Origin of the sequence: Paraburkholderia sp. BCC1886 (genome assembly GCF_900996245.1) — a bacterium.
In the GTDB taxonomy this organism is placed as follows: Bacteria; Pseudomonadota; Gammaproteobacteria; order Burkholderiales; family Burkholderiaceae; genus Paraburkholderia.
On the sequence record NZ_CAAJGK010000036.1, the window covers coordinates 1 to 55458 of the forward strand.

Sequence of the window (55458 nt, forward strand, 5' to 3'; positions counted from 1 at the left end):
CGAGTCGGTCCCACCCCTTCCCATCCCGAACAGGACCGTGAAACGACTCCACGCCGATGATAGTGCGGATTCCCGTGTGAAAGTAGGTAATCGTCAGGCTCCCCAGCAGCAACAGAAACCCCACCCGTCAACGGTGGGGTTTCTGCGTTTACGGCTCGAAGAAAAAACCAAACCACATCGATACCGGCGGTGACATGCCGGCATCAATATATCTAGTCGCTGGCAGCGGATAAAGTCGGCACGATATCGCTAATACCGTGCCTCCGATCGACTTCAGTGAGAAGCGCCTCATCGCGGGCAATCATTTCCGGCAGATGCGTACGCAAAAATTCAACCCACGTACGCGTCTTCGCATCGATAAACTTGCGCGACGGATAAAGCGCGTAGACATTTGTCTTCTGCGATGTATAGCCGGGCAATACGCGCACTAACGTGCCATCGCGTAAGCCGGAAATGGCCGCATAAAGCGGCACCATGCCAATTCCCATTCCCTCGCGAATCGCGACGAGTAGCGACTCGGCAATGTTGACCTGCACAGGACCGTTGACCTCCAGCGTGTGGCTTTGATCCGGGCCGTTAAGCACCCATTCGTGCGCCGGAAACGCTGGGGTATGCAAAATCAGGCAATCATGATCGGCGAGGTCCGTTGGTCGTTCAGGCTCACCGTGGACACGGACGTATGAAGGTGATGCGCACAGAATGTTGAACGTAGTGCCGAGCAGTAGCGATACCAACTCGGAATCAGGCAGAGTCGATGCGGTGACGACAGCGACGTCCGCGCTGCCCTCGAACAGGTCTGGCATGCGTTGCGACAACGTCAGTTCGACAGTCACCTCCGGGTACAGCGCACGATATTGCGAGATTGCCGGCAGCACATAGTGCTGACCGATGCTGGCAAAGCTGTGCATTCGCAGAGCACCGTTCGGCCTTTCGTGAGCGCAGCTTGCTTCTTCTTCTGCCGTGTCGACATCGCTCAGTATCTGCTGACATCGTGTCAGATAACGCTCGCCTGCAGTAGTCAGGGCGAGCCGCCGAGTTGAGCGGTTCAACAAGCGCGTGCGCAGATGAGCTTCGAGTTCAGAGACCGCACGCGACATCGCGCCCGTGGTCGAGTTAAGCGATTGCGCGGCGGCGGTAAAAGTCCCTGCTTCGACTACCCGCACGAACACGCGCATGTTTTGTAACGTATCCATCGATCCTTCTATTACACGGCGGGGAGCCGTATTGTCCATCCAACCAATCGCCTGATTGTTGTCGATTCCAGAAAGGACGTTATTTTCGGCGCCCGTTAATGCGCTCGCCACACGCTCATACAATCGGCGACTTCATTGTCCGTATCGTAGCGTACGCCGACGATTCCCAGCGACCCAGTCAGGACGCGTAGCCCCCTCATGAAACGTCTGCATGCGGTAGTGCCGGTGGCGAATCACCTTCTTGCGACGACCGTCATTCTGCAAAGGCTCGCTGCGGCATTGCGCGACTGGCTGTCCAGCGATGGCCTGATCGCTTTGCATCTGCTCAAAACAGCGATGGCCGGTTTGCTGGCGTTGGGATTGGCGATGCTGTTGGACTTAAGCCAGCCGCGTATCGCGATGACCACGGTATTCGTATTGATGCAGCCGTTCAGCGGCATGGTCCTCGCGAAAAGTTTCTATCGGATTCTCGGGACTGCCGTGGGCACTGTCGCAGCGCTGGTGCTTGGCGCAATGTTCGTCCAGCAACCCGAGCTATATATGTTGGGAATAGCCGTCTGGGTAAGCGCCTGCGTTGCGGCAGCGGTCCGGTACCGGCATTTCAGATGGTACGGATTCGTGCTGGCGGGTTACACCGCCGCCCTGATCGGCATTCCCAACGTCGCCGCGCCCCACGAACTGTTTCTCGCGGCACTGACGCGCTCAGCAGAAGTGGCGGTCGGAATCCTGTGCTCGAGTGCGGTGAGTGCGTTGATCGTTCCACAGCGTGCCAGCCTCGCGCTCGAGCGGGCGCTTCACATACGGTACGGAAATTTTACGAGGTTCGCGATCGATGTGCTCGACCGCAGTATCGAAAGCGATCAGTTCGAACGACGTTTTGCCGAACTCGTGGATCAGATCGTCGGATTCGAGGCGACGCGAATTTTTGCGGCGTTCGAGGATCCGGCGATGCGCTCACGCGGCCGTCATCTCACGCATCTGAACTCGGCGTTCATGGATGCCTGCACGCGACTGCATGCGCTACATCAGTTACTCAAGCGTCTACGTGCAAATGGCGAAGGGGCGATGATCGACGCGATCAAGCAGTCCTTGTACGAGCTTTCGTCACAATTGCAGTCGCCGGAACTCGACGACGACCCGTCTCGCGTAGCCGCGCGCCTACGATCTTTTCGAGCGAACCTGCCTGCCCGCGTCCGGGGGACGAGATGCCCACTTGAAGCTGCGTCCGTCGAGTCGCTAGCCGATTTCGATACCGCGGCAGAGTTGCTTTACCGGTTTATCGGCGAGTGGGTTGTTTATTCGAACATCTATGCGTCGTTGGAACACCCTGTGCCGACGATCGGCCCTCCGCTAGCCGAAACTGGCTACGTAAGCCGAACAAACCGGTTGGTCGTCGCCTGCACGTTTCTGCGTTCGGCGCTGATGATGAGCATCGTCGCGTGGTTCTGGCTCGAGACCAATTGGCCGAGCGGCGGCCTTGCAGTGATCGGCGCTGCGCTCGTCTGTGCGCTCACATCCAACGCGCCCAACGCTTCGAGAATGGCAACGCAGATGGCGCTGGGTGCCGTGGCCGCGACGTCGGTAGGCTACCTCTTCACCTGCTACGTGTACCCGAATATCGACGGGTTTCCCTTGCTGTGCGCGACGCTCGCACCCGTGCTCGCGCTCGGTGCGTTCGTTGCAACACGAAAAGGTGCCGCAGGTTACGGGATCGGGTTTTCCGTATTTTTCTGCTTGCTGGCAGGGCCAGACAACGTCGTCGTGTACCAGCCCGATCTGCTGATCAACAACGGGATCGCACTGACCGCGACCATGCTACTGGGTGCGCTCGTCTTTGCGGTCGCATTCCCGTTCGACATGCGCTGGCTCATTGACCGGATCATGATGGATCTGCGAGCGCAAGTCGTGTCGGCATGTAACGATGCGCTTCCGGATCTCAACCATCGCTTTCAGTCGAGTACGCACGATCTGACATCGCAATTGCGCCTTCTGCTGACGCGGCAGTCTCGACGCCGCAAGGAAGCCATGCGCTGGATGCTGGCCACGCTGGAAGTGGGGCATGCGGTGATCGATCTACGGCGGGAAACTGACCTCGCGCATTACGCTCATGCCTATCGCCGGGACTGGCGCGGCAGCCTCGAGCAGACCTACGGTGCAATTGCCGGGCTGTTCCGCGACCCCGATGAGCGCCGCCTCCAGCAAGCGATCGAGTGCTTGCGTAAGACCAGCGCAATCGCCCAGGATCTGCTGGACACTGTGCATGCCGATCGCGAACGGCGTCACGACCTTCAGCGCATTCTGAGTTGCCTTCACTTCATTCGCAGCGCGTTACTCGACAAGGAAGCGCCGTTTCATGCTGCCGGAACGTCGTCGACTCTGCTACTGCCAACAGCCGAAAAGAGTTTGTAATCCGAAGAGGCGTCAGGCGACTGTCGCGCCTGACGCCGTGATACACCGGTAAAACTTCAGACCCCTCGTCGAACCAGCCTGATGAGGAAGAGCAGAATGACCGCGCCGATTACCGCTGTGATGATGGAGCCGATCCAGCCGCCTCCCAGCGAGATATGCAGCACGCCGGCGAGCCAGCCGCCGATGAAGGCGCCGACGATCCCGACGATGATATCGACGATCAGCCCGAAGCCGCCGCCCTTGACGAGCACGCCGGCGAGCCAGCCAGCGATCGCGCCGATGATGAGCCATGCAATGATGCCGTGTTCCATAATCGAGACTCCATGGTTGGGTGTGAACAAAAAATCACGGTGACAGAGCTTAGTCGAAGCTTGAATGGCAGTCCATATTCGGGACGGGGAATTGACATTGTCTGCAGCAATTGCCCGGTAAGTGTAGACGATGCGGATGATCGTGTGGGCCTCTCTGTCCGCAACTCGAAGTTACTCTCGGGAGCAATTGAACGAAGCTATAAATGCGGAAATTTCTTCTCAGTGACCAGAACTATCTGCCGCTAAATACGGACTCCGAATGTTGACGCAATTTATCGCGAAAACGACACTGTCCACACCATTCGGAAAGCGTCATTCATCGGGGGAAGTATGAAATTCAAAGCTGCGGGCGTTATTGCCAGTCTGTTGATTATTGCTGCTCCGCACGTGTCTTTCGCAGCGGCGCTACCCACGCCATTTGAAGCGAGCAGCACGCTGCAGGCCGAGGGCGTCGTGCAATCGCTGGATCAGGTTGCACATACTGTGACGGTGCTCGACGCACACGGTGGTCGCGCCTCGTTCAACATCACCGACCCTCGGGATCTCACGCAAATCGGGCAAGGTGGGAAGGTACATCTACGCATGACACGCAATGCTGTCGTGAGCGTCATGCGAGGTGCCGATGGGCAGGTAGCAACGGCTGAACCCATCCATTCGAACGACGGTCAGAACGTGAACGCGGTCGTTGAAGCGGTCGATCACGCGTCAGGTGTGTTGGCGCTGAAGGGTGCAGACGGCGCGATATTCCATATCCAGAGTCAGGAGCCCGCTAAGGCCGCCAGCATTGCCGTGGGCATGCAGGTGTTGGTCGCCTTCGCCTCCCAGGTCTCAGTGGCTGTGGCGCCGGTATCAGCGCCGGCGTCAACGTCAGCCCCGGTCGTGCATTAGTCCGTCACCTCATCATGCTTTTCCGGGTACCAGGCGTACGCGCGTGATCTCTGACGGCGCTCCCAGACGTTTCGGTGGGCCCCAGTAGCCGGTGCCGCGGCTGGTATATACCCAAAGACCATTCATCCGCGCGAGCCCCGCGGTGAACGGTTGCTGGAATCGCACGAAGAAGTTCCATGGTACGAACTGGCCACCGTGTGTGTGGCCGGACAATTGCAGCGTGAAGCCCGCGTCCGCGGCGGCGTTGGCTGAACGCGGCTGATGAGCAAGCAGCACTTTAACCAGCACGTCGCGAGGTGCACCTGCGAGCGCGGCAACCGGATCGCTGTGATGCAGCGGATCGTGATGGCCTGCGGAATAGTCGGTTACGCCGGCAATCACGGCACGTGCACCGTCATGCTCCACGATCACATGTTCGTTGAGCAGCACTTTGAGTCCGAGTCGGCGGAACTCGTCGATCCAGGCATTGGCTCCTGCGTAGTATTCGTGATTGCCGGTCACGAGGAATGCGCCGTGGCGCGCGCTGAGTCGCGAGAGAGGTTGAGTATGTCGTGTCAGTTGCGGAACGCTGCCATCTACGACGTCGCCGGTCACGGCAATGAGGTCCGGCTTGAGGTGATTGACCGCGTCGACAATCGCCTCCACGTAGCGGTGCTTAATGGTCGGTCCCACATGAATGTCGCTGATCTGCACGATCGTGAAACCGTTCAGCGCGGCCGGCAAGTCGGTTATCGGGATTTCGACCGTTACCACCTTTGCGCGCCGTCGCGCGTTGTAGAGGCCGACCAAGGTGGAGAGTAGCGCGAGCAGTGGCACGGCGGCGGCCGACACTCCGCGCAATTCTGCAATCGCTATTGCGTCGGGCCGGATGGCGTTGACAATAAGTAGCACGGCCAGCAGCAGGTCGCGCACGAAAGTCAGCACCAGTAGCGAGGAGAAGAAGCCCATTGCCAGCAGGCCGACCCAGGCAAGCCGATCCCCGAGCGGCTGGCGCTGGATGCTGCGTGCGAGCATCCCGAGCGGAATCAGAAAGATCGACGCGACCAGCCAGAGTGCGCATAGCAATCGGGTGGTGCTTTCTACCGGCATGTCAGGAATCAGACGAACGCCGACATAGATATGCAGCAGGATGCCAATGAGGATAATACGGACAAGAAACGATGAGCGGCGCATAGAGAACATAGAGGCGGGAAGGGGCCGACGTGACAAAAGCATCGGCGGCGTCGCGTCGGTCATCCGTAACCACAGGGCAGACCGGCCGACCCATTCTACCGGCATGTGCAAGTGCGTGCCCGATACGCCAAATTTGCGGTTTTGGCTCGCAACAAGCCTTCCGTATCCAAGGCCTCGCCGCATAGTGCGATGCAACAAGCAGCTTGATCGAGTAACAGTTGTTTGCCAGCCCCGCAGAACTCAATTAAATGGGCTTTGAGTTGTGTGCACGCGTGCACTATTCTCAATAGGAACCGCGTCCGATTGGGACTATCGGGTTCCTCGGCGGTTCGTCCATCGCGCTAATCAGCGCGGCAGGAGACGCATCATGAAGCTGTCCAGATCGGAACACCCCTTGCGTGCGGTGCACGCTTCGCATCATGTTGGTCACGAGGGCAGTCACGTCATGCTGCCCTTGGTCGTTATATCGGTCATGGCGATTGGTTTGTATTTCAGCGTGCAACAGATGGACTTTTCGGAGTTGGGTAAGACGGCGCTGTTCTATGTCGTCATGGTGTGCGTTGCACTCGGCATCGCGGGGCTGTTCGGCGTGGTCGGAGCATGGGTGCGATCCACGGGCGACGACGCCGACGAAGGCTTCTGTTTCATTGGTGCGTTAATCGGAGCCGTTGTCTTTTACGTTGCACTTTTCAGTTAAACAAATAACCCAACCCGCACCCAACCCCGCACCCAACCCCCACCGTAATTCAATGACCGATCTTTTCGATGACCTGCCGACACTCGACGTCGAATGGCATCCGCACTGGCTCTCGCTGTCGGCTGCGGCCGACGCATTGACCAGGATCATCGGCGAAGTCGCCTGGCGTCAGGACACCATGGGTACGCCGGGCGGACGCGTGCCACTGCCGCGCCTCACCGCCTGGCAAGGCGAGCCCGATGCCGTCTATGTGTATTCGGGAATTCGCAATCTGCCGCAACCGTGGACGCCGACGGTCGCCCAATTGAAAAGCGCCGCCGAAGCGATCTGCGCCACTCGCTTCAACAGCGTATTGATCAACCGCTATCGCAGCGGCACCGACAGCATGGGGTGGCACGCCGACCGCGAACCGGAGTTGGGTTTTCATCCAGTCATCGCGTCGGTCAGCCTCGGGGCTGCGCGCACCTTCGACTTGCGACACAACAAAAGCGGAGTCGTCCAATCGTACTCACTCAAAGGCGGCAGTCTGCTCGTGATGAAAGGCGACACGCAATCCGACTGGCGCCATCGCATTCCGAAAGAACCTCGGGTAATGGGCGAGCGCATCAATCTGACCTTCCGCTGGGTGACTCCTCGCCCAGGCTAATCGAAACCAGCGACCGCCGCCGTCCAACCTCCGACGCCCCGCCCAATACCAAAACTGATATCGACTCCGCAAATCATGTGATTGGACGGGTAACGCCCCACCCACTACGCTACAGCACGATCTCGCACCGTGAGGGCCGTTAGCGCTGGGCGGGTGACGGGGTCGCCAACACAACAACGATCAGGAGACAGACATGGCGAATACACGACGCGCCGCATGTCGTGCGTTGGGCGCACTCGCAATCTGCGCAAGCATCGGTCCGCTGGCACTGGGTACACAAACCGCGTACGCCCAAGACAAACCCATAACTCTCGGATTCGCACAGGTCGGCGCGGAAAGCGCCTGGCGTACGGCGAATACCGAGTCGGTGAAATCGGCCGCTGCCGATGCGAAGATCAAACTCAAATTCTCCGATGCGCAGCAAAAACAGGAAAACCAGATCAAGGCAATCCGTTCGTACATCGCTCAGAAAGTCGATGTCATTGCTTTTTCCCCTGTCGTCGAATCGGGTTGGGAGCCGGTACTACGAGAAGCGAAAGCCGCGAAAATCCCGGTCATTCTCACGGATAGAAACATCGACGTAAAAGACACGTCGCTTTACGTGACGATGATCGGTTCGGATTTCATGGAAGAAGGCCGCCGCGGTGGCCATTGGCTCGAAGATCACTACAAGAGCGCGCCCGGCACCGTGAATATCGCCGAATTGCAGGGCACCGTGGGCTCGGCCCCTGCCAACGACCGCCACTCCGGTCTCGTCGAAGTGATTAAGAGCGATCCCAAGTTCAAGATCATCGCGTCGCAAAGTGGCGACTTCACGCTTGCCGGCGGCAAGCAGGTGATGGAGGCGTTCATCAAAACCTACGGGACCAAGATCAACGTGGTTTATGCGCATAACGACGATATGGCTTTGGGCGCCATTCAGGCGATGGAAGAGGCCGGCATGCATCCGGGCAAAGACATCACTGTCGTCTCCTTCGATGCAACCAAAGGTGGCTTTCAGGCGATGGCCGCAGGCAAGATGAATGTCGACGTGGAATGCAGTCCGCTGCTCGGGCCGCAACTGATGTCAGCCGTTAAAGACGTGGTGGCCGGCAAGCCGTTGCCCAAGCGCATTCTCACGGAAGAAACGGTCTTCCCGATGAGCGTTGCCGCGCAGACACTGCCCACGCGAAAGTACTGATCGGGTAACCAAAGCTTCTGCAAAGGAAGCAAAAAAAACGCGAAACGAAACCGCGAACCCAGCGGGCGCGAAACACAGTCGATCCGCCATCGCCAGCAGATCGACCATTTTCTCCAGCGGTGCCTGACCGCCCAACTGCTTCGGCAGTGGGCGGTCTCTTTTAAGCGAGGTCTATCACGCATCCCGCTTCCGAACCGATGCTGACCACGAGCGGCATCACCAAAATCTTCCCCGGTGTCAAAGCGCTGCAGCATGTGGATTTTCGCCTGTTCCCCGGCGAAATACATACGTTGATGGGCCAGAACGGCGCCGGCAAATCCACCCTGATCAACGTACTCACTGGCGTACTTCAACCGGATACCGGCACGATGCACCTCGGCGGAAAAGTGATCGCGTTCGGCTCACCGCAGGACGCGGAGGCCGCCGGCGTACGCACTCTTTATCAAGAAGTGAACCTCTGCCCCAACTTGTCGGTGGCAGAAAATATCTTCGCCGGAAGGCAGCCGAAACGCTTTGGCGCGATACATTGGTCCGACATCAAGCAGCGGGCGCAGGCGGCGCTGGCGCGCCTCGACGTGTCGCTCGACGTGAGCCGTTCGCTCGACGCCTATCCGATCGCCGTGCAGCAGATGGTCGCCATCGCGAGAGCGCTTTCCGTGGATGCCCGCGTGCTGATCCTCGACGAGCCGACGTCGAGTCTCGACGACGGCGAAGTCGCGCAACTCTTCAAAATACTCCGGCATCTCAAACAGTCGGGCATTGCGATTCTGTTCGTCACGCATTTCATCGAGCAAACGTACGCGATTTCCGATCGCATCACCGTGATGCGTAACGGCGAACGCGAAGGCGAGTATCTCGCCCGCGACCTGCCGCCCGATCAACTGGTCGCGAAGATGGTGGGCCACGAACGCATGAGCGAACGCCTGCGCAAAGCCGACGAGCATCAAGAAGCCCACGAAGCCCAAGAAGCCCAAGAAGCCCACGAAGCCCACGAAGCCCACGAAGCCCAAGAAGCCCGCCCGCCCAGCCCCTCCGCACCGCCGCCCTTCATCGAACTCCGCGGCATCGGCCGGCGCGGCAGCATGCAGCCCATCGACCTCGACCTTCATCCCGGCCGCATTCTGGGTCTGGCCGGACTGCTCGGCTCCGGCCGCACGGAAACCGCGCGGCTGCTGTTCGGTGCGGACCGCGCCGACTCGGGCACGATCCTGATCGAAGGGCGCCCCGTACGCCTGCGCTCGCCGCGCGACGCGGTGGGGCACGGCATCGGCTATTGCGCGGAAGACCGCAAGAAAGAGGGGATCGTCGCCGAACTCTCGATCCGCGAAAACATTTTGCTGGCGCTGCAGGCGCGCCGCGGCTGGTGGCGCAAGATCAGCCGGCCGCGCGCACACGAGCTGGCCGACTTGTGGATCGAACGACTCGGCATCAAGGCCGCCGACGCCGACCAGCCGATCGGACTGCTCTCCGGCGGCAACCAGCAAAAGGCATTGCTGGCCCGCTGGCTCGCCACCGATCCCAAGCTGCTGATTCTCGACGAACCGACCCGCGGCATCGACGTCGCCGCCAAATTCGACATCATGGATCGCCTGCTCGCGCTGTGCGCGAACGGTCTGAGCATCCTGTTCATTTCGTCGGAGATCAGCGAGGTGCTGCGCGTCAGTCATCGCGTCGCGGTATTGCGCGACCGTCGCAAGATCGCCGAAGTCGCGGGCACGGCGTCGAACGAAGACAACATCTATCGACTCATCGCGGGGAGCGGCGAATGAAGCTATCGAACTGGTTCGTGCGCGACGGCGCCGAGCGTCCGCTGATCTGGCCGTGCATCACGCTGTTGTTGCTGTGTGCGCTGAACCTGTGGGTCAATCCGCACTTCCTGTCGCTGCGCGTGCTGGACGGCCACCTGTTCGGCGCGCCGATCGACGTGCTGAATCGCGCCGCGCCGCTCGCGCTCGTCGCCACGGGCATGACGCTGGTGATCGCGACGCGCGGCATCGATATCTCGGTCGGTGCGGTGGTGGCGATCGCAGGCGCCGCGGCTGCCACGATTCTCGCCACGCAAGCGGCGCCGGGCACCGGGCTGATCGCCGAGGCGCTGCTGGCGGCCGTGCTCGTCGGCGTGCTGAGCGGCATGTGGAACGGTCTGCTGGTGTCGTTCGTCGGCATGCAGCCGATCATCGCCACGCTGATCCTGATGGTCGCCGGCCGCGGCGTCGCGCAACTGCTGACCGCCGGGCAGATCATCCCGATCGGCGCGCCCGGCTATCTGTTCGTCGGCGGCGGCTACTGGCTCGGTGTGCCGTGCTCGGTGTGGATCGCCACGGTGGCCGTGCTGGCCACCGCGTTGCTCGTGGAAGGCACGGCGCTCGGGCTGTTCATCCGCGCAATCGGGGTGAATCCGGTGGCGACGCGCCTCGTCGGTTTGCGCGCGCGGGCGCTGGTGTTCGCGGTTTACGGGTTTTCGGGGCTGACGGCCGCAATGGCCGGCATTCTGATCAGCTCCAACGTACGCAGCGCCGACGGCAACAATGCCGGACTGCTGCTCGAACTCGACGCCATTCTGGCGGTGACGCTCGGCGGCACGTCGCTGCTCGGCGGCCGCTTCAGTCTCACCGGCACCGTGCTGGGTGCGCTGATCATCCAGACGCTGACCTACACGACGTATTCGATCGGCGTGCCGCCCGAGGCGACGCTGGTGGTCAAGGCGGCGGTGGTGCTGGCGGTCAGCGTGATCCAGTCGCCGACGGCGCGCTCGCTCGTCCTGTCCAGCTTCGGCTCGCTGGTCAAACAACGCGGAGTCGCACGATGAGACGAATCCTCGATATCTGGGCCCATGTCGTCGATCCGCGCACGCTGCCGATCGCGGTCACGATCCTGTTGTTCGGCGGACTCTTCGCTTTCGGTTCGGTGATGTACACCGGCTTCTTCGCATGGCAAGTGCTGCTCGATCTGCTGATCGACAACGCGTTTCTGCTAATCGTCGCGATCGGCATGACCTTCGTGATCGTGTCCGGCGGCATCGATCTGTCGGTGGGGTCGATCGTCGCGTTGACCACGATCGTCGAAGCCGTGCTGTCGGAGCACCTGCACTGGTCGGTGTGGGCCATCGTGCCGCTCGTGCTGCTGATCGGCACCGTGTTCGGTGCAATACAAGGCGCGCTGATTCACTTTTTCCGCCTGCAGGCGTTCATCGTCACGCTCGCCGGCATGTTCTTCGCGCGCGGTCTCTGCTTTCTGATCACGACGCAATCCATTACGATCAACGACCCGACGTTCCAGAAGATCTCGGCGTTCCGTCTGGACATCGGTATCGGCTCGGTCACGGCTAATGTGCTGATCGCATTCGTCACGCTGGTCGTGGCCATTTTCGTCGCGCACTTCACGCGTTTCGGGCGCAATGTCTACGCGGTCGGCGGCAATGCACGTTCGGCCTTGCTGATGGGTCTGCCGGTCGCGCGCACGCGCATCGGCGTGTATGCGTCGAGCGGATTCTGTTCGGCGCTCGGCGGCGTCGTGTTCACGTTCTATGTGCTGTCGGGCTACGGCTTGCAAGGGCAGGGCATGGAACTCGACGCGATTGCCGCGACGGTGATCGGCGGGACCTTGCTGACGGGCGGCGTCGGGTACGTGATCGGTTCGCTGTTCGGCGTCGGCATTCTCGGCACGATCCAGACGCTGATTACCTTCGACGGCACGCTGAGTTCGTGGTGGACCCGCATCGTGATCGGCGCGTTGCTGTGCGCATTCTGCCTGCTGCAACGTTTGATCGAGCGGCATGCGAAGCGGATGCAACGTCCGGGCGGAAGCGGTGCGGTCGTCACGCCGGGGCGCGGGAAAACGCTCGATAACCGGCACGGCGACAACGCCGCCGAACCCGATTCGCATGCACTGGGCCGCGCACCCGAACAGGCCTGATGCAGATAGTTTGCCAATGCAGACGACGCGGGGCTCGCGTCGATTAAGAAAAGAGGTGAGAGCAGCCAGTATTGCGGCGTCGCGGCGCTTCAGCGGATTTTATAAATCCATCCGCCGTCGAGCGGTGGCCACGAGTCGGTCGAAGCTGAACGTGCTGGCCGCAAGCGTCGCGCTGTCCGGAAAGTGTTCTCGCGCGATATCGGTCAGCACCTGGCCGGGCGGCATCTCTATCAATACGCGAGCGCCCATTTCCTGCATGACGGTGAGCGCGTCGAACCAGCGCACGGTGTAGCGCATATTCGTGGCGAGGTCGTCGCGAATCGCATCCGCAGTGTACAGCGGACGTCCACCCCGATTGCCGACGTAAGTGCACTGCGGCAAGTCGAAATGCACATTGCGCGCGTAGGCGACAAGTTCGTCCGAGGCATCGGCTAACAGTTCGCAGTGCGAGGGTACGCTGACCGCAAGCCGGGTTGCTTTGCGTGCGCCTGCCGCCAGCGCGCGGTCGATGAAGCTATTCAGCGCGGTATCGGCACCGGCCATCACGATCTGACGCGGCGCATTGATATTGCCGGGATACACAGGCGGCAGACCGTCGGCCGCGTGTTGCGCGGCGAGCGTTTCGAGTTGCGGTTCGCTCAAACCCGACACGGCTGCCAGACCGTATCCCGATGGATAAGCCGCTTCCATCAACTCAGCGCGCCGGCGGACCATTTTCAACCCAGCGTCGAAACGCACGGCGCCGCAAGCGACCGCCGCGCCGTAGGCGCCCACCGAAAGGCCCGCACAAATTTGCGGCGTGATGCCTTCTTCGGCGAGTGCGCGAGACATGGCCACGCCGGCAACGGTCAGGCCGATCTGCACGGCGACGGTGGAGCGCAGCGCGCCGGCGCTGTCCAGAGTCAGCACGTCGGTGCCGAGTACATCGGAGGCTTCGGCAAGCGTGGCCTGGACCGCTGGATGTTGTGGCAGCCGATGCAGGAAGCCGTCGGTCTGTGCACCCTGACCGGGGAACAGGAATGCGAGCATCAGCCGATACCGCCGTCGTGACTGCTGCTGCCTTGACACATGCAATCGCCAACAACTCGCTCGGCGGTGGCCCACGGATCGTCGGTCAATCCCGGCCCACTCGCATGCCGGGCCATCACCCGAGTTTTGCCGCTCGCCCACTCGGCGAGCGCAACACCGCCAGCAGGCGTTTCGAGTTGCGCATCGACACGAATGCCCGCGTGCCGAGCGACGGCATCGAGCTGGTCAATTAAAGCTCGGGCGTCGGCGCGAGTGATCGCATCCGGCGTGCGGATCAACAGATCCAGATCGCTCGACCGGGTCGCCGTGGCAACGCCTGCTGCGAGTTCGAAGCCCACGCTGCCAGTCGGTCCCCAGACGAAGCCTGCGAGCGGTCCCGCCGTCTCGCTCTGCAAAGCAGCGAGCGCCGCGAACGCGGGCAAGCCGCCGCGCTCATCGAGCGGGCGGCGCCGCGCCAGAGCCTCAGGCGCCATCACTTCGTCGATATCGACGCTATGCGCCCACGTGCCATAACGTTGCGCGCGTTGCGTCCCGCGCAAACCGACCGCCACGAAACCATCGGCCGCCAACGCGCGCCGGACCACCGCATAAGGTGCGCGCGCAAACGACTCGCGGACCCACGCCGGTTCGCCGTCGATAGCTGCAAGGCGTCGCAGCCGCAACAAGTCGTGCGGCCGCCAGCACGCATCGCGCGACAGCGCGCGTTCGGCTGCAAACGGCGGCGCCGCGCAAGCTCGCATCAGGCGAGATCCCATTGCTCGGCGAGACGCCGCCGCACTTCGATCGACGCCGCGCGGTTCTGCTGCGCCGCCGCCGATTCCAGCCGATGCGACAGATTGCGGCTGCCATCACGCGCGCTGCGAACCTGCGCGCCCAACACCTGCCGCACGCGTTCGACGTGAGCGTCCTGCGGCGCATCCGCGTCGACGCCTTCTATCAGTTGATCGAGCAAACCGAGTTTGGCGAACGACGTCATCGTGTAGGACATCGGCACCACGGTTTCGCCGAGCGCGTCGAGCGCTTCGACGGTGCGGCGTGTCACGCGCGCCGCGGCTTCCTTGCCCATGGCATGCACCATCGTGCCGGGCGCATCGAGCGCGACGATGCGGTTCGCCTGATAACCATGCGCGAGGAACGCGCCCGACATCGCCGGACCGACGATCAGCGCAATCACCGGATGACCGGCATCGCGAGCGCTCGCATACGCATCCACGGCAGCGGCGCAGGCGAGATGAATGCCGAGCATTTCCTCGCGATACCCGTAGGCCTGACTCTTCACGTCGACGATCGCGACGATCGGCCGGCGCGTGGCGCCAGGTGCGTCGGCGGCGATCGTTTCGCGCACGGCGCGCGCCAGTTGCCAGCCTTGCTCGAGGCCGACCACGTTATCGGTGGCACGCGGAAAACGGTTGTCCGGGTCCGGCACCACGGTAATGAAGCGCGCAGTTTCGCCGCCGAGCGGCGCGTCGCCGCTCCACACCGGCGCGCGGCCGGACGGTTCGCCGGCGAGCGCGTGAAACCAGCGCGCGCCGCGGCTCATGGAGGTATCGCTCATGCTTGCTCTCCGGTTGCGTTGGACTGGACTTTCGTTCCGGTGCCGAATCCCTCCACGGGCTTGAATGTCTCGCGCATGCTCTCGGGCGAGACGCTGGCCGGATCGATCCGTGCCAACCGCTCCAGAAAAACCTCGACCTGCTCGCTGCGATGCGCGGCCGGCAGACCTTGCGAAAAGGCCGCGCGGACCGCGGCACGCATTGCGTCGGCGTCGTCGTCGACCAGCCGGTCGGCGAGGCCGGTCGCGCTGCGCTGTTCGCCGCCGATCAGTTGCCAGACGCGGCGGCGATCGCTGGCGTCGAGTTCGTCGATGCCGGCTTCCTGTTCGATCACTTCGGGTCCGTTCATGCCGAGCCGGCCTTGTTTCGTCACCAGCAGAGTCGAACACAGCGCGGCGGCGAGCGACATGCCGCCGAAGCAGCCGACCATCCCCGCAATCACGCCGACCACGGGCACGTAACGGCGCAACGCGACGATTGCCGCCTGCATCTCGGAGATCACGGCGAGCCCGAGGTTGGCTTCCTGAAGACGCACGCCGCCGGTTTCGAACAGCACCACGGGGCGCACGGTCCGGCCGCGTTCGCAATCGCGCAACGCCAGTTCGAGTGCGGCGGCGATCTTGCTGCCCGACACTTCGCCAATGCTGCCGCCCTGGAACGCGGACTCGATTGCGGCGACCACGGCCGGCTCGCCGTCGATGGTGCCGCGCGCGATCACGCAGCCGTCGTCGGCCTGGCACACGACGCCTTGCAGCGGTAGCCACGGCGACTCGATCTTGTCGAACGGTCCGAGCAGTTCGCGGAACGTGCCGGGGTCGAGCAACGCGCGGGCGCGCTCGCGCGCCGGCAATTCGATGAAGCTGTCGCGCAGCATCGGCGCAACGGACGAGGTAACTGCGGAGGTCACCGCGGAGTTGAGTACGTCGCTCATGCCGGATCTCCCTGTTCGGCCGCTTCCACGGCTTCCGCCAGACGCAGCGCGACCACGCCGGGCGTCGCGCCAAAATCGTTGATCTCGATCTGCGCGGCGCCGTCGTAACGCGTGAAGAACCGGTCGAGCACGCTCTTCCAGATATGGCTATAACCATCGACACTGGTGCGCACGACCACGTGCGCGGTCAGCGCATCGGCGCCGCTCGCACCGCCGCTCGCACCGCCGCTCGTGCCGCCGCTCGCGCCGCCGCTCGCACCGCCGCTCGTGCCGCCCCTCGCACCGCCACCATCGGGCGGCGACAGCAGCACCTCCAGATCGCCCGAACCCACTACGCCGACGTGCGCGCGGGTCGTCACGGCGCGACGCGCCGGATAGTCGAAAGTCAGATGTTCCATGGCAATGTGCTCCCGCTGGCGTCGTGCTGCGCCAGCATGTCGAGAAAAAGGGTGGCGGCGAGCAGATCGGCTGCGCCGCCCGGGGATGCGTTGAGCGACAGCAACGTCTGCTCGAGTTTGTCGAAAGCGGCGCGGCCGGCCGACGTCGAGACGCCGCCGCTGGCCAGCACGTCGAGCGCGCCTTGCCGACCGGCCTGCAAACCGGCGAGACCCGCGCGATGCAACAGACAGGTATCGTCGAGCGAGGCCATGATCGCGAGCAGGGTGTCGACGCGCGCCGCGTTTTCGTCGATGCCGCGCGCGCGTGCCGCGAGCAAAGCTGGCAGGCCAATCTCGACGACGTGCGGAAAACCGTCCTGCGCTTCGCGCCGCGCGCCGCCGACCTGATAGCGCTCGCGCACGCGTTCGCCGTGACTGTTGCTGGGTGCGGCGAAGCGGTCGGGAAAGCAGGCGATCTGGGCGGCAATGCTACTTACGCTAACGGCATCGAAGCGAGCGGCTCCGCTCGCGGAACCAGAGCCCAAACCGGAACCGGAGCGAGAGGAAGTCCGCAACGCAGCCCCCGCCACCAGCAAACCCACGATCCATATCGCCCCGCGATGCGCATTGCTCCCGCCGGTCGCAGCCAGCATATCCTGCTCACCGGCGCGACCAATCTGCGCGAGTTCCGTGCGCAGCAACGCCGATGGTTCGCCGCGCTGGCGCGCGGCCCGCGCCAGCGCCGCGAATGTCGGCGCGAGCGCATTAGCCGAGCGCAGCATGATCGACAGATCGAGGTCGCGATGCGCGCCACTCCCGCGACGATCCACCAGCGCCGGCTTCGGCGTGAGTTGCGCTTCGTCGATCAGCGCACGCACGGCGTAAGCGGCGAGCCGGTCGTCGGCAAGCGACGGCCACGTCGTGGCGACGTGCGCATCGACGCTATCGAAAGAACGAACGCGGGACCGCACGCGAGCGGTTACAAACCGAGCCGGCGACATTGGAACCCAAGCACCCGACGCCATGATTACCAGCTCCTGAAACGCGCCGGCGGCGCATACAGACCACCCGACCACGTCACCAGATCGTCGATGCTGCGTGCGGCCAGCAGCGAGCGCTTCGCTTCGCCGCGCCGGATGCCGAGGTCTTCGGGGTAAGCGACGATGCCGCGCCGACGCAACTCCGCGGTCTTTTCCGGCTTCGCCCGCAAACCGATCGGCGTGACACCGGCAACAGCCGCGAGCGCCGCACGCCGCTCTTCGACACCTTCCGCCTTATGCAGATGAGCAATGCCTTCCTCGGTGACCACATGGCTCACGTCGTCGCCGTAAATCATCACCGGGGCAATCGGCATGCCGCTTTTTGCGCCCACGGCCACTGCATCCAGTTCGTCGACGAAGGTCGGCTCGCCGCCTTTCTTGTACGTCTCGGCCATCTGCACGACCAGCTTCTGACCGCGCGATACCGGTCCCTGATCCTTCAGCAACTTGAGCCACGCTGCGCTCGAATGACGCCGGCCGCGCGGATCGTGACCCATGTTCGGCGCGCCGCCGAAACCGGCCAGCCGGCCGCGCGTGACGGTGGAGGAATTCGCATCCGCGTCGATCTGCAAGGTCGAGCCGATGAACAGATCCACGCCGTACTGACCCGCGAGCTGGCAGAGCACGCGGTTCGAGCGCAGGCTGCCGTCGTTGCCGGTAAAGAACACGTCCGGACGCGCTTCGATGTACTGCTCCATGCCGACTTCGCTGCCGAAGCAATGAATGCTGTCGACCCAGCCCGATTCGATCGCCGGAATCATCGTGGGATGCGGATTGAGCGTCCAGTTGCGGCAGATCTTGCCTTTGAGTCCGAGCGATTCGCCGTAGGTGGGCAGCAGCAATTCGATGGCGGCGGTGTCGAAGCCGATCCCGTGATTCAGCGACGTCACGCCGTAGGGTTCGTAGATGCCGCGAATCACCATCATCGCGGTGAGCACCTGCAGATCGCCGATATGACGCGGATCGCGTGTGAACAGCGGCTCGACGGCGAACGGGCGATCCGCCTGCACGACCACGTCGACCCACGAACCGGGAATATCCACGCGCGGCAGTTCGTCGACGATCTCGTTGACCTGCACGATCACGATGCCATGCCGGAACGCGGCCGCTTCGGCGATGGTCGGGGTGTCTTCGGTATTCGGTCCGGTGTACAGATTGCCGTGACGGTCGGCCTTTTCCGCGCAGAGCAGCGCGACGTGCGGCGTCAGGTCGACGAACATGCGCGCGTACAACTCGACGTAGGTATAGATCGCGCCGATTTCCAGTTGCCCGTCTTCGAGCAGTTGCGCGACGCGCAGGCTTTGCGTGCCGGCGAACGAGAAGTCGACCTTATGCGCGATGCCGCGCTCGAACAGCGTCAGATGCTCGGGGCGGCCGATGCTCGAAATCAGCAGATGCACGTCGTGAATTTTTTGCGGATCGACCTTGGCGAGCGAGCGCGACAGGAAGTCGGCCTGCTTCTGGTTGTCGCCTTCGAGCGCGACGCGGTCGCCGGGCTGGATCAGCGTTTCGAGCGCGTCGACGATGCGGTGCGGCGGCAGGATGCCGTCTTCCAGCCAGGGCGCGATGGCCGCGAGGCGGCGGTTCTTTTCATCGCGACGGGTGGTCCACGAACGAGGCGTGTGGGTGGCAGGCGCGGCAGGCGCGGCGGTGGAGGATGTCTGGGCGGCTTGATTCATCGGCTCGGTCAATTCCCGTGAGTGGTGCGCGTGCGACGGGCTCGCGTCTTCGGTTGATTTGCGAGCGCGGCTTCGGCCTGCGCGCGTTCGGTGAGAAAGCGGTACAGCAGTTCGCCCGTGCCGAGCAGATGCGCGGCGACCAGCGTCTGCGCTGCGGCGGTGTCGCGGCGCTGAACGGCATCGAGCAAGGCGACGTGATCGTTATCTGACTCGCCCTTGTACGACGGCAGCCCGAACTTCAGCCGCAGATAGCGTTCGCCGCGCCGGTGCAGCATGCCGATCATCTCTTCGAGTTGCGGCCGGCCGGCCGGCGCATACAGGCTCGTATGGAACGCCACGTTGCGCGCGACGTACTTCGACGGGTCCGCTTCGAGTTCGGCGGCGCGGCACAGGCTGGCGGCTTCGCGCAACGTCGCGGCGGTGTGATTCGGAATCGCGAGACCGATGGCCAGACTCTCGAGCGCGGAACGGATCTCGTAGATCTCGCGCGCTTCGTTCGCCGACAGCGGCGCGACAGTGGCGCCTTTGTGCACGGCGGCTTTCGCCCAGCCTTCGCTTTCCAGCTGACGCAAAGCCTCGCGCACGGGAATCGCGCTCACGGAGAAGTGCCGGGCGATTGCGTCCTGACGCAGCGGCGCGCCAGGCGCCAGCGTGCCGTCGACAATCGCCGTGCGCAGCGCCTCCGCGATGACCCGCGAGGTGCTTTCGCGCGGTGTCGCGACCGGAAGAAGCGCGCCGGAAACGGCCTCGCTTAAGGGAAAACCATCTGTTGCATGTCTCATAATTCAAATATTATATATAAAAAGACGCGTCTTAACGACAGCCTTCCCGAGATTTTTCAGGATAGACGGTCGCCGATGACCCAGCGCGCCATCCGTCGTTCAACCGTAAGGCTGGAGGAGCAAGATGAATTCATTCACCGACCGCACACCGGTCGCAAGGCGGCGCACGCCGCTCAACCGGTCGCAGATCGTCGGATTCTGGGGCGCATGGGCCGGCTGGACGCTCGACGGGATGGACTCGTTCATCTACGCGCTGGTCCTCACGCCTGCACTGACCGAGTTGTTGCCGCGCTCCGGTTACGCGGCGACGCCGGCCAATGTCGGACTGGCCGGGTCCATTCTGTTCGCGCTGTTTCTGGTGGGTTGGGGGCTGTCGTTCGTGTGGGGTCCGCTCGCCGACCGCTTCGGCCGCACCAAGGTGCTGGCTGGCACCATCTTCACGTTTGCAATTTTCACGGGCCTCGCGGCGACCGCGCATAACGTGTGGGAACTCGGTATCTACCGGTTCATCGCGGGCGTCGGGATCGGCGGGGAATGGGCGCTGGCGGGCACCTACGTGGCCGAAGCGTGGCCGGAAGATCGCCGCAAGATGGGCGCGGGTTATCTGCAAACGGGTTACTACGCGGGCTTCTTTCTGGCAGCCGCGCTGAACTACACCGTCGGCGTGCACTTCGGCTGGCGCGCGATGTTCCTGACCGGCGCGGTGCCCGTGGTGGTCGCGATTCTGGTGCTGTTGCGCGTGAAGGAGCCGGAAAAGTGGGCCAAAGCGGAAGCCAACGCCGACACTCGCACGGTCCGCGCAAAGCCGTTACGCGAAATTCTCGGGCCGGCTTACCGGCGCCGCACGTGGACGGCCTGCATTCTATTGACGATCGCCATCATCGGCTTGTGGGCGGGCGCGGTGTACGAACCGTCCGCGGTGATTCAACTGGCGACCAAAGCCGGCATGGCGAAGAACGATGCGATCCGCACCGCGTCGCTGGCGACCGGTCTATTGTCGATCGCGACGATCATCGGTTGCCTCGCGTTGCCGCCCATTGCCGAGCGCATCGGCCGCCGCAAGACGCTGGCGATCTACTTCGTCGGCATGGCGGTGTCGATCGTCGGCAGTTTCGGCTGGGCGTTCTATCTGCCGAACGGGCTTGCGCCGTTCATCGCCTGGCTCGTGGTGCTGGGTTTCTTCGGCGGCAATTTTGCGCTGTTCACGTTGTGGCTGCCGGAGCAGTTCGAGACGCGCGTGCGCGCGACCGCGTTCGCGTTCTGCACGTCGTTCGGGCGCTTCGTCGGCGCGGGCGTCAACTTCCTGCTCGGTGCGGCCGTGCTGCATATGCATACGCTCGGCTTGCCGGTGGCGTTGACGGCGATCGTGTTCATCGTCGGTCTGTTCGTGATTCCGTTCGCGCCGGAAACCACGGGCGAAGTGCTGCCGCAGTAAAAGCGTGCGCCTGAATCGAAAGTGGAGGAGGCCGCGGCCTCCTCAATCGGCCTCGCGCCGTTTGCGTGCACCGCCACGCAGCACAGGCAGCATCGACAGCAATGGCCAGCCGAGATTCACGCCGAGGCTCGCCACCACGATCAGCGCCATGCCCGCGAGTTGCGGCAAGCTGAGCGTGCGGCCGTAGACGAGCGCATCGACGACGATCGCCGTCAGTGGATAGACGAACAGCAACACGGCGATGACCGGCGTCGTCAGTTTCGGCAACGCGCCGTAAATGAGCACATACGACAGCCCGGTATGCAGTACGCCCATGCCGACCAGCCAGAACCACTGCATCGGCCCGATCGGCACCGCGCTCAACGGCGCGATGAACGGCAGGCACACGACGCCGACCGCGCATTGAATCAGCGTCAGCAGATGCGGGCGCAGAGTGCCGAGTCCTTTCGCGATCAGCGTCACGCTCGCGTACAGGACGGAGCCGACCAGCGCTTCGGCAAGCCCGATCAGATAGCTCGCATGACCTTGCAGCGGTCCGCTCGCCACGACGCCCGACGCGAGCACGAGTCCGACGAAAGCCGTCGCGATCCAGCCGAGCCGGTCCCTGCCGAGTCGCTCGTTGAACAGCGCCGCGCCCATCAGCACGACCCAGAACGGCTGCACGTGAAACACCACGGTTGCGACCGCGATGCTGGTGCGATGAATCGCATCGAAGAAACCCACCCATTGCGTGACCATCAGCACGCCGGTCACGAGCGCGAGGCCGAGCGTGCGCGGCGTGAAATGCGCGCGGGTGAAAAAGCCTTGCCACGCGCAATAGGCCGCGAGCGACAGGAAGCCGAACAGACAGCGGAAGAACACTAGCGTCAGCGCGCCTAGCCGTGCTTCCTCGACGAATATGCCAAGCGTGCCCATCAGAAGCCCGCCGCTCGCGAGCGACAGAACACCCTGCTGGCGTTGAGTGAGAGACATGCGGAAAGCGCTCCTCGTTGCAATGTCCGGAGTATTGCGTGGCTTGCGGGACGCCGACAAACGAATTAAATTGAGCAATTCCATAAGCTGGATTGATGAATCATGCACCCTGAATTCGACGTCGATCTGCTGCGCACCTTCGTGGCCGTGGTGGAGTCGGGCAGCTTCACGAAGGCGGCGAGCACCGTGCATCGTTCGCAGGCGGCTGTCAGCATGCAGATCAAGCGGCTCGAGAGCATGCTCGGCGCGACGCTGTTTGCGCGCACCACGCGGCATCTGTCGCTCACGCGGCCGGGCAACACGCTGCTCGAATACGCGCGGCGCGTGTTGACGTTGCATGAAGAGGCCTGGTCGGCCATCGTGCGGCCCGAGGTGACCGGGCGCGTCGTGCTCGGCGCGCCGGACGACTATGTGTCGGCGCTGCTCTCGCCGGTACTGCGGCGCTTTTCGAATCTGTATCCGCACGTGGAGATCGAGATCGTGTGCGCGCAGAGCACGTCGCTTGCGCCGATGCTGGCCGACAATCGCATCGATCTCGCGTTCGTCACGCGTGACCGCAAGTTGCGCGGCGAATTCGTGCGCAGCGAGCCGATGGTGTGGGTGGGCGCTTCCGTGGATACCCCCGTGCTGGCGGCGTCGCCGTTACCGGTGGGACTGTACGAGCCCGGCTGCGTGGCGCGTCAGCATACGCTGGCCGCGCTGGACGGCGCCCGTATTCGCTATCGCGCGGCGTTCAGCAGCGCCAGTTTGATGGGCTTGGTGGCGACCGTCGATGCGGGGCTCTCGGTGGTCGCGCTCACGCGCTGCAGCGTGCCGTCGCGGCTCGCGATACTGGGCGAAGCACAGGGCCTGCCGGAGATCGTGCCGCTCGACATCGTGGTCGCGCGCAGCGCCAAATCGGATCGGCCGACCTGTGATTTTCTGGCGGCCCAGATGATGCAGGATCTGTCGCAGCGGGACGCGCCGTCACGCGGCAGCGGCCCAAAAAACGCGGTCAAACCTCACGCTCGCGGATAAGCGGTCACCTCGCCATCCACGACGAGCCGCACGTTCTGCCCCGGCTGCGGCGACAGATAGCCCGGCACGCGCGCGCGCACGACAAGGCGTGCGCCGGCCTGCAATTGCAGCGCGACGCCCGCGTCCTGCCCCTGAAACACCACCTCGGTGACGAGCGCCGCGTGCGCGGTCACGCCATCGGCCGGCATTTCGTCGGCGCGCAGCAGACGGATCTGCTCGGGCCGCACCATCACGTCGACCGGGCCGCGCGCCTGCGCGGCCGCGTTGTCGAGCGGTGCGCACAAACGCAGCTCGCCCAGCTCGCAACGCACCCGCCTCTCGTCCGCCACGCCCGGCAACAACACCGCCTCGCCGACGAACGAGGCCAGCTCGCGCGTCACCGGCCGTCGATACAGCGTCTGGGGCGTGGCGGTCTGGATCAGCCGGCCGTTCCACAGCACCGCGACCTCGCGGCCGAGCGAGAGCGCCTCCGACTGATCGTGCGTGACGAGCACGGCGGTCGCGCCGGTCGCGGCGAGCGCCTGCGCCACCGCCTGGCGGGTTTCGAGCCGCAACGCGGCGTCGAGCGAGGAAAACGGCTCGTCGAGCATCACGAGCGTCGGCGACGGCGCGAGCGCCCGCGCCAGCGCGACGCGCTGTTGCTGACCGCCGGACAACTGCTGCGGCGCGCGCTCCCCGAAGCCGGCCGGCAAGCCGACCAGTTCCAGCAGTTCGGCGACCCGATGCCGCGCGCGCCGCTGGCCGCGCGGCAAGCCGAACACGATGTTGTCGGCCACAGACAGATGCGGAAACAGCGCGCCTTCCTGCGGCACGTAACCAATGCGCCGCTGTTCCGACGGTACGTGCAATCCATCGCCGACGACCTGCCGGCCGTCGATCTCGACGCTGCCGGCATCGGCGCGTTCGAATCCGCACAACAGCCGCAGCAGCGTGGTCTTGCCGCTGCCCGACGGGCCGAGCAGCGCGAGCAGCGTGCCGCGTTCGACCGACAGATCGATGCCGTGCAGGACCGGCTGACCGTCGAATGATTTCTGCAAGCCGCGAAGTCGAAGTTCGCTCATGACATTCCGAAGATGAAAATGCGTCGCCGCGTTCAGTGTGTGTCGCCGAGCAGCGCCGATTTGCCGAGCAACGCGAACAGCAGCCCCGACGCGCACAGCGAGATGCCCGTGAGCAGCGCGGCATACGGTGCGGCGGCGGCGAACGCCATGGTCGAGGTATCGGCCCACACCTGGGTCGCGAGCGTTCGTGTATCGATGGGGGACAGCAGCAGCGTCGCGTTCAGTTCCGTGACGACCGAGATGAACACCATCGCCGCGGCTGCGCCGAGTCCCGGGCCCGCTAGCGGAAGGACCACCCGGAACAGCGTCTGCGACCAGTTCAGGCCGAGCGCGCGCGCGGTTTCCTCGAGACGCGGTTGGGCCTGCATGAAGGCGGCGCGCACGCTCACCAGTGCGACCGGCATGAAGAGCATCGCGTACGCGAGCACCAGTAGCGTCGCGCTCTGATAAAGCGGCTGCAGCGCATGCACGGCGAGCGACACGATAGCCAGCGCGATCACCAGACCCGGCACGCCTTGCGCGAGAAACACCGTGCGTTCGAACAGCGTCGCGAAGCGCGTCGGATAACGCACCAGCAGAAACGCCAGCGGCACCACCAGCAGCGTGGTCACGACGGCCGCGGCAAGACCGAAGCCGAGCGACGACAGCGTTGCATTGAAGAGCAGTTCGGGCGACACGTCGGCAGGCGTGACCGCGGCCGCGCCGGGTTGCGTGAGCCAGTAGCCGATCATGCCGAGCGGCACGCCCAGCGTGGTGATGGACAGCGCCGCGAAGCCGGCGACCACCAGCCAGCGCCAGCGGCCGAGCGGATAGCGCAACACCGCGCGCCGCGTGCCGCGATCGACACGCTCGTAGCGTGCTGCACCGCGCACGCGAAACTCGAACGCCAGCACGACCAGACAGATGACGATCAACAGACAGGCGAGCAGCGACGCGCCGCCGCCATCGAAACTGGTGCGGAATTCAGCGTAGATCTGCGTCGTGAACGTGCGAAAACGCAGCAGCGTGAACGCGCCGAATTCGGACAGCACGCCGAGCGCGACCAGCAGCATGCCGCCGAGCAGCGCCGGCCGAAGCTGCGGCAGCACCACGCGCACGAAACTGCTCCAGCGGTTGCAGCCGAGCGCGCGCGCGCTTTCTTCGAGCGCCGGGTCCATGCCGCGCAACGCGGCGGCCACCGGCAGATAAACGAGCGGGAAATACGCACAGGTCAACACGAGCAGCGCGCCCATGAAGTCCTGCAAGTCGAGACTCAGCGATACCCACGCATAACTCGAGATGAACGCGGGCATCGCGAGCGGCGCGGCGCTGAGCACGGCCCAGGCGCGGCGCCCCGGCAAATGCGTGCGTTCGACGAACCAGGCCGCGGCCGTGCCGATCACGGCGCTGACCAGCGTGGTCGATACGGTGATCAGCAGCGTGTTGACGAGCAGTTCGCCGACCAGCGGCCGGAACACCAGATCGATGGTCTCGCTTACGCCAAACGTGGCGGCGCGCCAGAACGTGAAGGCGATCGGCAACAGCACCAGCAATGCGCTGATGGCGGCGGCGCAGAACAGACCGCGCGGCGCCCGCTTGCGCCCGCGTGCCACTGCGGTGCGAGCGGTGGCCGAAGCCACCGCGGAAGCTTCGCTTGCGACCGCTGCCGCGCCGACATCGCTCATTAGAGCAGGCCAGCCTGACGCAGCAGCTTGCCGGCCTGGCTATCGTCGCCGAGTTGCTGGATGGTCAGCGCTGGCGGGTTCAGTTCGCTGAACGGTTTGAGGATCGGGTCCGGCGCAACACCGGCACGCAGCGGATATTCGAACTCGACGTGACTCTTCGCCATCAACTCCTGTGCGCGTTCGCTCACCAGATAGGCGATGAATTTCTGCGCGCCGTCCGTGTTGTGCGCCGACTTCAGCACGGCCGCGCCCGACACGTTCACCAGCGCACCGGCGTCGCCGTTGCCGAAGTGATAGATCGCGCTATGGGTTTTCGCATCGCCGATTTCGGCATGCAGACGCGCCCAGTAATAGTTGTTGATCAAGCCGGTCGCGACCCCGCCGCGATTGACAGCGGCGACCACGCCTTCGTCGTCGTCGAAAATTTGCGCGTTGGCTTTCAGGCCTTTGAGCCATTGCACGGTTTGCGCTTCACCCTTGAGCGCGAGCACGGCGCTGACCAGCGGCAGAAAATCGCCGTCGCTCGGCGCAATGCCGACTTTGCCTTTCCATTCCGGTTTCGCGAGATCGAACAGCGATTGCGGCAGTTGCGCCGCCTGCAGTTTGGTCGTGTTGTAGGCCAGCACGTTTTCGCGCGCCGTCACGCCGACCCAGGCGCCGTTCGGCGAACTGAAGCGGGCGGGCACGATGCCGAGCGTCGAGGCGTCCACCTTGCTCAACAGGCCTTTCTCCTCGAGCAACATCAGCTCGGGCGAGTTCTCCGTGAAGTAGACGTCGGCCGGCGTCGCCGCACCTTCCGCGACGATCTGCGCGGCCATAGCCGGGCCTTCGCCGCTGCGGATCTTCACCGAAATGCCGGACTCTCTTTCGAAGTCTTTGGCGAGCAGGTTGACGACCTGTTCGTGCTGCGCGTTGTACAGCACGATCGACGCGGCATGCGCTGCCGTCGGGACGGCGGCGAATGCCGCGAGCGTGAGCGCGGTCGCGCTGCTGACGATGCGCAGGCGCGTGCCAAGCCAGGAGTGAGCCATGATCCTTGGTTCCGTTGTTGTGGTGTTCAGTGTGTGGTGGTGTGTGTGGTGTGCGTGGTGTACCCGGGCTGTGCGGGAAGCGGCAGCCGCGCGGCTGCCGCTGCGGCTGTCATTACGTCTCGAACAGTCCCGCGCCGATATAAGAACCCGGCTTCGCGCCCGGCGGCACCGCGAAAATCGCACTGCCGACGTGGGTCGTGAACTGGTTCATCATGTCGAACTTCGCAAGTCTGTCGTTGATGGGAATGAAGCCGGTACGCGGGTCGCCCTGATGCGCGATGAAAATCAGCCCCGCGTCGTACTCGGTTTCCTGGCGCCATGGCGGCCAGCGTTCGATGTAGAAATTGGTGCCGTCGTTATACGAATACGAGCGGCGCAGGATCTGCGCGCCGTTGTTGCTCGCCTGATTCGACAGGCGCACATGCGAGTTCTCCGGAATCACCGGATTGCCGTCCTTGTCCTCTTCCTTCAGGTCGACGGCGTCGAACTCGTGCTGCTTGCCGATCGGCGCGCCGCTGTATTTGTGACGGCCGAACACCTGCTCCTGAAAATCCACCTCGGTGTTGTCCCAGTGTTCGAGCGTAATGCGGATGCGGCGCACCACCGTGTACGTGCCGCCTTCCATCCACGGTGCGTCGGGGGACGCTTTGGCCCACACGAACTCGTTCATCAACTGCGGTTGCGTGGTCGACGGGTTGTTGGTGCCGTCCTTGAAGCCCATCAGATTGCGCGGCGTCTGCCCGCGCGGACCGGACAGGAAGCCGGACTGGCCCCAGCGCATGGTGGCGACGCCGTAGGCCATTCGCGACAACTGACGCACGGCGTGAAACGCCACTTGCTGATCGTTCGCGCAGGCCTGAATGAACAGATCGCCGCCGGTCTTCTCGGCGATCAGCTGATCGCCATTGAAGCGCGGCAGATCGACGAGCGCGGCGGGGCGGCGCGATGCCAGCCCATAGCGGTCCTTTCCTTCATGCGTGAACAGACCCGGGCCGAAGCCGAACGTGATGGTCAGCCCGCACGGGCCGAGACCGAGCACGTCGCCGGAGTCGGGCGCGGGTTTGCTGGTGGTGGGGTTCGCTGCATCGCCCGCATTGTCCGTGCTGCTCGCGGTGGTCGCGCTGCTTGCGCTGTTTGTCGTGTTCGCCGGCAACGGTGCGGCGGTCGCCCCTTGCGTCAGACGCGCCGATGCCTCGGTCCATGCACGCAGCAACGCGATCACGTCCTCGCGCCGGGTGGTGGTCAGATCGAGCGCCGCGACGTAGGTGTGGGTCTGCTGCGGCGTGACGATACCGCTCTGATGCGTGCCGTAAAACGGCTCGACCACCAGTTGCGGATCGACGCTGTGCGGCGCCGCCCTGGCGAGCGCCGACGGCGACGCAGCGAGTCCCGCGCCGAGACTCGCCCCGGCCGCGACCGCTGCGCCGCCGGCCTTCAGAAAGCCGCGCCGTGACGGCCGCGGAGGTTGATCTTTTGCCATGTTGCTTCACCTTCGAGTGGCCCTGAAGCTGGCCGGAACCTGATGTTGCCTACTTCGCCAGCACCAGCGTGTTGACATCGTCCTGCACGTAATAGAAGCCGTCGCCTTCCGGCGTCATCGCGAGGCCGAACAGGTCGCCGTTGCCGGGCGGCGATTGTGCCTTGTCGGTGTCGATCCAGCGCGCGTACAACTGCTTGCCGGCGACCGGATCGATTTCGACGATCTGGCCGTTCAGCGCATTCGTGACGAGCAGGTGGCCGTTGGGCGCGGTGACCATCGCGAGCGGGCGATGCAGCAGACCGTCCGCCGTCAGCTGACGGCCGACGCCGGCGCTGGTGTCGCGCGTCATCGGTTCGTCGATTTCGGTGATGCGGTTACCGATCGCGTCGGACACGTACAGCAGTTTCTGATCCGCCGAGAGCGCGAGACCGGTCGGCCCAACGAGGAACACGCCCTTGTCCGCCTGCGCGCCGAAGCCGCTGCCGACCACGGTTTCCTGCTTCACGACCGGCGGCTTGCCGGCGGGCACGTCGAGGTCGAGGCGCAGCACGGTGGCCTGCTTGAACACCGGCGGCGTGCCTTCGGCGCCGCCCACGCCGAAGCCGGCATTGCTCACGAACAGCGTCGCGCTGGTGCCGTTGTCGACCACGGCCATGTTGCCCCACGGGTCGTTGATGTTCGGGCTGCTGATGGTGGAAGCGACCTTGCCGTTCGGGTCGATCACGATCAGGCAGCCGGCGCCCTTGGTGCCGGTGGTGCCGTCGTTGCTCGGCGTGCTGCCGACGATCACGTAACCGGACTTCAGCATGGTCATCGCGGTCGACAGGCCGATGCCGCCCGGGCATTCCTTCAGATCGCGCGGCACCGTGGCGAACACGCTCATCTGCTTCGTGTCCGGGTGATAGTTGACGATGGTGCTGCCGGTGCCCTGCAGATTGGTCGAGTTGTTGAAGTTGCCGATCAGCACGTCGCCTTGCTTGACGGTGCCTGCCGTCACCGGCGCGACGATCACCGCGTACGGATTCTGGTCGCCGTTCTCGGGCACCGTGTTGATGAGCGTGGTGTGATGCTTGACGGTTTCGAGAAAGCCTTGCGGGTCGGCATGCGCGAGGCCGGCCGTCGCGAAGGCGGCCGCGCCGGCCGCCGCGGCGAGCAGCGCACGCGCGGCACGCGGCGCAGTGACGCGCGTGAGTGAATTCATGAGGGGCTCTCCGTGCGAGCACACAAAGCGGTAATGACGGTCATGATCGGAAGCATGGGTCGGGTTATCGGTAGCGTGTGTTTGTAGTGGGTGGTGACGAACGGGCGCGGATTTCATCAGAACGTGATGTTGGTGCGCACGCCGATCACGAACGTATTGCGCAGCGGTTGCGTCGGATCGTTCGGGTTCTGGCCGGCGCCGGCGTTGAACGTGTACTGCGCATCGGCCTGCAATTGCCACCACGGATTGACCTGATACTGGTACGTCGCTTCGAGCGTGGTTTCGCTGGTGCGCGCACCGTACGGACTGCCGTTGAACGACAGGCTATCCTGATCGAGTCCGTTCACATGATTGCCGACCTTGATATAGGTCGCCGCGAGTCCCACGCTGTCGTTATCGCGGCCGGCGAACGGCGCTTTCATCACGACGCCGACGTTGGCCGCGAGGTTCACCAGATTGCGGTCGCCCGGCGCGCCCATTACGCGCGCGAACACGCCGATGCTGCGCGGCTCGTCCGGATCGGGACGCCAGATCATCTGGTCGGCCACTGCATAAATGCTGTAGTCGCCACGATGATTCGCGGCGACGCCGGTCGTGGCCGGATTTGCGAGCGACAGGCCGGTGTTGTCGTAGCGCTGGTCGGCGAAGCTGCCGTTGTTGTACCAGACCCCGAGCTTGTACGTGCCCGGCAAACCGCCGCCGCCTGCGCTGACCATTTCGCCGTCCGACGGCTGGTTGATCGCGTACTGCACTTCGCCGATGAACAGCGTGCCGGTATGCAGATTGAAGTTGGTGCCGCTCAGGTTGTTCGGATTGTTGCCGAGCGGATCGCCATCGAATACACCGGCGAGCGCCGTGATCGACGGCGTGATCTGGCCGCGCACGCGCACGCCGAGATCGGCGAGCGGGTAGGCCGGACCGCCCGATGGCATGTCGTACGAAGGCAGCGCCGGCCAGCCGAACATCGTGTTGACGAACAACGCCGAGTAGGTGCTGGTAATGAATTCCTGGTCGATACTTTGCTGACCGATCTTCACGTCGACGCGCTTGTTGAGAAACGACTGCTGATACCACAGCTCCCACAGCCGCGTGGTGTCGGTCGCCTCGATACCGCTTGCCGTATTCAGCGTGCCGAGTTTGTTCGCGCTGAGGTTGGCGCCGTGAATCTGCAACGCGCTGACGTTGAACAGACCGCCGGGCAAACCGAAGGCTTTCTGCGTATCCATCTGCACCGTGGCGGTCGTCAGACCGTCGTAGTCGGCGCCGCGTGCGAGACCGCCGCGCACGTTGGCGAGCACCTCGCTGGTTTCGGTGAGCGCAAACGTGACGCCGTACTTGCCGAGCCACGGACGCAGGCCGCCGATATCGCCAAGCATTTGCGGACGATTCCAGAAACCGGTCCACTGGTTCGTCTGCGTCGCCTTGATGTTCAGATCGGCTTCGGACGCGTCGGAGGTTGCGTCGGGATTGCTTTCGGCCATCGCGACGCCGGCGGTCAACGAGGCCCACGCGAGCACGGTATAGAGCGCGGTGCGGCGCATGAAGGGCAGGTGTGAGCGGTGCGTGGCGCTGCCGCGGACCACGTTATCGCGCAGCGCGCGGTCCCGGTTCGCGGGTGTGCCGAGGTGGGCGAACTTCATCGAATTCCTTGTTGGTGTTGTCTCGACTTGTATGGCCAGCGCTGCGCGTGGCACCTTACTGCAAGCCATCTTTGGAGACGGCCGCTGCAGCGAATGGTGAGATCGTACGCACGCGAATCCTGATCGTCAATGTGATTGAGAATGATTCGCATCAATTATCCATGAAAGTTTTTTTATTTTTACGGACTACGATCAAAAGTCATTTCTTCGAAATCAAAACGGAATTCTGGTGTAATTGTTTTGAAGGCTGGTGCTCATATCTTTACTGCGTCCCGCACGATTCAGTGGGCGCCCCATACAGGAGACGGACATGAACAGACGCACCGTATTGATCTCGCTGCTGGCAGGTAGCGCATGGTGGTTGAGCGGCGCCGCACAGGCACAACTCAATCTGAAGCAACTAGGCATCGGCGGCGGCGGGGGTGCGGCCGGTAGCAGCGGTGACGCAGGCGGCGGTGTGTCGCAGTTGTTGCAGACCTACGTCGGTGCGAACCAGCAGGTGCTCGGCGGGCAGTCGAGCCTCGCCTCCGCCATGGGCATGACGAGTGCGGCGGGGCAGGCCAAACAGGCGGCGGGTTTGTTGAGCGGCGGCACGCCTTCGGTGAGTCAGTTGACTCAGGTCGGCAATACCCAGCAATCGTTATCGCAATCGCTCACGCAGGCCATTGCCAGCCGCTCGGGTGATTCCGCATCGGCCACGCCCGTGAACAAACAGGCATTCACCGACGGGCTGTCGTCGCTCGGCAAAGGCGTAAGCCAATACTCGAGTTTGCAGTCGGGCCTCGGCAGTGTCGGTCAGATGAGTCCGTCGTCGCTGCTGCAGTCGGGAATGAATCCGCAGACCGCGCAGAGTGCGGCCTATATCGCGCAATCCGCGCCGGGTCAGTTGCAATCGTTGATGAGCACGTTGAGTTCGGCCGTGCAGTTCGCGTCGAGTCACGGCATCAGCGTGCCGTCCATCGCGACTTCGGCGCTCAAGGGCGGGCAATAGGAACAGAAAGCAACCGTGTGCGCGATAGCGAAGCCGCCGACATCGTCCAGACGGCAAAAGCGGCTATGATCGTTCCCCGAACCCGGCGGGCCGTCTGTGCGCCCTCTCGCGTTCAGCGCTTCAATGACCCTAGCCACCTGGACCTTCGCCGATGTCGCACACCGTCAATCTCGATCACTACTTTGCCCGCATAGGTTATGAAGGCCCGCGCGCGGCCACGCTGGATGTGCTGCGCGATCTGCACCGCCTGCATCCCGAAGCCATTCCGTTCGAGAACCTCAACCCGCTCGCCCGGCGCGCGGTGAAACTGGAGATCGAGTCCATCGAAGCGAAACTGGTGGACAGCCGGCGCGGCGGCTACTGTTTCGAGCAGAACGCGCTGTTCGCGAACGTGCTGATGCAACTCGGCTTCCAGGTCACGCCGCTGCTCGGCCGCGTGATGTGGGGCCGCGAGCCCGATGCGATTCCGCCGCGCACGCATATGGTTCTGCGTGTCGATCTCGGCGAGGACGCGTGGCTCGTCGACGTCGGCTTTGGCGGCGTCACGTTGACGGAGCCGCTGCGACTGGTGGCGGGCATGACGCAGACTACGCGGCTGGGCACGTTCCGTCTCGCCGACGCATCGCGCGGCGCGCTCGACCTCGAAGTGCAGGCGCAAGGCGAAGGCTGGCTGCGCACCTATCGCGTGGAATTACATCCGGTCGAATGGATCGACTATGAGACCTCGAACTGGTACACGTCGAGCGCGCCGGATTCGATTTTCCTGAGTCATCTGATCGTGTGCCGCGCGTTACCCGGCAGTTGGGTCACGCTGTTCGACAACCAGTTGAACGAGCGCGGCGCGGACGGCATCATCACGCGCGAACAGCAGATCGACAGCGCCAGTCAGCTCGCGGCTTGCCTGCGCGACGAATTCGGGCTGACACTCGGCGATCTCGACATCGACGAGATATTCGAACGCCTGCGCGCAGTGACGAACGCTTCCTGATAGCGTGGGCGAACCGCGTGGGCCGTTGGTCCGCGCCTAAACGCTTTATCGCTTACCCTTGCCCCGCGCGCTGCGCCGTATCCGGCGCGAACCGGCAACCGAGCCGATAGCGCGAGCCCGGATGCACGAAACGCGCGAACGTCACTGCTACGCCGCTCGTCCACGTGCGCCGCATCAGCGTGAGACAAGGTTCCTCGGCGCGCATGTCGAGCAGATCGGCTTCGGCGCGCGTCGGCAGGCCCGCGTCGACGACATGCTCGACGTCGTGCGCCGGCACGATCGCAAACAGATACGCCGACGGCCTGATGGTCGCGAAGTCCTGCTGCAAAAAATCCGGCGCGATGGCCGGGTTGACGTAACGGTCTTCGAGTTGCACCGGCAGGCCGTTCTCGCGATGCACGCAGATCACATGAAACACGGATGCGCCGGGCGGCAGTCCCAACGCGTTCGACACCGTCACCGAAGCCGTTTCGCGTTGCGCCAGCACCGTCTCGTAACGGTACTCGTGACCGCGCGAACGGATCTCGTCGCCGATATGCGCGATCATCAGCAGCGTCGATTGCGGCTTGCTTTGCGCGACGAACGTGCCGACGCCGGACACGCGCGTCACCAGCCCCGCATCGGCGAGTTCGCGCAGCGCGCGATTGACTGTCATGCGCGATACGCCGAGCGTGGCGACCAGATCGAGTTCGGACGGCAGGCGCTCGCCCGCTTGCCGCTCGCCCGAATCGATGATCCGCCGGATGTGGTGCTTGACCTGTTCGTAGCGTGCAGCCGGGAGCGCCGGATCCGAGGGTTTGGCTTCCGGCCGGCGCGCGTTCATAGCGGCGCTGCGTCGTCGTTGCCGCGTGCCCAGAACGCGTTGCGGTCGAAATAGTTCTGCAGGAACTGTTGCAGCCGCGGTTGCCCCGCATCGTGAAAGACTTCGCGTGGCGCACCTTGCGCGGCAATCCGGCCCTGATCGATGAACACGACCTTGTCGGCCACCTGCGCCGCGAAACCCATCTCGTGCGTGACGACGGCCATCGTCATGCCGTCGCGCGCGAGCTGCTTCATCACCTGCAGGACTTCGCCGACGAGTTCCGGGTCGAGCGCCGAAGTCGGTTCGTCGAACAGCATGATGTGCGGCTCCATTGCCAGCGCGCGCGCAATCGCCACGCGCTGTTGCTGGCCGCCGGAGAGTCGGGCCGGATAGGCATCGGCCTTATGCGCGAGACCGACCGTTTCGAGCATCGCGTGAGCGCGGCGGCGTGCCTCGTCGCGCGACAGATGACGCACGCGCAGCAGCGCTTCCATCACGTTGCCGAGTGCCGTCATATGCGGCCACAGATTGAACTGCTGGAACACCATCCCGACATTGCGCCGTACGCGGTTGATCTCGCCCTGCGACGCGCGCACGCGCCGGCCATTGCGCTCGCTATAGCCGAGCAGTTCGCCTTCGATACGCACGTCGCCCTGATCGTAGGTCTCGAGCGCCGCGAGGCAGCGCAGCAGCGTACTTTTGCCCGAGCCGGACGGCCCGATGATGCAGACCACTTCGGAGCGCGCGATCTGCAGATCGATGCCGCGCAGTACCTCGACTTCGCCGAAGCGTTTGCGCAGATCGCGCACGTCGATGAGCGGCGCGCCGCGCGACGGGTCGGCTCCGGCGTCGCTTGCGACGGTGGACGCGGAGTCGAGCGTGGGAGAGGGCAGGTCGGTCATGGCGTTCATGGAGAGGTTCGGCGCGGCGTTCATGCCATGAAGCGGGCGATGCGGGTTTCGGCCCACATACCCGCTCGCGACGTGAGTTCGACCAGCGCCAGATAGCACACGCACAGCACCAGCAGCGTTTCGACGAAAGCGAAGGTGGCCGAGCCGATGCCGGTCAGCACGAAGGTCAGTTCGGGCACGGTGACGATCGAGAGCACGGCGGTTTCCTTGCTCAGCACGATGATCAGATTGGTCAGCGCCGGCACGATCAGCACCAGCATTTGCGGCACCTGCACGCGCAGCACCGCCTGAAAGCGCGTGAGCCCGAGACACGACGCCGCTTCGAGATGACCGCGCGGCACCGACTGGAAACCGGAGCGGAACGCTTCCGCGAAATACGCGCTGCCGTAAAGGCCGAGGCCGAGCACGCCGGCGGTCATCGGTTCGAGCGTGAGGCCGATGGACGGACCGCCGTAGTACAGCAGAAACAGCTGCACCAGAAACGGCGTGCCGCGAAACAGTTCGATGTAGACACGCAGCGCACCGCGTACCCAGCGTCCGCAAAACAGTTGCAGCACGGCAATCAGAAAGCCGATCAGGATGCCGATTGCGACGCCCGCGGCCCAGGTGCCGAGCGTGGTCGCGAGGCCCGCGGCGATCGGCTGGAGATTGTGCGTGATGACGGTCGGGTCGAGCTTTTGCATGGCGGCTCAGCTACGTTGCAGACGATATTCGGCGGTATGCGCGACCAGTGCCAGCGCTCCGCAAATCACGAAGTAGATGAGCCCCGCGGCGACATACGCTTCGAGCGGCCGATACGTGCTCGCGGCGATGTTCTGCGCGGTGCGGGTCAGTTCGGCGACCCCGACCACCGAGATCAGCGACGACGCCTTGATGAGCAGCACCATCTCGTTGACGAGCGAGGGCAGCGTCAGACGGAAGGCCTGCGGCACGAGAATGCGCCGCAGCATGTCGGCGGACGAGAGTCCGAGCATGCGGGCGGCTTCCAGATGCCCCGGCGGAATGCTGAGAAAGCCGCCGCGCAGAATTTCGGCGATATACGACGCGGAGCACAGCGACACGGCGCTGATCGCGGCAACCAGCGGCGATACGTTGATACCCGCGAACGGCAGCAGGTAATACACCAGCAGCAGTTGCACGAGCATCGGCACGCCGCGAAAGAAGAACACGTAAGCGCCGCCGAACAGGCGCGCCGCGCGATGCGTGGAAAGCCGCGCCGCGCACACGCCGATCGCGACGAAGAAGCCGATCAGGAGGCCCGCCGCCGACACGCCGACGGTGGCGATCGCGGCATGCAACAGCAATGGCAGGCCTTGCAGGAACACGGTCGTGCTGAACATAAGCGGCGCGCTCAACGAAACGGGAGGGCGAGGCGGGCCGGTGCTGCACGTGTGCGCAAGCAGCGGCCCATGACAGCGGGTCAGGCTCAGTATTTAGGCTCAGTAGTTAGGCGCGGGCATCGTGGTCGGCGCATCCATCGCGACGCCGAACCATTTTTTTTGCAACGTGGCGAGACGTCCGTCGTTATGCATCTTCACGATCGCCGCGTTGAACGCGTCGGCGAGCGGCTTGCTGTCCGCGTCCTTGCGCAGGCAATAGGCGAAGTACACCTTGGCGCCGAACGGCGGCTGTACCACCGCGAAGGTTTCCGGACGCTGCTTCGCGACATACGCGATGTTGGTCATGGAGTTCGCGACGGCGGCGATGCGGCCGGCGGCGAGATCGGCATAAGCCTGATTGTTGTCGACGTATTCGCGGATTTCGGGCGGTTTCGGCAGCGTTGCGACATAGGCCTTCAACTGGTCGAGTTGCGCCGAGCCTTTACCCGCGCCGACCGTCTTGCCGACGATATCCGACGACTGCTTCACCGACGTGTCGTTGGCGCGTTTGAGCAGCGCGTCGGTGGCGTCGGCGACCGGCAGCGTGTACGTGTAGCGTTCCATGCGCGCCTTGGTGACGGTCAACGGGCCGCCGACCATGTCGAACTTGCCGGCTTCGAGGCCCGGCAGTACGCTCGGCCACGGCAGGTCGATGAAGCGTACCTTCACGCCCAGTTCCTTGCCCACTTCGGCGAACAGATCCTTGTTGAAGCCGGCTTGCTGGCCGTTTTCCAGAAAGTCGAACGGCGCAAACTGCATTTCGGTACCGACCACCAGTTCGCCGGCCTTCTTTACTTTGGCGAGCTGGTCGTCGGCGTGCGCGGTGACGCTTGCCGCGCACAACGCCAGCATGACCAGACGACACTTCCAGCCTGCAAGGATACTCATGGGTTTCTCCAGTGGGCAAAGCGAGATTGCGCGATGACGGTGGCGCTGAAACGGTTTGGGCGCGAAGCAGTGCGAGGCAGTATATACCGCGCTTTTTGCCCGAAATAAATAAACCCGGTACTCGGTGAAAGTCCCTACGGCGAGCCTGACAGCAAGCTTGTTCGCCCGTCTTGCGAGCGTGGTTTTGGCGGTATATACAACCGGGATACCCGAACGACGCGAGCCGCAAGGCGGCTTCGCAAACTCACTTCACAGGAAAGCCCTGCCATGCCCGTGACCCGTATTCCGATCATCGATCTCGCCGGCCTGCGCTCGGGCGATCCGCAGGCTCTCACGCGTATCGCTCAGGAAATTCGTGAGGCCTGCACGACGATCGGCTTCTTCTACATCGTCAATCACGGGGTGCCACAGGCTTCGATCGACGCCGCCGCGCTAGCGGCACGCACGTTCTTCGCGTTTCCGGTCGAGACCAAGCGGCGCGCGGCCGTGAATCAGCGGCATCGCGGTTTCAATGCGCTCGGTGACGCGACCATGTACCAGGCGAAGCGTCCCGACTACAAGGAGTTTTTCAGCGTCGGACTGGAGTTGCCCGAAGACGATCCCGACGTGCTCGCCGGCCAGGCATTGCGCGGGCCGAACAACTGGCCGGACTTCATGCCGGAGTTGCAGCCCGCGCTCTACGGTTATTACGAAGCGGTGGCGAGTTGCGGCGCGGACCTGCTGCGCGCGGTGGCGGCGAGCCTCGGTATCGACGAGCATTTTTTCGCGCCGCGCTATACGAAACGGATGCAACGCACGCAGATGGTCTACTATCCGCCGCAGCCGCCTCGAGCGGATGCCGATCAGTTCGGCGTCGCGCCGCATACGGACTACGGCTGCATCACGCTGTTGTGGCAGGATCAGGTCGGCGGCTTGCAGGTACGCGAGATCGCCAACGACACGTGGGTGGACGCGCCGCCGGTCGAAGGCAGCTTCGTCGTGAACGTCGGCGATCTGCTGGCGCGCTGGACCAACGACCGGTTCCGTTCCACGCTGCATCGCGTGATCAATGCGTCGGGACAGGAGCGTTATTCGATCGCGACGTTCTACGATCCGACTTATGGCGCGCTGGTCGATCCGCGCGAACTGGGTACCGCGCAGGCGGACCTGAAGTATCAGCCGGTCGCCGCGGGCGATTACATACTCGGGCGCATCAACGACTCGATGGGCTACCGGAAGAAAAAAGCTCTGGAAGGGGCATAAGGGACTACTGCATGACCAACAACGATATGGCCCACGGCGCGAACGGCGCAACCGGCGCAACCGGCGCAACCGGCGCAACCGGCGCGAACGGCATGACTGCGCCTCACCAGACGGCTTCGCTCGATGCGACGCTCGACGCATTGCGCGCGGCGCTCGGCGCCGACTCGGTGCGCGTCGGCGAGCAGATCGGCGAGCGCGCGATGACCGACTGGACGCGTCACGAACCGACGCGGCCCGCCGCGCTGCTGCTGCCGCGTAATACGCAGGACGTGTCGCGCGCGCTGGCGATCTGCCATGCGGCGCATCAGCCGGTCGTGCCGCAAGGCGGCATGACGGGTCTGGCCGGCGGCGCGATTGCGCGCGCGACCGACATTGCGATCTCGCTCGAACGTCTGGTCGGCATCGAAGAGGTCGATGCGGCCTCGGCCACGCTCACCGTGCTCGCGGGCACGACGTTGCAAACCGCGCAGGAAGCCGCGGCGGAAGCGGGCTTCGAACTCGCGCTCGATCTGGGCGGCCGCGGCTCGTGCCAGATCGGCGGCAATCTCGCCACCAACGCGGGCGGCAATCGTGTGATCCAGTCGGGCACCGCGCGCGACCAGGTGCTCGGTCTCGAAGTGGTGCTCGCCAACGGCGACGTGCTGACCTCGCTCGGCAAGATGGTCAAGAACAACACGGGCTACGACCTGAAGCACTGGTTCATCGGCTCGGAAGGCACGCTCGGCGTGATTACGCGCGCGGTATTGCGGCTGCATCCGCAACGCGCCTCGCGGCATACCGCGCTGGTCGCGCTCGACGGTTACGACGCCGCGGTGAACCTGTTGCGCCGTCTGTCGACGCAGTTCGGCAACGACATCGGCGCGTTCGAAATCATGTGGCCGGACTTTTATGATTTCGGCGTGAAGCTCACGGGCACCCGCTCGCCATTTGCGGATGCACATCCGCTCTACGCGCTGATCGAGCATGCGAGTTTCGATTCCGCCGACGACGGTACGCGCTTCTCCACCGCGTTGACCGATGCGCTCGAAGCCGGTGCGATTCGCGATGCGGTGATCGCGCAATCGGTTGCCGACGTGCGCGCGTTATGGGCGATCCGCGAATGCACCGCGGAGTTTCCGGTGCGGCTCGACCCGATCAACTTCGACGTGAGTTTGCCGATCGGCGGCATCGGCGCGTTCGTCGATCAGTGCCGCGCCGAACTCGATCGTCGCTGGCCGGGCAACGAATCGTATTTTTTCGGCCATATCGGCGACTCGAACCTGCATATCACGATGGATGCGAATTCGGTGCCGGGTGTCGATCATCACGCGGTGTATGCGTTCGTGTACGGGATGCTCGGGCCGCTGCACGGATCGGTGTCAGCGGAACATGGCATCGGGCTGCTCAAGCGCGAGTTCCTGCCGATCTCGCGCTCGCCCGCCGAGTTGGCCGCAATGGTGGCGATCAAACACGCGCTCGACCCGCACGGCATTCTGAATCCGGGCAAGCTGTTCTGAGTTGCGCGGGCCGTGGGCCGCCTTGTTATTGCGGCGTGCCCGGCACGTGGGTCAGCAGTTCGTTGGCGCAGCGGCGGTAGAGCCAGGCGAGCGACGCTGCGGTGAGCAAGGAGAGCAACGTCTGCAGCAACGCCCAACTCATGGCAACGACAACGTTGCCCGTGCCCTGTTGAAGCAGGAGTGTATTCGAGCGCGCGGCCAGCCAGATGCCCACGCCGGTCAACAAGAAGAGCGGCAGGCAACTGCAAAAGCCGACGCCGAAGAAACGCCAGAAGTGCCCACGGCTATCTCGCCACGCGCTGCCCAGTGTGAGCTGTGCACCGAGCGCCACGGACGGATACAGCAGACTCAGCCGGATCAGCACGAACAGGTAGATCAACTGCAGCGGCAGCAGAATGAAGACGCCCAGCTTGAATGTGTGGGCGGCGATCTGGCCAAGCCCGAAGAAAACCAGCAAACCCAGCGCCGCGCCGAACGACACGACGAGAAAACGGAACAGCGGCCGGCCGCCCGACGGCACGAGCGGATTCGTCGCTTCGCCGAGCAGGATGAAGCGGTGCACCTTGACGCTCAACATGGCCGACACGACCGCGTGGAGGATCAGCCATACCAGCGACATCAAGGCCTGACCGGCGTGCGCCTGCGCGCCCGTTTCGGCATCGACGGCGGGGTGGCCGAGTAGCGACGTGCACGTGAGTACGATCCACGACCCGAGCACGAGCCATGGCATCGTGGTCACCGCTTGCCACGCACTGCTCCATGCATTCTTTACGCAAGCCCAAAAGGTCAACTGTTCCATATCTTTGTTCTAGTGGTTTCTAGTGGTTCTAGTGGTTGAGAGCGCGACGCCCTCGCGTCGTGCGGGATTCTGCCATGGATGGCGTGACGAATCCTGATTGCCGGGCGCGGCGCTTGCTGAAAACAACTCAGGTCACTCAACCAGGGAGTTCTCGATGCAACAAGCAACCGGCCGCCGCGAGCGCAAGAACATCAAGAGGATCGCCGTTATCTGTGCGGTCTTACTGATACTCGCTTTCGTCATTTCCGAACTCAAGCCGTGGTCGCGCAAACCGGCCGATGCGGGCGAATGTTCCGAACACGATGCCGCCTGGCGTCAGAATGCCCTCAAGAGCAAATTGAACGGCACCGATGCGCCTGCTTCGACCAGCAAGAACTTCGCGATTCAGGATGGCTCCCACTGGGATAGCGAGAACCATCTGTGGGTCGTCCCGTTCAGGACGACGGGGCAGACCACCGGCACGGGTAATTTCACCGCGCTGATCCACTGCACGGGCTCGGTCGATATCAAGGCCGGCGACCAGTAATTCGCGTCGTCGCGCTTTTGCCGCCGGCGGGCGGTGGCTTGTCTATCATGTCGCTCGAAACAGAACACATCGAGGAGACGACATGAGCGAGTGCACTACCCGCCGTTCCAGACGGCGTTTGTTTCTGCAGGGAAGCCTCATTGCGGGCGCCGCGCCGCAGTTGCTGATGGGCGGCCTTGCGAAGGCCGGCGAAGGGGCGTCGGACGCGAAACCTGGCGAACCGGCGCATGCATCGCCGAACGTGACTGCAGGTGGCCCGTCGCCCACCGTCACACTGGCCCGCTACGGCGCCGCGCTCCGCTATGAAGAGATCCCCGCGCCGGTTCTGCAGCGCGCGAAAGACTGCATGACGGATGCGGTCGCAACGATCATCTACGGAGCAAGTCTGCCGTGGAGCAAGATGATCATCGCGTACGCGCGACAGAACGGCTCGGGTGGCCGCAGCCAGATTCTCGGCGCGGGCACCGAGCCGGTTCATCCGCCCGCGGCGGCGCTCGCGCAAGGCGCGATGGCGCATGCGTTCGAACTCGACAATCTCACCAAGCCCGATAGCGGCGGTCACCCTGGCGCGACGTTGTTCTCGTCGGGACTCGCGATCGCACAGGATCGCGGCTTTGGCGGACGCGCCTTGCTCGCGTCGTTCGTTGCGGGCGCGGAGGTGATGATACGGATCGGCTATGCGACCCAACACACCAACGAGGAACGCGGCTTTCATGCGCCGGGGACGGTGGGTCCGTTCGGCTCGGCGATTACCGTGGGGCATCTGCTCGGCTTCGATGCGCAGACGATGACGAATGCGCTGGGTGTCGCCGGTTCGTGTTCGGGTGGGCTGCTGGCGTTCGCGCATGCCGGCAACGGCGCGATGGTGAAGCGCCTGAATGTCGGACGCGCGGCGGAAGGCGGCGTGGTTGCCGCGAGTCTCGCGGCGGAAGGCTTCACGGGACCGAGCACGGTGCTGGAAGGCGAGGGCGGATTCCTGCGCGCGTTCTGTCCGGAATACGACTTGAGTCAGCTAACCCTCGGTCTCGGACAAACCTACGAGACCATGAACATCATGATCAAACGCTACGCTTGTCATATCACCGCTCACACGCCGGTCGAGGCGATTCTCGATCTCCGCAAGGCACACGGTTTCACCGCGCAGGACGTCGCGTCGATCGAAGTGGCGGGCAGTCAGCGCATGGCGACGGTGAACAACATCGCGCGTCCGGCCGACGCGTTGCTCGCGCAGTTCAGCATTCCGTTCTGCGTGGCGCTGGCGCTGTATCGCAATCCGGTGGACCCGCGTTCGTTCGACGAAAACGTCGCGCGCGACCCGGCGATTCTCGCGATGACGCAGCGGGTCAGCATGAGCGTCACGCCGGGGCAGGGCAATGGCGATCTCGCGTCCACGGTCAAGGTCACGCTCAACGATGGACGCACGTTCAGCGAGCGGGTGACGGCGTTCAGCGGCACGCCGGAACGGCCGCTCGATCGTGCGGGCCTGCGGGAGAAATTCATGCTGTTGACGCGAGATCATCCAGAATCGACGATGAGCGCGCTGTTCGACCGGCTGCAGAATCTGGAGAGGGAACAGCGGCTGGAGTGGTTGCGGGTTTGAGGCGAACGGGCGTGACGCGCGGCTGCTGTCGTTTCAATCCGCGGTCACGCTGTCGGCTTCAGCCTGCACTATCTCCCGCGCATACCGCGTGGGCGGCAACCCCACGTGCCGCGTGAACGCCACGCTAAACGTGCTCGCCGAGCTATACCCGACGCGTTGCGCCACTTCGGCAATACCCACCCCGGCCTCGGCGCGCCGCAACAGATTCTTGGCCATGGCCATGCGCCACGAGAGCAGATACTCCATCGGCGCGACGCCGACCGCGCGGCTGAACCGATCGAAAAAAGCCGAGCGCGACAGCGCGGCTTCCTTCGCCAGTTCGGCGACGGTCCACGATCGCGTCGGGTCGGCGTGCATGCTGCGGATCGCGGCGGCGAGACGCTCGTCGGCCAGCGCTCTCAACAACCCGGGCGATGCCGACGGTCCCGCCGTCGCGCGCAGCGCTTCGATAAACAGCACTTCCAGCAGACGCGCGAGCACCACGTCGCGCGCGGGCCGCTGCTCGCGCGATTCCTCGCCGACCAGTTGCACCAGCGTCGCCAGCCGCTTTTCGCCGCTGACGTGCACCACCTGCGGCAGCAACGACACCAGCAGCGCCGCATCCGGCGAGGCGAACACGCAGTGGCCCACCAGCGACCGGTAGTCGGGCGGCCCGCTTTGCAACCCGATACGGAATTCGCCGTTGGGTAGCGCGACGGGTGGGATTCCAAATTCCGTTTCGTCCGGTAACTCGCGGCTGGACATCGTGAAGTCGTAGGCCGCGGGCACCAGCACGAAGTCGCCCTGGTTCAGCGCGATCGGCTCGCAACCGTTGACGGTGAGTTGCGACGCGCCTTCGAGAATCACGCCATAGAACGGCTGGCCGAACCGGTCGCGGTGCACGGCCCAACGGCCCCGTCCGTTGACGACCTTCGAGAACGAGGCCGACGGTTGCAGCAGGGTGACGACCTCGGCAAGCGGATCAATCATCGCTGGACTCTCGCAAATGGAATATGGACGCTGGATTGTAGCAAGTCCGGGCGAGCCGGCTTATCGTGTGGGCACTGCTGGACACCCATCAACTGTCGTCAGTCACCCAACGAGGCACACATGAAAACCGTTCTGATTACCGGATGCTCGTCCGGATTTGGTCTTGAAACCGCGCGCTACTTTCTCGAACGCGACTGGCAGGTCATCGCCACGATGCGCACGCCGCGCGAAGACCTGTTGCCGGCTTCCCCGCGTCTGCGTGTGCTCGCGCTCGACGTCGCCGATGCCGGCAGCATTCGCGCCGTCATAGAGGCCGCCGGGCCGATCGACGTGCTGGTCAACAATGCGGGCATCGGCGTGCTGAATGCGCTGGAAGGCACCTCGATGCAAACCGCGCGCGAGGTCTTCGAGACCAATACGCTCGGCACCATCGCGATGACCCAGGCGGTGCTGCCGCAATTCAGGGAGCGCCGCGCCGGCGTGGTGGTCAACGTGACGTCGACGGTGACGTTGCGGCCGCTTCCGCTGCTGTCCGTGTACACCGCCAGCAAGGCGGCGGTCAACGCGTTCACCGAATCGCTTGCGCTGGAGTTGCAGCCGTTCGACGTCCGCGTGCGACTCGTGTTGCCGGGACGCGCGCCCGACACGCGTTTTGGCGAGAACGCCCGCGAGCGGATGCAGGGTGGTTTCCCCGATGCGTATGCCGGACAGGCGCAGGCGGTGATCGCGCAATTCGGCGAACCGTCGCCGATCACACTCGCGCAGGATGTCGCGGAAGCGGTGTGGCGCGCGGCGACCGATCCGGCCTGTCCGATGCGGCTGCCGGCCGGCGCGGATGCGGTGGAGTGGGCGGCGCAGGTCTGATGCGAGGGGGTCGGGGGCCGGTAAGCTCTGGGGACTTCATCTGTTTGCGGAACCCGCGGTGGATCGAGCTATCGAATCGTCTATCCGACTCGCTCCCCACCACTCATCTCCCCTCGACCATCGTTCATGCAAAGCTCCCAATCCACGCCTGATCAACCCGACCATTCGCTGCTACGGGATATGCGGTACACGATCATTCCCCATCGACTGCGCGGAATCACGGCGGGATTGGCTGCATTGGACCTCGAGGCCAATCCCGACACGCTCGTTACGCTCGCACCCGATAGCGCCGACGCCGTTCAGCACGACGCGCTGGTTGCGTACACGCGGCCGGTCACGTGTGTCGCGGCCATCCACAGCCGGGCCTTACTGCAGTTCCTGGGCTTGCAATGCAACGGATCGTCGCTCGACACGCTTGCAGGCGAGCCACGCAGCGCCGACGAACTCTGGATCGGGACGTTCAGGGGCAATGACGGAGCGCCGCTCGACGTCGTGCCGGCGTCGGTAGTCGACGCCTGGCACGATCCCGAAGAGATCGCGCTGGCCTGGTTGACCACCAGCGATTTCGCCGCGCAAGGTCTGGCGAATGCGATGGCCGATCCCAAGCTCACGAGTGCCGCCATCACGCCGATGCTCCGACGGACGTTTGAAACGCTGCCCAAGGTCGTGAACCAATGGTTTTTCGAACGCGCGGTGTTGCGCGCGAACGCGTAGCGTGAGCGGGCATTAACCACCTGTCAGCAGAGCGCGCTGTTGATTGACCAGGCTGCTCTTGCGGCTAAAACAGAAAACAGAACTTCTGCACCAGCGTCTCGATCGACATGGGTTTGATCCAGCAAGCGTCGAAACCTGCCGCAGCGAGGTGCGCTTCCTGGTCGGCATTCTCGTCGTTCACGAGTGCCATCAGCATTACGTCGTCGGATCCAAACGCCTTGCGAAGACTTTGCGCCAGCGCCGGTCCGTTCTCACGCGGCGGAGTGGTGTCGATGATCACGAGTACGGGGCGCATCGCGGCTGCCAGATCGAGCGCGCGATCGGAAAACGTCGTGGAGGTTGCGGGAATGCGCCGGTAAGCAAGAAGCTCGCGCATCGAGGAACCGATGCACAACTCGTTGTGCACGATCAGAACGGTCTGGCGCACCGGCTCCGAAAAGTAGGGATATCGCCAGATTTGCGGTTGAGACCCAACTTCCGACATCGCTTTCATCGAAGGTGCCTCCAGCGTTGCGGTGCGATGCCGTTGAACTTCGCAATTTTCGATCCAGAGCGAAAGGTGTATCTCACCGAACCTGGTAGCGCGGCGCGCTGAGCGCTCAATGGTAGGTCGTGGTCGATGCCTGCAGTTTCGTCAGCACGCCGTGCTGGAACCGGAACCAGCCTTGCGAGCTTTGCATGACGACCTCATCGCCTTGCCAGAATACGCGCCTGACCGTCATGCGCTGACCCGTTCGCTGCACGAGCGGCGGACGGTGCCGAAAGTCGTATAACACCGGACCCTCGTCGGTCTGCACCAGCATGCGCGCAACCGTGCCGTTCGAATTGCCGGCATCGTCGAAATGCTTGAGCGTGCTCGCGCCGAAGCGATCGAAACTTTGCTGCTCCAGCAGCCCTACGAAGTCGTGCCCGGCGTGCGTGAAGCTCACCGTGCCAGACGGCGTCGGGAAAGTGTCGGCGCCGCTGCTCTGTGCGTGAGCGCAGATCGCAAACGTGGCGGCGACGATTGCAGGGAATAGACGTTTCATGTGCGGATGCCGTGGCCTCAATATGCAAATTTCGTGTAACTCTCGCCACGCTGGCCGGCAGTGCTGCCCCGACCGGCTTCGCCGTCAGAGGCGATTTGCGGCATGGACCGCAGCAGGCGTTGGGCGCGCGGACCAAGTTGCTGGTAAACATCCCGAGGCACGTCGATGTGAACCTCCGGTCTGAAATACCAGCTTCTACTGTACCCAATCACCACCATCGGCCGCGGCGCATCCGTCCTGTTCGGCGTGCCGCGATGCAGGGCTCTGACGTCGCGAATCATCACGTCGCCGAGTTCCATCGGTATCGCATGCAATGGAATCTGTCCGCCGAGATAAGCCTGCATGGCATCTTCCGAATTCATTCTGTGCGTGCCCAAGGTCGTTTCGAACGGACCGTTTTCGGCCGTCACGTCGCACAGCGGGAAGTTGACCGCGAGCTGAAACGACGGCGTTTCCGGCAGACCGTCGAACAGCGCCGGCGTGTCGCGATGCACGTCCTGATACGTGGAGCCGCGCAGCGGCGTGTCGGTGGCGAGTTGACACATGACCGGGTCTTCGCCCGCGACGCGTTCGACGATAGCCAGCACGTCAGGGTCGCAGAAGACAAGCTCGTTTGCGAACACGCCTGCGAACGGCAGCGTGATGTAGTGCCGGTTGGCGCCGCGAACCGCCGTGGCGTTATCAGCGAGGCGCTCGGCGAGCAAGGTGTCGAAGGCTTGCCGCCAGGCCAGCAGTGTGTCCTTGGGGAAGTGCTGCTTGAGCAGCACCAGGCCGTCGCGCTCGAAGTCGCGGGAGTACGCATCGTGCTCTTCGCTGGAATAACGCATGAAACTGTCTCCTGTTTATTTGCACTATTCGCACGAGGCTAGCAAGCAAACGACCATAGGGCAATCGCGGCCGCGGCATCTCACAGTTTAGCGGCAGGGAATCGTCAGCCGTCCGTCGAGACCGTCACGCTTTCCCACGCGCTCATCTCTTCGCCGAATGTCGACAGCTTGTCGCGCACGAGTTTGAGTGCGTCGCTGCCGAGCAGAAGATGGGCGGGCGGATGCCCGGCCGCTATTGCCGCCAGCATCGCGCGGGCGGCTTTGGCGGGGTCGCCCGGTTGTTTGCCGCTTTTCGCCTCGCGCGCCTCGCGAATGGGATCGAAGCTGGCGTCGTAGTCGGGAATCGAGCGCGGCGTGCGTTTCATCGAACGGCCGGCCCAGTCGGTGCGGAACGACCCCGGCGCCACTGCGGTGACCGCAATGCCGAGCGCGGCGACCTCTTTACCGAGCGCCTCGGAAATGCCTTCGAGCGCGAATTTGCTGCCGCAGTAGTAGGCGATGCCGGGCATCGTGATGTGGCCGCCCATCGACGTGATATTCAGAATGTGGCCACGCCGACGCTCGCGCATGAAGGGCAGCACGGCCTTCATCATGGCGACCGCGCCGAACACGTTGACGTCGAACTGCTGGCGCATTTCCGATAGCGGCGCTTCTTCCATGACGCCTTCGTGGCCGTAGCCGGCATTGTTGACGAGCACGTCGATGGGCCCGACGCTCGACTCGATTTCCGCGACGACGCCAGGGATGGCGTCGAAGTCGGTCACGTCGAGCACGCGTGCGAAGGGCGCGTTCGCCGACAGCGACTCGAATTCGTCTTTGGCGGCAGCGCTTCTGACCGTGCCGACCACGCGATGCCCCGCCGCGAGCGCTTCCTGTGCGAGCGCACGGCCGAAACCGCTACTGACGCCGGTAATGAGCAGAACTTTGCTGGATGTCATTCGAGCTTCTCCATAAGGTGGACTGGAGAGTGCATAATAGTCTGCGAGATGAGCCACCGGCAGCCAGATTCCGCTATTTTAATTGCACAAAACTATGAGTACGAAACGCCAGCCCGCCTTGTCGGGCGAACTGTCGGCACGCAGTCAGAAACGCATTGTCGGATTACTGCGGGTGTTGGCGCCCGACGAGGGCTACAACCTGACGGCGGTGCCGAGCGTGCGCATTCTGAGGTCAAACCGGGCGCTCGCGCGCGTGCCGGTTCTGTACGATCCCGGCATCGTCATCGTTTGCCAGGGGCGCAAGCGGGGTTACTTCGGCGAGCAGTTGTATCTGTACGACGAGCATCATTACCTGGCGGTGTCGGTCCCCGTGCCGTTCAGCATGGATACCGATGCGACGCCGGATCATCCGCTGCTCGCGTTGTATCTGCACCTCGATTTCACGATGGCCGCCGAGCTGGCGGCGCAGATCGACGGCGAAGGCGTCGCGCAATCCGTGGAAGAGCCTTTGAGCATGATGTCGACGCCCATGGACGAGGCGATGCAGGCGTCGGTACTGCGCTTTCTCGAAGCATTGCAGCAGCCACTGGAAGCCGCGGTGTTGGGGCCGGGCCTGCTACGCGAGATTTATTTTCGTGTGCTCACCAGCGCTCAGGGCGGCTCGATGCGAAGAGCGCTGTCGATGGGGGGGCAGTTCGGCAGGATCGGCAAATCGCTGCGCCTGATTCACGCGGGCTACGCAAAGTCGCTCGATGTGACCCAGCTAGCGAGCGAAGCGGGGATGAGCGTGCCGAGCTTCCACAGCCATTTCAAGGCGATCACGCAGGTGTCGCCGATGCAGTACGTCAAGTCGACGCGTCTGCACCAGGCGCGCTTATTGATGGTGCGCGAAGAGCTGACCGCGGAGGCGGCCAGTCATGCAGTGGGCTACACGAGCCCTTCGCAGTTCAGCAGGGAATTCAAGCGGCTTTTCGGCGTGACGCCGGCGGCGGAAACGAAGCGGATGCGCGAGAGTTTTGCGATTCCCGCCGCGTTCGCCGATTCGATCTACGTGTCGTCGCACTGAGAACCCGGAAACCTGAAAACCTGGATATTGCCCTCACACCTTGCAGGATGGGGGCAATAAACGGCACGCAACCGCAGACGACTCAGCCCAGCGTGCGGGCGTACAGCGCGAACAGTTCTTTCCAGCCGCGCTCGGCGCCCGGTGCATCGAACACCGGCATGTCCGGCTTCATCCAGCCGTGCAGCTTGCCTTCGTAGATCTCGCTCTTGTGTTTGACGCCGGCATCATTCAGCGTGGCTTCGAAGCGCTCGGCCATTTCCGGCGGGTAGCTATGGTCTTGATCGGCGCCGGCCACCAGCACTTCGGCCTTGATCTTCGGCACTTGCAGATGCGGGCTGGTCGGCTGGTCGGTTGCCAGATTGCCGCCGTGGAAGCTTGCCGCCGCTGCAACGCGATCCGGGTAATAAGCCGCGGCGGTGAGCGCCATGCCGCCGCCCATGCAGAAGCCGACCGTGCCCACCTTGCTGCCCTTGACGTCGGTGCGGCTGTCCAGATAGGCCAGCAGCGCGGCGGTGTCTTCGGCGGCCTTGTGGTTGTCGGTGCTCGCCATCATCGGGCCGACCGTCGCGCGGAAGTCGCCCTTCAGCACTTCCTTCGGATCGAGCGGGCCGTAGGCGCCGAAGCGATAGAACAGATCGGCGAGCAGCACGACGTAGCCCTGGCTGGCGATATGGCTCGCCATCTCGATCATTCCGGGGCGAATGCCGAACGCGTCCATGTAGAAGATCACGCCCGGCCAGCTTCCTTCGCCTTGCGGGTGCAGCACCCAGACGTTGGCGGGGCCGTCCTTGGCCTGAACGGTAGTCTGGGTCTGGCTCACGCCGTAAGCGTTCACGGTTGCGGCTTGGTTCGAGTTGGACATCGAAAGGTTCCTGGTCATGGAAATGAAAGCAAAAGCCCGTGGGACGGGCTTTTCCGGCTAGGCGGCAGTTTAAGGCAGATGGCTCGGGGCTGCTGCGGGCGTCGACGCTCGGGCCGCCCTTCGGCTAGACGGTCGGTCCTTCGGCTTGCCGTCCGCGCAGCGCGACGACAATCGAACTGCCGACGATCAACGCAATGCCCATCAGGGAGGAAGTGCCGATCGTCTCGCCCCAGATCGCGTAGCCGAACAGCGCCGCCCACACGATGCTGGTGTAGTTGTACGGCGCCAGTGACGCGGCGTCGGCCTGGCGGAACGCCATCGTCATCAGCAACTGGCCCGCCGTGGCGAAGGCGCCGAGCAGGGCCATCAGGCCTAACGCTTCGATGGAGGGGTTCTGCCACGCAAACGGCAGCGATGCCGCCGTCGCGACAGTACCGACGATCGTGAAGAACAGCACTGTCGTGCCGGAGTCGTCGGTGGGTCTGATCCGCTTGATCTGGATGATGGAGAGCGCGCCGAACATCGCCGAGACGATCAGCAGAACGGGGCCGATCCAGCTGCCGTGCGATCCGTCGGGGCGCACCACCAGCAGCACGCCCGCGAAGCCGACCAGGGCGGCCAGGGCATCGGTGCGCAGCAGTCTCTCCTTGAGCAGCGCGGGCGCGAGCACGATGACCAGCAGACTTTCCGAATAGACGATAGCAACGGCTTCGCTCAGCGGAACATACGGCAAGGCCGCAAAGAAACACGCCGATGCGCCGAGCAGCGTCAGCGAGCGGATGAGCTGGCCGCGCGTGTCGATGCTGCGCAGCCGGTCGCTCAAAGGCCGCCCGCGCAAGCAGACCGCGACAGCGGGAATCAGTCCGAACAGCATGCGGAAGAACGTGACTTCGTTCGCCGGGTACTGAAGCGCGACCGACTTGCCGAGCGCGTCCACGACCGCGAAGCAGAACATCGACACGAGGATCAGGCCGATGCTGCGCAGCGACGTCGGCTGCTGGGTCGAGGCATAAAGAGAGGGCATGCGGGGTTTCACCAGTCGAGGCCGAAGGCGTGGCTGGTGTTCGCCTCACTGGCGGCGGGACTAAAGCGGTGGATGGAACGGCTGGAGTGGATCGTTGGCCTCATGCGTGATTGTCCGGTTGATGGTCGACGTGGCGCCAGGCGTCTTCGCCAGGCGACATCTTGCCGGATCAGGACCATGAAAGTCGAACGAAATGCCTGCCGCGGCCACCGACGGGCTTCACTGCCTGGGCAGGCTCGTGGCAACGATGCCCAGTCTGTCGGCGACCTCACGCGCGGTCGCCTCGCGACGCCCCGCCAGATCGCGTGCCGCTTCCCGGGCGGCGGCGAGAATCAACGGCGGCGCGGTGTCGGGCGAGCCGCTCGTGAACGGCGGCTCCGGCGCGTAGGCCATATCGAGCTGGATACGCTGCGCCGCGGCGTCGCCGCGTACTTCCGCGACGAGGCGCAGCGCGCCGTCGATGCCCGCTGTCACGCCCGCCGCGAAGACCCAGTCGCCGTCGACGACCACGCGCGCATCGACCGGAATCGCCCCGAACAGCGGCAGCAGGTGGAACGAATTCCAGTGCGTGGTCGCGCGGCGTCCGCGTAGCAGACCGGCGCCCCCGAGCAGCAGCGCGCCGGTGCAAACCGAAAAGACCTTGCGTGCGCCGGCGGCTTGCGCGCGCAACCAGTCGAGCGTCGCTGTGTCGTTCATCAGGCGCTGCTGACCCGGGCCGCCCGGCACGTGAAGAATGTCGAGTTGCGGTGCGTCGGCGATGGCGGCATCGGGCGTGATCCGTAAGCCCTGCACGTCGCGAACCGGCGCGTCGGTCAGGCCGTAAAGCCGATAGGTGACGTTCGGCATGCGCGAGAGCACTTCGAACGGACCGGTCAGATCGATCTGATCGAGGCCGTCGAAAACGAGCGAGCCGATCGTGAGCGGCGTGGTGGAATCGATTGCGGATGACATCGTGGGGTCCTGTAGGGTGGGGATCGACACCCTCAATGTAATCGGCTACCTTCTGGCGATGCCGCCAACCACCCCACCAATCGCGCCACGCGACGTCGTGCTTCCCATGCGCATCGAACTGCTCGCGTTTCCCGACGTGCAGATGCTCGATATAGCCGGGCCGGCGCAGGTTTTCACCGCTGCCAACGAACTGGCACTCGAGCGCGAGGCGCCGCCACCTTACCTGGTCGAGTTCGTTGCGCCGGTCGGCACGCAGGTGCGCTCGACGTCGGGGCTGGCGTTCGCGACCTCGCCGTTACCCGACGCGCGCACGCCGCTCCATACGCTGATCGTCGCGGGCGGTAGGGGCGTGACGCGCGCGGCGCAGGACGACGCGTTACGGGCATGGGTCGAGCAACGCGCACGCTCGGCGGTACGGGTCGCGTCGGTGTGTACCGGCGCGTTCATGCTGGCCGCGAGCGGTCTGCTCGACGGACGCCGTGCGGTCACGCACTGGCGTCATTGCGAACGGCTGGCGCGCGAGTATCCGCGAGTTCAGGTGGATCGCGATCCGATCTACGTGCAGGACGGGTCGTTGTGGACTTCAGCGGGAGTCACGGCAGGTATCGATCTCGCGCTGGAACTGGTGAAGGCGGATCTGGGCCGCGCGGTCGCGCTGGACGTCGCGCGCAGCCTCGTCGTGTTTCTCAAGCGGCCGGGCGGCCAGGCGCAGTTCAGCGCGGCGCTGGCGCTGCAGGCATCGGACGATCGCTTCGCGTCGTTGCACGACTGGCTCGCCGGTCATCTCGACGAAGACCTGTCGCTGACGCGCCTCGCACAGGTTGCCGGCATGAGCGAGCGCAATTTTCTGCGCCGCTATCGCGAAGCGACGGGCACCACGCCCGCACGCGCCGTCGAACGGATGCGCGTCGAGGCCGCGCGGCAGATGCTCGTCGAGACGACGCTGCCGGTCAAACGCGTGGCGGTGAAGTGCGGTTTCGGAACCGAAGAAACGATGCGCCGCAGTTTCATGCGGGCGCAGGGCGTGGGGCCGATGGAGTTTCGCGAGCGCTTCGGCGCGACGGAGCGGGGCGGCTGACCGTTGCGGCCGGCCGCCCCGGGCGATTCATTTCACGGCGAACAACGTCGCGTTCATGAACAGCTTGAACACGAAGCCGAGCGATACCGCCGAGATCACGCCGAAGCACCACAGCGCGATGAACCACAGCCAGCCGGGCAGTTTCCAGCCCGCGAGCCTAGTGATAATGATGTTGGTCGTCATGACTGACTTTCCCCCGGAAGACCCAATAACCCATCGTTGTGTAGGCGATGATGATCGGCAGAATTATCGCTGCGCCGACCAGCGTGAACATCTGGCTCGCGCGCGGCGCGGCCGCTTCCCAGATCGTCATGGTCGGCGGAATCGCATACGGCCACAGACTCACGAGCAGGCCCGCGTAGCCGAGCAGCACCAGCAGCAGCGCCAGCAGGAACGGCAGGTTGTCGTGCCGGGCCCGCACCGCGCGATACATGCAGAACGCGCACACGGCCACCAGAAACGGGACCGGCAGCAGGTGATAGAACAGATTGTCGTGGAACCAGCGCCGCGCGATGTTCGGGTCCTGCAGCGGCGTCCACACACTGACCATCGCGATGAAGCCGAGCAGCACGACGGTCAGCGGCCAGACCACGCGGTGCAAACGGCGTTGCAGATCGCCTTCGGTCTTCGCCACCAGCCAGCAGCAGCCGAGCAGCGCATACGTGACCACGAGTCCCAAACCGGTGAGCAGACTGAACGGCGTGAGCCAGCCGAACGCGTCGCCGGCATAGGCGCCGTCGATCACCGGAATGCCTTGCAGGAATGCGCCCAGTGCGATGCCCTGGAAGAACGTCGCGCCGGCCGATCCGCCAATGAACGCGAGGTCCCAGAGATGCCGCGTGCGATTGGCCTTCGCGCGCAGTTCGAACGACACGCCGCGAAAAATCAGGCACACGAGCATGAAGATCAGCGGCAGATACAGCGCGGAGAGCACGGTGGCATAGACCGTGGGAAACACCGCGAACAGACCCGCGCCGCCGAGTACCAGCCAGGTTTCGTTGCCGTCCCAGACGGGGGCGACGGTGTTCATCATCAGATCGCGTTCGCGCGAATCGGGGAAGAACGGGAAGACGATGCCGATGCCGAGATCGAAGCCGTCCAGCACGACATACATGAAAAGGCCCAACGCGATGATCGCGGCCCAGACTACGGTGACGTCCATGATTTTTCTCGTGGATGAATTCAGGTCAGGCTGCGTCGATCATCTGATCGGCAGCGGAGAGCGGGCGGCGCGCGGTCTGATTCGGCGAGCGCTCCGGTTGGTCGTGCGGCGCGTCTCCCGGTAAGGCCGGACCCGAGCGCATCAGCTTGAGCATGTAGTAGATGCCGGTCCCGAACACGAGGAAATAGACGATGACGAACGCCATCAACGAGATGCCCACTTGCTGCGTGGTGAGCGGCGACACGGCTTGCGACGTGCGCATCACGCCGTAGACGACCCACGGCTGACGGCCCGCTTCGGTGGTGACCCAACCCGCCAGCAGCGTGATGAAGCCGCTCGGACCCATCACCACGGCAAGACGCTGGAACCACTTCGACTCGAACAGCCGCTCGCCGCGCCGCAACGCCAACGCGGCGAGCGACATCAGGATCATCAGCACGCCGAGTCCGGCCATGATGCGAAAGCTCCAGAACACCACGGTCGAATTCGGCCGGTCTTGCGGCGGGAATTCCTTCAGACCGCGAATCTCGCCGTCCCAGCTATGCGTGAGGATGAGACTGCCCAGATGCGGGATCGACACTGCGTAGCGCGTGGTTTCCGCCTGCATGTCGGGGATGCCGAACAGGTTCAGCGCAGTGCCGCCTTTTTCGGTTTCCCACAAGCCTTCGATCGCGGCGATCTTGGCCGGTTGATATTTGCGGGTGTTCAGGCCGTGCTGATCGCCGACGAACGCCTGGATGGGCGTGAGAATCAGCAGTAGCCAGAGCGCCATCGAGAACATCTTCCTGACGGCCGGGTCGCGCCGCCCGCGCAGCAGATGCCATGCACCCACCGCCGACACCACCAGCCCCGCGACGATGAACGCGGCGAGCGCCATATGCGCGAGCCGGTACGGGAACGACGGATTGAAAACGATCTTGAACCAGTCGAGCGGCACGACGTGGCCGTTCACGACTTCGAAGCCTTGCGGCGTTTGCATCCAGCTATTGGACGCGAGAATCCAGAAAGTGGAGATGAGGGTGCCGACGGCGACCATCAGCGTGGCGCCG

The 55458-nt window shown here is 64.1% G+C and carries 55 protein-coding genes (1 of these 55 only partly in view); 20 read left to right on the forward strand and 35 right to left on the reverse strand.

The features are described 5' to 3' along the window. Positions 1–212 precede the first annotated feature (212 nt). Complete coding sequence (locus tag FQ746_RS05600; protein ID WP_144107940.1) at positions 213–1193, reverse strand: LysR family transcriptional regulator; 981 nt, start codon at positions 1191–1193, stop codon at positions 213–215. 198 nt (positions 1194–1391) lie between these two features. On the opposite strand from FQ746_RS05600, the gene FQ746_RS05605 reads away from it, so the two are divergent. Continuing rightward, on the forward strand, positions 1392–3602 hold the full coding sequence (locus FQ746_RS05605; RefSeq protein WP_144107941.1) for an FUSC family protein: 2211 nt from the start codon (positions 1392–1394) through the stop codon (positions 3600–3602). A gap of 56 nt (positions 3603–3658) precedes the next feature. Here the strand turns inward: FQ746_RS05605 and FQ746_RS05610 are convergent, their stop codons facing one another. Then, on the reverse strand, positions 3659–3913 hold the full coding sequence (locus FQ746_RS05610; protein ID WP_144107942.1) for a GlsB/YeaQ/YmgE family stress response membrane protein: 255 nt from the start codon (positions 3911–3913) through the stop codon (positions 3659–3661). A gap of 330 nt (positions 3914–4243) precedes the next feature. Here FQ746_RS05610 and FQ746_RS05615 point away from each other — a divergent pair, with 330 nt between their 5' ends. Continuing rightward, positions 4244–4801, forward strand: coding sequence for a hypothetical protein (locus FQ746_RS05615; protein WP_144107943.1), 558 nt, complete (start codon positions 4244–4246; stop codon positions 4799–4801). 12 nt (positions 4802–4813) lie between these two features. Here FQ746_RS05615 and FQ746_RS05620 read toward each other — a convergent pair whose 3' ends face one another. After that, positions 4814–5974: a metallophosphoesterase gene (locus FQ746_RS05620; RefSeq protein ID WP_144108097.1), complete on the reverse strand. Its 1161-nt coding sequence runs from the start codon at positions 5972–5974 to the stop codon at positions 4814–4816. Positions 5975–6341: 367 nt separating this feature from the next. Between FQ746_RS05620 and FQ746_RS05625 the strand changes: the two genes are divergently transcribed. The 6 genes from FQ746_RS05625 to yjfF all read left to right on the forward strand — a co-directional run bounded on the left by FQ746_RS05625 (position 6342) and on the right by yjfF (position 12412). Further along, entirely contained in the window at positions 6342–6671 is a 330-nt protein-coding gene (locus tag FQ746_RS05625; RefSeq protein WP_144107944.1) for a hypothetical protein, read from the forward strand. 52 nt (positions 6672–6723) lie between these two features. Further along, positions 6724–7317, forward strand: coding sequence for an alpha-ketoglutarate-dependent dioxygenase AlkB family protein (locus FQ746_RS05630; RefSeq protein ID WP_144107945.1), 594 nt, complete (start codon positions 6724–6726; stop codon positions 7315–7317). A gap of 193 nt (positions 7318–7510) precedes the next feature. Beyond that, entirely contained in the window at positions 7511–8497 is a 987-nt protein-coding gene (locus FQ746_RS05635) for an ABC transporter substrate-binding protein (protein ID WP_144107946.1), read from the forward strand. Between the two features lie 197 nt (positions 8498–8694). Then, positions 8695–10266 (forward strand): sugar ABC transporter ATP-binding protein, encoded by a 1572-nt coding sequence (locus FQ746_RS05640; protein WP_144107947.1) that lies wholly within the window; start codon positions 8695–8697, stop codon positions 10264–10266. Beyond that, the gene (locus FQ746_RS05645; RefSeq protein ID WP_144107948.1) at positions 10263–11306 is read left to right on the forward strand and encodes an ABC transporter permease; all 1044 of its coding nucleotides are present in this window, start codon (positions 10263–10265) and stop codon (positions 11304–11306) included. Before FQ746_RS05640 ends, FQ746_RS05645 begins: the two co-directional genes overlap by 4 nt. After that, a complete protein-coding gene (gene yjfF / locus FQ746_RS05650) occupies positions 11303–12412 on the forward strand; it encodes a galactofuranose ABC transporter, permease protein YjfF (RefSeq protein WP_144107949.1) in 1110 nt (369 codons plus the stop codon). The genes FQ746_RS05645 and yjfF overlap by 4 nt, the downstream gene beginning before the upstream one ends. Positions 12413–12511: 99 nt before the next feature. Here the strand turns inward: yjfF and mdcH are convergent, their stop codons facing one another. From mdcH to FQ746_RS05690, 8 genes are read right to left on the reverse strand one after another with little or no spacing between them, the layout of a single operon-like run. Beyond that, positions 12512–13441, reverse strand: a complete 930-nt coding sequence (gene mdcH, locus FQ746_RS05655; protein ID WP_144107950.1) for a malonate decarboxylase subunit epsilon — start codon at positions 13439–13441, stop codon at positions 12512–12514. Beyond that, complete coding sequence (locus tag FQ746_RS05660) at positions 13441–14181, reverse strand: malonate decarboxylase holo-ACP synthase (RefSeq protein ID WP_144107951.1); 741 nt, start codon at positions 14179–14181, stop codon at positions 13441–13443. Before FQ746_RS05660 ends, mdcH begins: the two co-directional genes overlap by 1 nt. Beyond that, positions 14181–14996, reverse strand: coding sequence for a biotin-independent malonate decarboxylase subunit gamma (mdcE, locus tag FQ746_RS05665; RefSeq protein WP_144107952.1), 816 nt, complete (start codon positions 14994–14996; stop codon positions 14181–14183). Before mdcE ends, FQ746_RS05660 begins: the two co-directional genes overlap by 1 nt. Next, on the reverse strand, positions 14993–15925 hold the full coding sequence (locus tag FQ746_RS05670) for a biotin-independent malonate decarboxylase subunit beta (protein WP_260853906.1): 933 nt from the start codon (positions 15923–15925) through the stop codon (positions 14993–14995). The genes mdcE and FQ746_RS05670 overlap by 4 nt, the downstream gene beginning before the upstream one ends. Then, entirely contained in the window at positions 15922–16323 is a 402-nt protein-coding gene (locus FQ746_RS05675) for a malonate decarboxylase acyl carrier protein (protein ID WP_144107953.1), read from the reverse strand. The genes FQ746_RS05670 and FQ746_RS05675 overlap by 4 nt, the downstream gene beginning before the upstream one ends. Beyond that, a complete protein-coding gene (locus FQ746_RS05680) occupies positions 16311–17303 on the reverse strand; it encodes a triphosphoribosyl-dephospho-CoA synthase (protein ID WP_409932372.1) in 993 nt (330 codons plus the stop codon). Before FQ746_RS05680 ends, FQ746_RS05675 begins: the two co-directional genes overlap by 13 nt. A 26-nt stretch (positions 17304–17329) precedes the next feature. Then, positions 17330–19021 carry a malonate decarboxylase subunit alpha gene (mdcA, locus tag FQ746_RS05685; RefSeq protein WP_144107955.1) on the reverse strand — a complete coding sequence of 564 codons (1692 nt, stop codon included), beginning with the start codon at positions 19019–19021 and terminating at the stop codon, positions 17330–17332. Positions 19022–19029: 8 nt separating this feature from the next. After that, positions 19030–19803: a GntR family transcriptional regulator gene (locus tag FQ746_RS05690; protein WP_144107956.1), complete on the reverse strand. Its 774-nt coding sequence runs from the start codon at positions 19801–19803 to the stop codon at positions 19030–19032. Between the two features lie 124 nt (positions 19804–19927). Between FQ746_RS05690 and FQ746_RS05695 the strand changes: the two genes are divergently transcribed. Next, positions 19928–21238, forward strand: coding sequence for an MFS transporter (locus FQ746_RS05695; RefSeq protein ID WP_144107957.1), 1311 nt, complete (start codon positions 19928–19930; stop codon positions 21236–21238). 42 nt (positions 21239–21280) lie between these two features. Here FQ746_RS05695 and FQ746_RS05700 read toward each other — a convergent pair whose 3' ends face one another. Beyond that, positions 21281–22210 (reverse strand): DMT family transporter, encoded by a 930-nt coding sequence (locus tag FQ746_RS05700; RefSeq protein ID WP_144107958.1) that lies wholly within the window; start codon positions 22208–22210, stop codon positions 21281–21283. A gap of 102 nt (positions 22211–22312) precedes the next feature. Here FQ746_RS05700 and FQ746_RS05705 point away from each other — a divergent pair, with 102 nt between their 5' ends. Further along, positions 22313–23227, forward strand: a complete 915-nt coding sequence (locus FQ746_RS05705) for a LysR family transcriptional regulator (protein WP_144107959.1) — start codon at positions 22313–22315, stop codon at positions 23225–23227. On the opposite strand, the gene FQ746_RS05710 is transcribed toward FQ746_RS05705, so the two are convergent. From FQ746_RS05710 to FQ746_RS05735, 6 genes are all read right to left on the reverse strand, one after another. Continuing rightward, positions 23212–24288: an ABC transporter ATP-binding protein gene (locus FQ746_RS05710; RefSeq protein WP_144107960.1), complete on the reverse strand. Its 1077-nt coding sequence runs from the start codon at positions 24286–24288 to the stop codon at positions 23212–23214. The genes FQ746_RS05705 and FQ746_RS05710 overlap by 16 nt on opposite strands. A 32-nt stretch (positions 24289–24320) precedes the next feature. Further along, positions 24321–25952 carry an ABC transporter permease gene (locus FQ746_RS05715; protein WP_260853908.1) on the reverse strand — a complete coding sequence of 544 codons (1632 nt, stop codon included), beginning with the start codon at positions 25950–25952 and terminating at the stop codon, positions 24321–24323. Then, complete coding sequence (locus FQ746_RS05720; protein ID WP_144107961.1) at positions 25952–26983, reverse strand: iron ABC transporter substrate-binding protein; 1032 nt, start codon at positions 26981–26983, stop codon at positions 25952–25954. The genes FQ746_RS05715 and FQ746_RS05720 overlap by 1 nt, the downstream gene beginning before the upstream one ends. Positions 26984–27095: 112 nt before the next feature. Then, a complete protein-coding gene (locus FQ746_RS05725; RefSeq protein ID WP_144107962.1) occupies positions 27096–28463 on the reverse strand; it encodes a Dyp-type peroxidase in 1368 nt (455 codons plus the stop codon). Between the two features lie 49 nt (positions 28464–28512). After that, positions 28513–29664 carry a hypothetical protein gene (locus FQ746_RS05730; protein ID WP_144107963.1) on the reverse strand — a complete coding sequence of 384 codons (1152 nt, stop codon included), beginning with the start codon at positions 29662–29664 and terminating at the stop codon, positions 28513–28515. A 116-nt stretch (positions 29665–29780) separates the two neighbouring features. Next, complete coding sequence (locus FQ746_RS05735; RefSeq protein WP_144107964.1) at positions 29781–31304, reverse strand: carbohydrate porin; 1524 nt, start codon at positions 31302–31304, stop codon at positions 29781–29783. A gap of 310 nt (positions 31305–31614) precedes the next feature. Here FQ746_RS05735 and FQ746_RS05740 point away from each other — a divergent pair, with 310 nt between their 5' ends. Both FQ746_RS05740 and FQ746_RS05745 read left to right on the forward strand, forming a co-directional pair. Continuing rightward, positions 31615–32295, forward strand: coding sequence for a hypothetical protein (locus tag FQ746_RS05740; RefSeq protein WP_144107965.1), 681 nt, complete (start codon positions 31615–31617; stop codon positions 32293–32295). 151 nt (positions 32296–32446) lie between these two features. Next, complete coding sequence (locus tag FQ746_RS05745; protein ID WP_144107966.1) at positions 32447–33283, forward strand: arylamine N-acetyltransferase family protein; 837 nt, start codon at positions 32447–32449, stop codon at positions 33281–33283. Between the two features lie 52 nt (positions 33284–33335). Here the strand turns inward: FQ746_RS05745 and hutC are convergent, their stop codons facing one another. The 5 genes from hutC to FQ746_RS05770 all read right to left on the reverse strand — a co-directional run bounded on the left by hutC (position 33336) and on the right by FQ746_RS05770 (position 37263). Further along, on the reverse strand, positions 33336–34106 hold the full coding sequence (gene hutC / locus FQ746_RS05750; protein WP_144107967.1) for a histidine utilization repressor: 771 nt from the start codon (positions 34104–34106) through the stop codon (positions 33336–33338). After that, a complete protein-coding gene (locus FQ746_RS05755) occupies positions 34103–34996 on the reverse strand; it encodes an amino acid ABC transporter ATP-binding protein (RefSeq protein ID WP_144107968.1) in 894 nt (297 codons plus the stop codon). Before FQ746_RS05755 ends, hutC begins: the two co-directional genes overlap by 4 nt. Before the next feature lie 20 nt (positions 34997–35016). Continuing rightward, the gene (locus FQ746_RS05760) at positions 35017–35679 is read right to left on the reverse strand and encodes an amino acid ABC transporter permease (protein WP_144107969.1); all 663 of its coding nucleotides are present in this window, start codon (positions 35677–35679) and stop codon (positions 35017–35019) included. A gap of 6 nt (positions 35680–35685) precedes the next feature. Continuing rightward, positions 35686–36336, reverse strand: a complete 651-nt coding sequence (locus FQ746_RS05765; RefSeq protein ID WP_144107970.1) for an amino acid ABC transporter permease — start codon at positions 36334–36336, stop codon at positions 35686–35688. A 99-nt stretch (positions 36337–36435) separates the two neighbouring features. Further along, on the reverse strand, positions 36436–37263 hold the full coding sequence (locus FQ746_RS05770; protein WP_144107971.1) for a transporter substrate-binding domain-containing protein: 828 nt from the start codon (positions 37261–37263) through the stop codon (positions 36436–36438). A gap of 267 nt (positions 37264–37530) precedes the next feature. Here FQ746_RS05770 and FQ746_RS05775 point away from each other — a divergent pair, with 267 nt between their 5' ends. Beyond that, positions 37531–38505, forward strand: a complete 975-nt coding sequence (locus tag FQ746_RS05775; RefSeq protein WP_144107972.1) for an isopenicillin N synthase family dioxygenase — start codon at positions 37531–37533, stop codon at positions 38503–38505. Positions 38506–38597: 92 nt separating this feature from the next. After that, entirely contained in the window at positions 38598–40001 is a 1404-nt protein-coding gene (locus tag FQ746_RS05780) for an FAD-binding oxidoreductase (protein WP_144108100.1), read from the forward strand. Between the two features lie 25 nt (positions 40002–40026). Here the strand turns inward: FQ746_RS05780 and FQ746_RS05785 are convergent, their stop codons facing one another. Beyond that, entirely contained in the window at positions 40027–40800 is a 774-nt protein-coding gene (locus FQ746_RS05785; RefSeq protein WP_144107973.1) for a hypothetical protein, read from the reverse strand. A 154-nt stretch (positions 40801–40954) separates the two neighbouring features. On the opposite strand from FQ746_RS05785, the gene FQ746_RS05790 reads away from it, so the two are divergent. Both FQ746_RS05790 and FQ746_RS05795 read left to right on the forward strand, forming a co-directional pair. After that, positions 40955–41326 (forward strand): hypothetical protein, encoded by a 372-nt coding sequence (locus FQ746_RS05790; protein ID WP_144107974.1) that lies wholly within the window; start codon positions 40955–40957, stop codon positions 41324–41326. 82 nt (positions 41327–41408) lie between these two features. After that, a complete protein-coding gene (locus FQ746_RS05795) occupies positions 41409–42926 on the forward strand; it encodes an MmgE/PrpD family protein (protein WP_144107975.1) in 1518 nt (505 codons plus the stop codon). 33 nt (positions 42927–42959) lie between these two features. On the opposite strand, the gene FQ746_RS05800 is transcribed toward FQ746_RS05795, so the two are convergent. Next, a complete protein-coding gene (locus tag FQ746_RS05800; RefSeq protein ID WP_144107976.1) occupies positions 42960–43895 on the reverse strand; it encodes an AraC family transcriptional regulator in 936 nt (311 codons plus the stop codon). 120 nt (positions 43896–44015) lie between these two features. Here FQ746_RS05800 and FQ746_RS05805 point away from each other — a divergent pair, with 120 nt between their 5' ends. After that, entirely contained in the window at positions 44016–44759 is a 744-nt protein-coding gene (locus FQ746_RS05805; RefSeq protein ID WP_144107977.1) for an SDR family oxidoreductase, read from the forward strand. Between the two features lie 126 nt (positions 44760–44885). Next, complete coding sequence (locus tag FQ746_RS05810; protein ID WP_144107978.1) at positions 44886–45473, forward strand: hypothetical protein; 588 nt, start codon at positions 44886–44888, stop codon at positions 45471–45473. A 64-nt stretch (positions 45474–45537) separates the two neighbouring features. Here FQ746_RS05810 and FQ746_RS05815 read toward each other — a convergent pair whose 3' ends face one another. From FQ746_RS05815 to FQ746_RS05830, 4 genes are all read right to left on the reverse strand, one after another. Then, positions 45538–45966, reverse strand: a complete 429-nt coding sequence (locus FQ746_RS05815) for a two-component system response regulator (protein WP_144107979.1) — start codon at positions 45964–45966, stop codon at positions 45538–45540. 106 nt (positions 45967–46072) lie between these two features. Beyond that, positions 46073–46501, reverse strand: a complete 429-nt coding sequence (locus FQ746_RS05820; protein WP_144107980.1) for a hypothetical protein — start codon at positions 46499–46501, stop codon at positions 46073–46075. A 17-nt stretch (positions 46502–46518) separates the two neighbouring features. Continuing rightward, positions 46519–47328: a phytanoyl-CoA dioxygenase family protein gene (locus tag FQ746_RS05825; RefSeq protein WP_144107981.1), complete on the reverse strand. Its 810-nt coding sequence runs from the start codon at positions 47326–47328 to the stop codon at positions 46519–46521. A gap of 104 nt (positions 47329–47432) precedes the next feature. Next, positions 47433–48266 carry an oxidoreductase gene (locus tag FQ746_RS05830; protein ID WP_144107982.1) on the reverse strand — a complete coding sequence of 278 codons (834 nt, stop codon included), beginning with the start codon at positions 48264–48266 and terminating at the stop codon, positions 47433–47435. Between the two features lie 94 nt (positions 48267–48360). Between FQ746_RS05830 and FQ746_RS05835 the strand changes: the two genes are divergently transcribed. Next, the gene (locus FQ746_RS05835) at positions 48361–49332 is read left to right on the forward strand and encodes an AraC family transcriptional regulator (RefSeq protein ID WP_144107983.1); all 972 of its coding nucleotides are present in this window, start codon (positions 48361–48363) and stop codon (positions 49330–49332) included. Between the two features lie 82 nt (positions 49333–49414). On the opposite strand, the gene FQ746_RS05840 is transcribed toward FQ746_RS05835, so the two are convergent. From FQ746_RS05840 to FQ746_RS05850, 3 genes are all read right to left on the reverse strand, one after another. Then, on the reverse strand, positions 49415–50194 hold the full coding sequence (locus tag FQ746_RS05840) for a dienelactone hydrolase family protein (RefSeq protein WP_144107984.1): 780 nt from the start codon (positions 50192–50194) through the stop codon (positions 49415–49417). 124 nt (positions 50195–50318) lie between these two features. Then, positions 50319–51218: a DMT family transporter gene (locus FQ746_RS05845; RefSeq protein ID WP_144107985.1), complete on the reverse strand. Its 900-nt coding sequence runs from the start codon at positions 51216–51218 to the stop codon at positions 50319–50321. Positions 51219–51437: 219 nt separating this feature from the next. Further along, complete coding sequence (locus FQ746_RS05850) at positions 51438–52169, reverse strand: DJ-1/PfpI family protein (protein WP_144107986.1); 732 nt, start codon at positions 52167–52169, stop codon at positions 51438–51440. Positions 52170–52227: 58 nt separating this feature from the next. On the opposite strand from FQ746_RS05850, the gene FQ746_RS05855 reads away from it, so the two are divergent. Next, the gene (locus FQ746_RS05855) at positions 52228–53247 is read left to right on the forward strand and encodes a GlxA family transcriptional regulator (RefSeq protein ID WP_144108101.1); all 1020 of its coding nucleotides are present in this window, start codon (positions 52228–52230) and stop codon (positions 53245–53247) included. Positions 53248–53274: 27 nt separating this feature from the next. Here the strand turns inward: FQ746_RS05855 and FQ746_RS34715 are convergent, their stop codons facing one another. The 3 genes in view from FQ746_RS34715 to FQ746_RS05865 are tightly spaced (at most 25 nt apart) and all read right to left on the reverse strand, a layout consistent with a single transcriptional unit that may run on beyond the window. Then, positions 53275–53430, reverse strand: a complete 156-nt coding sequence (locus FQ746_RS34715) for a hypothetical protein (RefSeq protein WP_186310652.1) — start codon at positions 53428–53430, stop codon at positions 53275–53277. Continuing rightward, a complete protein-coding gene (cydB, locus tag FQ746_RS05860) occupies positions 53405–54409 on the reverse strand; it encodes a cytochrome d ubiquinol oxidase subunit II (protein ID WP_144107987.1) in 1005 nt (334 codons plus the stop codon). Before cydB ends, FQ746_RS34715 begins: the two co-directional genes overlap by 26 nt. 25 nt (positions 54410–54434) lie before the next feature. Continuing rightward, positions 54435–55458: the 3' portion of a cytochrome ubiquinol oxidase subunit I gene (locus tag FQ746_RS05865; protein WP_144107988.1), read on the reverse strand. It continues 389 nt past the right edge of the window; 1024 of the gene's 1413 nt are visible here — the last part of the coding sequence; the start codon falls outside the window, past its right edge; the stop codon is at positions 54435–54437.

What these genes read in the sequence shown, in the direction of transcription:
- FQ746_RS05830 (WP_144107982.1), bottom strand. Translation starts at nt 48,266, where the DNA reads ATGACATCCAGCAAAGTTCTGCTCATTACCGGCGTCAGTAGCGGTTTC.
- FQ746_RS05760 (WP_144107969.1), bottom strand. Translation starts at nt 35,679, where the DNA reads ATGCAAAAGCTCGACCCGACCGTCATCACGCACAATCTCCAGCCGATC.
- FQ746_RS05825 (WP_144107981.1), bottom strand. Translation starts at nt 47,328, where the DNA reads ATGCGTTATTCCAGCGAAGAGCACGATGCGTACTCCCGCGACTTCGAG.
- FQ746_RS05705 (WP_144107959.1), top strand. Translation starts at nt 22,313, where the DNA reads ATGCACCCTGAATTCGACGTCGATCTGCTGCGCACCTTCGTGGCCGTG.
- mdcA (WP_144107955.1), bottom strand. Translation starts at nt 19,021, where the DNA reads ATGAATCAAGCCGCCCAGACATCCTCCACCGCCGCGCCTGCCGCGCCT.
- FQ746_RS05780 (WP_144108100.1), top strand. Translation starts at nt 38,598, where the DNA reads ATGACTGCGCCTCACCAGACGGCTTCGCTCGATGCGACGCTCGACGCA.
- FQ746_RS05630 (WP_144107945.1), top strand. Translation starts at nt 6,724, where the DNA reads ATGACCGATCTTTTCGATGACCTGCCGACACTCGACGTCGAATGGCAT.
- FQ746_RS05835 (WP_144107983.1), top strand. Translation starts at nt 48,361, where the DNA reads ATGAGTACGAAACGCCAGCCCGCCTTGTCGGGCGAACTGTCGGCACGC.
- FQ746_RS05820 (WP_144107980.1), bottom strand. Translation starts at nt 46,501, where the DNA reads ATGAAACGTCTATTCCCTGCAATCGTCGCCGCCACGTTTGCGATCTGC.
- cydB (WP_144107987.1), bottom strand. Translation starts at nt 54,409, where the DNA reads ATGGACGTCACCGTAGTCTGGGCCGCGATCATCGCGTTGGGCCTTTTC.
- FQ746_RS05635 (WP_144107946.1), top strand. Translation starts at nt 7,511, where the DNA reads ATGGCGAATACACGACGCGCCGCATGTCGTGCGTTGGGCGCACTCGCA.
- FQ746_RS05765 (WP_144107970.1), bottom strand. Translation starts at nt 36,336, where the DNA reads ATGTTCAGCACGACCGTGTTCCTGCAAGGCCTGCCATTGCTGTTGCAT.
- FQ746_RS05690 (WP_144107956.1), bottom strand. Translation starts at nt 19,803, where the DNA reads ATGAGACATGCAACAGATGGTTTTCCCTTAAGCGAGGCCGTTTCCGGC.
- FQ746_RS05725 (WP_144107962.1), bottom strand. Translation starts at nt 28,463, where the DNA reads ATGGCAAAAGATCAACCTCCGCGGCCGTCACGGCGCGGCTTTCTGAAG.
- FQ746_RS05745 (WP_144107966.1), top strand. Translation starts at nt 32,447, where the DNA reads ATGTCGCACACCGTCAATCTCGATCACTACTTTGCCCGCATAGGTTAT.
- FQ746_RS05840 (WP_144107984.1), bottom strand. Translation starts at nt 50,194, where the DNA reads ATGTCCAACTCGAACCAAGCCGCAACCGTGAACGCTTACGGCGTGAGC.
- FQ746_RS05785 (WP_144107973.1), bottom strand. Translation starts at nt 40,800, where the DNA reads ATGGAACAGTTGACCTTTTGGGCTTGCGTAAAGAATGCATGGAGCAGT.
- FQ746_RS05625 (WP_144107944.1), top strand. Translation starts at nt 6,342, where the DNA reads ATGAAGCTGTCCAGATCGGAACACCCCTTGCGTGCGGTGCACGCTTCG.
- FQ746_RS34715 (WP_186310652.1), bottom strand. Translation starts at nt 53,430, where the DNA reads ATGACGACCAACATCATTATCACTAGGCTCGCGGGCTGGAAACTGCCC.
- FQ746_RS05815 (WP_144107979.1), bottom strand. Translation starts at nt 45,966, where the DNA reads ATGAAAGCGATGTCGGAAGTTGGGTCTCAACCGCAAATCTGGCGATAT.
- FQ746_RS05660 (WP_144107951.1), bottom strand. Translation starts at nt 14,181, where the DNA reads ATGCGAGCTTGCGCGGCGCCGCCGTTTGCAGCCGAACGCGCGCTGTCG.
- yjfF (WP_144107949.1), top strand. Translation starts at nt 11,303, where the DNA reads ATGAGACGAATCCTCGATATCTGGGCCCATGTCGTCGATCCGCGCACG.
- FQ746_RS05675 (WP_144107953.1), bottom strand. Translation starts at nt 16,323, where the DNA reads ATGGAACATCTGACTTTCGACTATCCGGCGCGTCGCGCCGTGACGACC.
- FQ746_RS05640 (WP_144107947.1), top strand. Translation starts at nt 8,695, where the DNA reads ATGCTGACCACGAGCGGCATCACCAAAATCTTCCCCGGTGTCAAAGCG.
- FQ746_RS05710 (WP_144107960.1), bottom strand. Translation starts at nt 24,288, where the DNA reads ATGAGCGAACTTCGACTTCGCGGCTTGCAGAAATCATTCGACGGTCAG.
- FQ746_RS05670 (WP_260853906.1), bottom strand. Translation starts at nt 15,925, where the DNA reads ATGAGCGACGTACTCAACTCCGCGGTGACCTCCGCAGTTACCTCGTCC.
- FQ746_RS05805 (WP_144107977.1), top strand. Translation starts at nt 44,016, where the DNA reads ATGAAAACCGTTCTGATTACCGGATGCTCGTCCGGATTTGGTCTTGAA.
- FQ746_RS05600 (WP_144107940.1), bottom strand. Translation starts at nt 1,193, where the DNA reads ATGGATACGTTACAAAACATGCGCGTGTTCGTGCGGGTAGTCGAAGCA.
- FQ746_RS05810 (WP_144107978.1), top strand. Translation starts at nt 44,886, where the DNA reads ATGCAAAGCTCCCAATCCACGCCTGATCAACCCGACCATTCGCTGCTA.
- FQ746_RS05680 (WP_409932372.1), bottom strand. Translation starts at nt 17,303, where the DNA reads ATGTCGCCGGCTCGGTTTGTAACCGCTCGCGTGCGGTCCCGCGTTCGT.
- FQ746_RS05770 (WP_144107971.1), bottom strand. Translation starts at nt 37,263, where the DNA reads ATGAGTATCCTTGCAGGCTGGAAGTGTCGTCTGGTCATGCTGGCGTTG.
- FQ746_RS05790 (WP_144107974.1), top strand. Translation starts at nt 40,955, where the DNA reads ATGCAACAAGCAACCGGCCGCCGCGAGCGCAAGAACATCAAGAGGATC.
- FQ746_RS05775 (WP_144107972.1), top strand. Translation starts at nt 37,531, where the DNA reads ATGCCCGTGACCCGTATTCCGATCATCGATCTCGCCGGCCTGCGCTCG.
- mdcE (WP_144107952.1), bottom strand. Translation starts at nt 14,996, where the DNA reads ATGAGCGATACCTCCATGAGCCGCGGCGCGCGCTGGTTTCACGCGCTC.
- FQ746_RS05845 (WP_144107985.1), bottom strand. Translation starts at nt 51,218, where the DNA reads ATGCCCTCTCTTTATGCCTCGACCCAGCAGCCGACGTCGCTGCGCAGC.
- FQ746_RS05755 (WP_144107968.1), bottom strand. Translation starts at nt 34,996, where the DNA reads ATGAACGCCATGACCGACCTGCCCTCTCCCACGCTCGACTCCGCGTCC.
- FQ746_RS05850 (WP_144107986.1), bottom strand. Translation starts at nt 52,169, where the DNA reads ATGTCATCCGCAATCGATTCCACCACGCCGCTCACGATCGGCTCGCTC.
- mdcH (WP_144107950.1), bottom strand. Translation starts at nt 13,441, where the DNA reads ATGCTCGCATTCCTGTTCCCCGGTCAGGGTGCACAGACCGACGGCTTC.
- FQ746_RS05740 (WP_144107965.1), top strand. Translation starts at nt 31,615, where the DNA reads ATGAACAGACGCACCGTATTGATCTCGCTGCTGGCAGGTAGCGCATGG.
- FQ746_RS05795 (WP_144107975.1), top strand. Translation starts at nt 41,409, where the DNA reads ATGAGCGAGTGCACTACCCGCCGTTCCAGACGGCGTTTGTTTCTGCAG.
- FQ746_RS05615 (WP_144107943.1), top strand. Translation starts at nt 4,244, where the DNA reads ATGAAATTCAAAGCTGCGGGCGTTATTGCCAGTCTGTTGATTATTGCT.
- FQ746_RS05855 (WP_144108101.1), top strand. Translation starts at nt 52,228, where the DNA reads ATGCCGCCAACCACCCCACCAATCGCGCCACGCGACGTCGTGCTTCCC.
- FQ746_RS05645 (WP_144107948.1), top strand. Translation starts at nt 10,263, where the DNA reads ATGAAGCTATCGAACTGGTTCGTGCGCGACGGCGCCGAGCGTCCGCTG.
- FQ746_RS05695 (WP_144107957.1), top strand. Translation starts at nt 19,928, where the DNA reads ATGAATTCATTCACCGACCGCACACCGGTCGCAAGGCGGCGCACGCCG.
- FQ746_RS05735 (WP_144107964.1), bottom strand. Translation starts at nt 31,304, where the DNA reads ATGAAGTTCGCCCACCTCGGCACACCCGCGAACCGGGACCGCGCGCTG.
- FQ746_RS05720 (WP_144107961.1), bottom strand. Translation starts at nt 26,983, where the DNA reads ATGGCTCACTCCTGGCTTGGCACGCGCCTGCGCATCGTCAGCAGCGCG.
- FQ746_RS05605 (WP_144107941.1), top strand. Translation starts at nt 1,392, where the DNA reads ATGAAACGTCTGCATGCGGTAGTGCCGGTGGCGAATCACCTTCTTGCG.
- FQ746_RS05700 (WP_144107958.1), bottom strand. Translation starts at nt 22,210, where the DNA reads ATGTCTCTCACTCAACGCCAGCAGGGTGTTCTGTCGCTCGCGAGCGGC.
- FQ746_RS05730 (WP_144107963.1), bottom strand. Translation starts at nt 29,664, where the DNA reads ATGAATTCACTCACGCGCGTCACTGCGCCGCGTGCCGCGCGTGCGCTG.
- hutC (WP_144107967.1), bottom strand. Translation starts at nt 34,106, where the DNA reads ATGAACGCGCGCCGGCCGGAAGCCAAACCCTCGGATCCGGCGCTCCCG.
- FQ746_RS05620 (WP_144108097.1), bottom strand. Translation starts at nt 5,974, where the DNA reads ATGCGCCGCTCATCGTTTCTTGTCCGTATTATCCTCATTGGCATCCTG.
- FQ746_RS05610 (WP_144107942.1), bottom strand. Translation starts at nt 3,913, where the DNA reads ATGGAACACGGCATCATTGCATGGCTCATCATCGGCGCGATCGCTGGC.
- FQ746_RS05800 (WP_144107976.1), bottom strand. Translation starts at nt 43,895, where the DNA reads ATGATTGATCCGCTTGCCGAGGTCGTCACCCTGCTGCAACCGTCGGCC.
- FQ746_RS05715 (WP_260853908.1), bottom strand. Translation starts at nt 25,952, where the DNA reads ATGAGCGATGTCGGCGCGGCAGCGGTCGCAAGCGAAGCTTCCGCGGTG.